Origin of the sequence: Chryseobacterium sp. NFX27 (genome assembly GCF_049887855.1) — a bacterium.
Lineage (GTDB): Bacteria > Bacteroidota > Bacteroidia > Flavobacteriales > Weeksellaceae > Chryseobacterium.
This window is the reverse complement of the sequence record NZ_JAGEKK010000011.1, coordinates 1-57,671: the sequence shown is the minus strand read 5'-3', so window position 1 is coordinate 57,671 and position 57,671 is coordinate 1. Positions and strand designations below refer to the sequence as shown.

Here is a 57,671-nt window from a genome sequence, read left to right as displayed (position 1 = left end):
AAGTAGCAAGCGGTGCGGAAAATAGTAACGTTGTAATTGAAATCGAAGCTGTTTGGTTGGCTGCTAACCTTGCATGGAATAATGAATACGAATTAAAATTAATGGTTTTCAAAACACCTGTAGCATCAGCGACTACAACTCTGTCGGTTCCTCCGATTCCAATGTTTGAATTGATGTTCCGGATTCGTGCGTTTCCTGAAGCTACATCCAGTTTCTCTGTTGGGCTTGTAGTTCCAATGCCTACGTTAGCAGTACTTGTTACAACAAAATCATTAACCTGCTGTGTGGCCGAAGGCGCACCTGACAGTGGATTGTCTTTTGCTGCATCAACATGAAAACTGGCCTGTGGATTGTTTGTGTTTATACCTACTTGCGCGTAGATAATGCTTGACGTTAAAAAAACGCCAAGAATCGAAATAATTCTTTTTCTCATCAGTTAAATTTTTTTCTCTTGTATGTTAAAGTTATCTAACATTTCATTTCGGAATCAAATTTTATACCGTTATAGAAAGAATGATTAATATTATGATAAATTTTGGCTTTTTTTAAAACTAAATTTTGTGAAATATATAAAATGTTTTGTATAAATTAAATAATACACAATTTAATACCACTTAATCTATAGCATGAAAAAAGCGATATCCCCGGTTTATATATAGAACAGCCTGAGCGCGGTTAACGTCAGGCTGTTTTTTAAATTAATGAGATTTTATATTTTCTGAACCGTTACGTTAGTTACATTCCCACTTCCGGTAGCTCCTGTTTCTGTTGCTAAAATAGTACAGTTTTGATTAGTTGCGGCGGTGAAACGAATTTGATATCCGGCTGTTGGAATTACCACAAGGGTAGTGTAATTCATCAGCTCACCAATTGTGGCGGAAGTAACAGCTGCATTGTAATGGCTGCCCCTTGCTATATAATTGGCATCGGGAACGGGGCGAATACCTAAAACCAGCTGTGTACCAGCTGTAGCTATACTGGCAAAACTGGCCTGTAAGGTGACAAGATAATTTCCCGGCTGATTAAAAGTTAAAACTCCTGTAGTGTTATTGTAGGCATAATACGGAGACGTTGCAAGAGGTGTGGCAAATAAAAGAGTGGTTATATTACCACTGACATGGCTTTGGTCACTAGCCAAACGTGCATGGAATAAGGAATAATCATTAAAGTTAATGGTTTTTAATACCCCGGTTCCATCAGCTACTACCACTCTGTCGGTTCCGCCGACGCCTATATTGGTATTAATATCACGGATGCGGACATTACCAGAGGCCACGTCCAGCTTTTGACTAGGGGTAATGGTTCCTATCCCTACATTAGCGGCAGAAGTGACAGAAAAGTCATTAACTTGCTGAGTTGCGGTAGGAGCCCCCGTTACCGCGTTATCCTTGGCACCGTCTATGTGCAGAATTGTTTGTGGGTTGCTGGTATTTATCCCTACCTGGGAGTAGATAAGGCAAGTTGTTATTAAAACACCGAAAGCAGAGAATACTTTTTTTTCATTTGTTTATAATTTAAGTTAAAGTTATATAATGTTTTGTTATAATGATCAATTTTATTCCATTATAGAAATAATAATTGATATTATATTAATTATTTATATTTTTATAATGGAATATCATGAAAATGTGTAAAAAATATCTCTTTTATTTGATTTAAATTTATGCAGTCAATCTTGAATTATAAAGACATATTAATTGTTCATCAAGTCAACGAAAAATAAAATTTTGAAAAACGAAATGATTCTGGATTATAGATTTAATCAATTATTTTTACAGTCATAATAATAACTGCTAAAACAATACAAAATAAAGCGATTAAAAATAGATAATCCGCAATGGTCTCATATTTATTTTCCCGCTTTTCGCTTTTGGTACGGATCGCCATAAACGAAAAAAAGCAGCTGCATGAAAATAACAGGCATGCAATACCCGCAAACTCATCCAGATGTGTATTCCCACTGATTTTAGTGATTTTTAGGGAAGTGATGATAATCAGGGAAAAACCTAAAAGATTGCTGGATGCATTCAGGATGTGGGTTGATTTTTTTTCCATCATTTACAATTTTTTACAATATAAAACACAATTCTTTTATTATCAAATTTTTAAAAAAGATTATTGAAAATTAAAATTAATTTAAAAATTGTATATTAGCGCCATACTTGAAGAATAAAAACTTTTATATCTAGCTATGCAGACAACCTATATTGAAACACAGCAAATTTCTTTCCAGGACTTTAAAAACCAGATACTTGAAGATTACAGGTTAGGAAAGATATCGCGTGAGATGTCTTATCTTGGAAGAAGAGAAGTGCTTACAGGAAAAGCTAAATTCGGAATTTTTGGGGATGGTAAGGAACTTCCTCAGCTGGCCATGGCGAAAGTTTTCAGAAATGGTGACTTCCGTTCAGGATATTACAGGGATCAGACTTTTGCATTAGCAGTAGATGCTTTAACGGTTGAAAGCTTTTTCGCACAGCTGTATGCAGATACAAGCGTTGAAAGAGAGCCGGCATCAGCTGGAAGACAGATGAACGGGCACTTTGCCACAAGAAGCTTAAACAAAGACGGAAGCTGGAAAGACCTTACGGCACAGAAAAATATCTCTTCGGATATTTCCCCTACAGCAGGACAGATGCCCAGATTATTAGGACTGGCTCAGGCTTCCAAAGTGTATAAAAGTGTACAATTTGACGGTTCTGAAAAGTTCTCAAAGGGAGGAAATGAAGTGGCTTTCGGAACAATCGGGGATGCCTCTACAGCAGAAGGGCATTTCTGGGAAACCCTGAATGCAGCCTGTGCACTTCAGGTTCCAATGATTGTTTCTATATGGGATGACGGATATGGGATTTCAGTTCCTACCAGAAACCAGAGAGCAAAAGCGGACATTGCTGAAATGTTAAGCGGTTTCCAGAGAAAAGAAGGCGAAAATCAGGGCTGCGAAATTATTCAGGTAAAAGCATGGGATTATCCTTCATTACTGGATGCTTATGCCAGAGCTGAACATTTTGCCAGAACAGAAAGTATTCCGGTTGTGGTACATGTTATTGAAGTGACCCAACCTCAGGGACATTCCACTTCAGGATCTCATGAAAGATATAAAAATGAAGAACGTCTTTCCTGGGAGGCAGATTTTGATGGAATGGTGAAATTTAAAGAATGGATCCTGAATTATTCAATCGAAATCGAAGGAAAAGAAGAAATTATTGCTTCAGCAGAAGAGTTGGATGCAATAGATGAAGAAGCTAAAAAAATAGTAAAAGCAGGCCAGAAAAATGCCTGGGATAATTACCAGAAAACCATTACGGATTTGGTTCAGTCTGTTCTTCCGTTGGTTGAAAACCTTAAAGGTCAGAATGCTGAAATCGAAGGATATATTGCACAGTTCAATAAATTGGTTTCAAAAGCTAAAAAAGATGTTTTCCACCTTACAAGAAAGGCTTTACTGGCAACAAGAGGAACAAATTCTGCAGAAAGAACCCAATTGATGCAGAAGTACAATGAGGTTTTTGAAATAGAAAAAGATAACTATTCTTCTCACTTATATTCACAGTCTCAGTGGAAAGCTGAAAATGTAATGGAGGTGAAGCCTATTTTCTCGGAAAATTCTGAAGAAGTGGACGGAAGAGTAGTGATAAGAAATAATTTTGATAAGATTTTCGAAAAGTATCCTGAAACTTTAGTATTTGGTGAAGATGCCGGAAATATCGGTGATGTGAACCAAGGACTAGAAGGAATGCAGGAAAAATACGGCGAAGTACGGGTAGCAGATACCGGAATCCGTGAAGCGACCATTCTTGGCCAGGGTATCGGTATGGCAATGAGAGGGTTAAGACCTATTGCTGAGATCCAGTACCTGGATTATATCCTTTACTGTTTACAGGGAATGAGTGATGATCTGGCGACTGTTCAATACAGAACGAAAGGCGGTCAGAAAGCTCCAGTAATCATCAGAACAAGAGGTCACAGACTGGAAGGCGTCTGGCATTCAGGTTCTCCAATGGCGGGAATTCTGAACCTTTCTAAAGGAATTTTGGTACTGGTACCTAGAAACTTAACGAAAGCGGCAGGATTCTATAATACTATGCTTCAAAGTGATGATCCCGCGGTTATCGTTGAATGTCTGAACGGATACAGATTAAAAGAAAAACAGCCTGATAACTTAGGTGAATTCACTGTTCCTGTAGGAAAAATTGAGGTAACCAAAGAAGGAAAAGATGTTACTCTGGTAACTTACGGTTCCACCTGGAGAATTGTAATGGATGCCGCAGAACAATTGGAAAAACTGGGAATCTCTGCAGAAGTGATTGATGTTCAGTCGTTAATTCCTTTCGATTTAACGAATGAAATTGCTGAAAGCGTGAAGAGAACCAACAGATTGGTCGTAATCGATGAAGATGTGGAAGGCGGAACTTCAGCGTTTATTCTTCAGCAGATCCTTGAGAAGCAGAAAGCATTCAGATACCTGGATTCAGATCCGTTGACAATTGCTGCCAACGATCACAGACCTGCGTATGCAAGTGACGGAGATTATTTCAGCAAGCCATCTTCAGATGATATGGTAGAAAGAATCTACGCGATGTTTAATGAAACAAACCCTCAGAAATATCCTGCGATATTTTAATTGGGATTTTTAGATAAAATTAGCCGCTTTCAGAACTTCTGGAAGCGGTTTTTTGTTAAGAAATATGTTTCAAAAAATATAAATATGTACATTTGTGACTGAGTGTGATTTATATAATATGAAGATTACCAAACTAGTCATTCTGTTCAATTATCAAAAAATAGTATTAGGAGCCGTTGTATCATTTCTTCTTTTTCTATTATCATTTTGGTTCAATTCCGGCCTGCTTATTTTATTGTTAAGAATTTTAAGCGTTCTGATTGTTTTGAATATATTCGCTTCACTTATGGCTTCTTTTATTCTTTATGATAAGTCGGATTTATATGAGTTAAAAAGCTTAAAAGGAATTGTTGACTTTGGAAAAGTAGAAAATGCAATTCTAATTCATGCTAGTTTTGACCCTTTATCAAAAAGATTGGAAAAGAAATATCCAAACTTAAATTTAACAGTTTGTGATATTTACGGAAATAGGCACGAACACGAAAAAGGAATTAAAACCTCAAAAAAAATATTTCCAGCCAATCCTAAAGAAATAAAGATAATTCCCAATAAGTTACCCTTTGAAAACAACTCTCAAGACCTAATTCTTGCTATAACAGCATTGCATGAAATTTTAGATCATGAACAGAGAGTTTTATTCTTTAAAGAAGCAAAAAGGGTTTTGAAAAATAATGGAGTAATAATTGTTTCAGAGCAATTTAGAGATGTAACCAATTTTCTTTTCTTTAATATTGGAGCCTTTCATTTTTTAAGTCAGAAACAATGGAAGAAAGCTATTTCCAGCGCAGATTTACGAATAATTTCTAATCAAAAAATTACCCCTTTTGCAAATATGTTGATACTGAAATAAAGAATACCTAGACTTTGGCTTCCATTCTGTTTTCCTTATCCAATAAACTACAGTTCTTTTCAGAATTAAAATCTTCAGTAGTAAATTTCGCCTCCCATTCTTCCAGCAAATACAAAATCGGCAGCAAGGCCAGTCCCTTTTCTGTCAAAGAATATTCAACCCTCGGAGGCAGCTCTTTAAACTCTTCTCTGATAATTAATCCGTCATTTTGCATTTCTTTTAACTGATCGGTCAGTACTTTTCTGGAGATCACATTAATTCTTACGGCAAGTTCTCCGAAACGTAGCTTACGGTCTTTAATCACCAATACAATGATGGGTTTCCACTTGCTTCCCAGCGCAGACATTGCTTTGCCCAGAGGACAGCTGTATTTCATCAGTTCACTCTTTACCATGCGTTACTTTTATGTTACTAATGTAAGTTACTGCGAAGTTACCACTATTTTTTTGATAAAAGATACAAAAACGAACTATTATTAGTTACTTTGTGTAACAATTATAAAATACCAATTTAAAAATGAGTATAGAATCATTATTTAAACCGTTTGTTTACAAAAATCTGGAACTTAAAAACAGAATCGTAATGGCTCCTATGACCAGAGCACAGTCTGATAATGGAGTTCCTACCCAAAATATAGCAGAGTACTATTCAAGAAGGGCAGCTTCAGAAGTGGGATTGATTCTTTCTGAAGGAACCGTGATCAACAGGCCGTCTTCAAAAAACATGCAGAATATTCCTGATTTTTATGGAAATGAAGCATTGGCAGGCTGGAAAAACGTGATCAGTGCCGTTCATCAGAATGGTGGTAAAATGGGTCCGCAGATCTGGCATGTAGGAGACACAAGGATGTCCGAAGATTATCCGTTGGCTCCGATGGAGAAAGCTTCTACCATGACTTTAGAAGATATTCAGGATACCATTGCACAGTTTGCTGCTTCTGCAAAATCTGCAAAAGATTTAGGCTTTGATGTTGTTGAGGTTCATGGGGCACATGGTTACCTTATCGATCAGTTCTTTTGGGAAGTAACCAATACAAGAACCGATGAATACGGAGGAAAAACAATCAAAGAAAGAAACCGTTTTGCTGTAGATGTTATTAAAGCCATCAGAGCTGCAGTAGGAGAGGATTTCACTATTATTCTCCGTCTTTCACAATGGAAGCAGCAGGATTACAGCAGCAGACTGACTGCTAATCCAACAGAAATGGAAGAATGGTTATTGCCTTTAAAAGAAGCCGGAGTAGATATTTTCCATTGTTCACAGCGTCGTTTCTGGGAACCGGAATTCGAAGGTTCAGATTTAAATTTTGCCGGTTGGGCAAAGAAAATTACAGGGCAGCCGACGATCACCGTAGGTTCTGTAGGACTGAAAGGAGATTTTATGAGTGCTTTCGCAGGACAGGGAACTGAAAAAACCGACCTTAGCGAACTGATCAAAAGACTGGACAATGAAGAATTTGATCTTGTTGCAGTAGGACGGGCACTTTTACAGGATCCTCAATGGGTTCAGAAAATAAAAACCGGAAATACAGAAGAGCTTCTTGACTTTTCCGCAGAAAGCATGGCGAAACTGTATTAAGGCAGGGGGGGGCAATGGTGAATTTGCTTCGCTGTCAGTTTTTATTTTTGTTGAAATTAAGTGAATTGTTACTTCTATTCACTTGCGAAGCAAAATTGACCATTCACAATTGACCGTTTACAAATTATATTTTTTCTTTATTTTATATTATAAATTTTCACCTATTTATTTAAAAGAAACCCGCTTTCAGAATTTCTGAAAGCGGGTTTTGATTGTTCCTAATCCGGACATTCCATAGTGTCTGAAATACATTTCCAGCGGGATGGAAAACCGTTTGTTGGCGGAATATAGCAGGCTGTTGTTCCTGACGGGCAGTCAGGTGCATTTCCACCATTGATTTTCCTTAAGTCAGATTTTGCTAATTTTTTTAAATTTTTCATATGGTAATAATTTGTTGGATAATAAAAGTATACTATTTTCACTAAATGGCGAAGTATAATGGAAATAAAATATCAAGACAATAAAAAATAACCGCGCTCCAAAATATTGGAACGCGGTTTTAACAGATTTAAATATCTAAAATTACCGTAGTGAACACGGTAACAGTGATTGTTTATTATAAACCGATATTTTTTGTAGGCTTCAGCTGTTTAAGGATGCTTTTTGGAACAGCATTCTTATGAACCAATATAGCCGTCGATTTGTATTCTACATACGGTCTTGTTACATACAGATAACCCTCAAAATCATTGGTTACACCCCAGGAATTTTTAACCATATAATATTCCTTACCGGTCTGGTCTTTTGCCAATCCTACGATATGCATACCGTGGTCATCCGTTGTAGAAAGGTTGTTCAGGCCTTTCTGACGCATATCTTCCGTAATGGTTTTATCTTTTTTAGGTTCAGTGAACAGAGTCTGCTTGTTGTCTGCAGTAATCTGGTTCAGATCCATATCCGGAACATAAGCCACTCCATTTTTGTAAGAGAAATAAGGCTCGGAAACATCCGTTGCCCATCCCACAGAATATCCTTTGTTCACCGCGTTGTCGATAATAGCGGTAAGATCTTTCATGGGAACATTCCAGTCAGAATCATGGCTCCAGTTATCAGGAATAGGAACTACAAATTTCTGGTAATACGGATAATCTTTGTAAGAAGAGATTTCGATATAATCTTCAGGATTGATTCCTACAACTTCTTTAGCGAATGTCTTGGGAGTGTAATTTTTTTCTTCATACGTAAAGTTAGCCGGAACTTTTCCAAGATATTCATCCAGAATGGCATCTACGGAATCCATCCAGTTATCAGTAAGCTGTGCTTTTGATCCTGCCTGAACAAGGCTGTCTAAAACAGGTTTTAATTTCCCCTGCATTTCCTTAAAGTTATTAAGGGTCTGTCCGGATTTTAGTCCCGTATAAACATCCTGAGGTACAGCACCGTATTTTTTGTACATGTTGACTACATCGTGCAGTTCGCCGCCGTCTCCCCAGCTGATCGCTCCGTTGTTCAGTACATATAATTTAGCTTTATCGTGGTAAGAATTTCTTGCCGTGAAAATTTCAGCAAGATCTACAGGTTTTTTACCCATTCTCTGCATTTCGGATTCAAGGAAAGAATTCCCCGAATAGCTCCAGCATGTCCCGGATGAACCCTGGTTTTTTACTGAAGTAGCTCCCACGTCTTTTAACGCGGTGAACTGAAAATTAGCATTTTGAGATTGATTGTTTTTTAATTTGTTGATCAAGTCATCTTGGGCAAACATCATACTTCCTGCAGACAAAACAAAAAGTAATGAGGCAATTTTGGTATTTTTCATTACTATAAAAAGATTATTTATATGAATAGTCGTTCATATTAGAGATATGTTACAAAGGGAAAAGTTAAATTTGGAAGTGAAAAAAGTCGAATAAAACTGGAAAAATCTCAAAGGAAATAAACTTTATTTATTACCGGTTTATTAAGTATTTTGCTTTTTATCAAAAAAAGATTTAAATGTTTCCAACCCATCCAAGAGATTATGCATCTATTACAGTATAAAGCCTGACTATGGAAAAAGAATTACTAATAGAATGCCAGCGTAACAGCCGTAGTGCTCAGCGGAAGGTCTACGAGAAAATGGCGGGCCGGCTGTACTCAGTCTGCAGACGCTATCTGAAAAATGACGAAGATATTGAAGAAGTATTGGCCGATACTTTTTACAAAATATTCACCAAGATCACCCAGCTTCAGAATCTGGACACTTTTGAAGGATGGGCTAAAAAAATTGCAGTCAATGAATGTCTGCAGAAACTGAGAGCTGCCAAAGCACAGTTCGTCTCCATGGATGACGGTTTTGCAGAAACATCCGGAACCTTATCAGAAAGTATTTCATTTGAAAAAGATATTCTGAGCCTGCTGAACTTTCTTCCCGAAGGCTGCAGAGCAATTTTCAATCTGTTTGCCATTGAAGGATATCCGCATAAAGAAATTGCATCCATGCTTTCGATAAGCGAAGGGACTTCTAAATCCCAGCTCAATTTCGCAAGAAAAAAACTACAGGAACTTTTAGTCAATCAGAACATTTAAACTTTAGAAAAATGGAAAATAATCACGACATAGATAAAAGATTCAATGATGCTTCTAGGCTTTCAGAAGAACCGGCTGTTTTTCAGGGTTTTGATAAAGTGTGGGCGAAGGTTGAAGAAAAATTAGATCAAAAAGAAGAGAAAAAGAGAATATTGCCGGTTTGGCTTCCTTATGGAGCAGCAGCCAGCCTGATTCTTGGTTTGGGAGCATTTTATTTTATGACTAAAAACGGAACTGTTGAAAATTCAGCCCCTTTAATTGTAGAAAACAGTACTGAAATACATCCTGAAAAAAAGGCCATTTATACAGTAGACAGCACAGTTAAATCGAATATTGAAAAGGAAATTGAAATTTCAAAATCATTACAGAATCCCCTTTCTTTAGCAAAAAATGAAGCTATTAAAGAGCCGGACAACAAGAGTAAAGCTTTAGCCGTTAATAAGAATGACGAGAGGTATGCTTCAGAGAAAAATGCTTACTCAACAGATGAATATAACATCAAAAAGAAGGGAGCTGGTGATGTTCCTGCTGCAAGAGGCGGGAAATGGAAAGATACTTTACAGACGCAGAATATTGAAGAAGTTCTTTTAGCAGGGTTTAAGCCTAAAAAAGCACAGAATTATACCTCCAGCGCCGTTAGCAGCGTGCAGTCTAATTATATTGCTTCAACTACTGTTCCTCAGGCACTTCAGGGAAAAGTAGCGGGTGTTCAGGTTCAGGCTTATGGAACTAGGCGGAGAAAAAATGATAAAATTGCAGATAAAATCAATACAATTAATAATGGCTATTCAGATAATAATCAAATAATGATAAGAGGTGCTGCAAGTCTGAAAAGTACAAACGAACCTTTATTTGTAGTGAATGGTGAAATAGTACAGCGTGATTATTTCAATGCATTAAATCCTAAAAAGATTGAAAGTGTGGAAGTTGTAAAAGGAGCTGGTGCATCAGCATTATTTGGAAGCAGGGGAGCGAACGGAGTTATTGTAGTAAAAACTAAAAGACTTTCCAGGAAAGAGAAAAGAAGGATAGAGGAAATACAGAAAACAATCAGCCAGTACAAACAGAATGTTGTTTCCGATAATGAAGGTTATGATGCATTTGAAGAAAATCCTTTTGAATTGACCAAAAGCCAGCCTTTATCAACATTTTCTATTGACGTAGATAATGCTGCCTATTCCAATATCAGAAGAATGATCAATAATGGACAAACCGTAGATAAAAACGCGGTAAGAATTGAAGAAATGATTAATTATTTTAAATACAGCTATCCTCAGCCGAAAAATAACGATCCGTTTTCTATTAATACCGAATACAGCAGTGCACCCTGGAATCCCGCCCATAAGCTTTTAAAAATAGGTCTCCAGGGAAAAAATATTGCGATGGATAAAGTGCCGGCATCTAACCTTGTATTGCTGATTGATGTTTCAGGATCTATGAATGAACCGAATAAACTTCCCCTTTTGAAGTCTTCTTTCAAAGTGCTATTGGAACAGCTCAGACCTGAAGATAAGGTGGGAATTGTAGTCTATGCGGGAAGTGCGGGCATGGTTCTGCCTCCAACTTCTGCCAAAGAGAAAGAAAAAATAATTCTTGCACTGGATAATCTTCAGGCAGGAGGAAGTACGGCAGGCGGAGCAGGAATTGAGCTGGCCTATAAGCTGGCACAGGAAAATTTTATTAAAAATGGCAACAACCGGGTAATTATAGCTACAGATGGAGATTTTAATGTAGGTGCTTCTTCCACTTCAGACATCAAAACCTTGATTGAAGAGAAAAGAAAATCCGGAGTTTTTCTGACGTGTCTGGGCTTTGGAATGGGTAACTATAAAGATAATACGCTTGAAACACTCGCCGATAAAGGAAACGGGAATTATGCCTACATTGACAATCTTCAGGAAGCTAATAAATTCCTGGGAAAAGAATTTGCAGGAAATATCTACGCGATTGCTAAAGATGTTAAGATCCAGATTGAATTTAACCCTAAATATGTGAGCTCTTACCGCCTCATTGGCTATGAAAACAGAAAACTGAGAAATGAAGATTTTACCAATGATAAGATCGATGCCGGAGAACTGGGAAGCGGACATACGGTAACAGCTTTATATGAAGTGATTCCTGCCGGCATACAGTCTGAATTTCTGCCTGAAGAGAATACACTGAAATACAACAAAACTTCTCCTTCTGAAAATCTTAGCGATGAGTTGGCAACTATTAAATTCCGTTGCAAGAAACCAGACGGGGATACCAGCACAGAAATAGTGCAGCCTGTGAAGAATACTGATCATTCAATACTATCTGCAAGCCCTGATTTTAAATTTGCATCATCGGTTGCATGGTTTGGGTTGGTCCTGAGAGATTCAAAATTAATAAGCAAAAAAGATCTTAACAGTATTGAAACACTTGCAAGAGAAGGTAAAAACAAAGATGAAGAAGGATACAGATCCGAATTTATAAGACTTATTGAGAGTTATAAAGTAATGACAAAATAGTTTTTAAAGATTATGTTGAATACTTTTTGTGGTTATGATAATTTGATTTTAACAAAATTTTAAAGGTATTTAACAGAAATTAAATATATTTTGATAATTTCACAGCTACTAAAAAAATATGATGAAAAAAATTAGTGCTGCAATAGTAATTCTGGTATTAGGAAGCTGTACCACAAATAAAGTATCTACAGCTGAAAATAATTCTAAGCCTTTAAGCATAAGGAAAGATAAAGATCAGGACGGTGTTCCCAATAAATTAGACCAATGTCCTGAAATTGCAGGTCCTGTGGAAAATAATGGCTGCCCGTGGCCCGAAACAGATGGTGACGGAGTCTTAGATAAAGAGGATGCCTGTCCTACCATTGCAGGGCCAGCGGAAAACAATGGCTGTCCCTGGCCGGATACTGATGGTGATGGTATATTGGATAAAGATGATGCCTGCCCCACGGTTCCGGGAATGCCTGAATATAATGGTTGTCCTAAGGCTAAGAGACAAACTGCTGTGGAAGTTTCATCGGAAAGTATTATCATGGAAAGCTCGTACCGAAGGAAATCTTTTGATACGAATGAGAAAGCTTATAATAAAATAAGTTCTGCTGGTAAAAAAGACACGAAAAAGCAAATAGATTATGATGAAGAGTATGCGTCCTTAGTTGAAAACCCTTTTGAATTGACAGGAAGTCAGCCGGTATCCACTTTTTCTATTGATGTTGATAATGCATCATATTCTAATATCAGAAGAATGATTAACAGTGGAGATAATGTAGATAAAAATGCAGTAAGGGTTGAAGAAATGATGAATTATTTCAGATATGATTATCCTCAACCTGAAAGTAAAAGGCCATTTTCGATCAATACAGAATACAGCGATTCACCTTGGAATCCTGATCATAAATTGTTAAAGATAGGTCTTCAGGGAAAAAATATCCCGATGGATAATCTTCCTAATTCCAATCTGGTATTTCTTATTGATGTTTCCGGTTCTATGGATGAAGCCAATAAATTACCATTATTGAAATCTTCTTTAAAAATACTTCTGAATCAATTGAGACCTCAGGATAAAGTGGGAATTGTAGTATATGCTGGAAGTGCAGGAATGGTTTTAGCTCCTACTTCGGCTAAGGAAAAGGATAAAATAGCAGCAGCTTTGGATAATCTTAGTGCCGGAGGAAGCACCGCTGGTGGAGCAGGAATAGAACTTGCTTATCAATTGGCCCAGGAGAATTTTATAAAAGGTGGGAATAACAGAGTTATTTTAGCTACAGATGGTGATTTTAATGTTGGAGTATCTTCTTCCACAGGTCTTGAAACTTTAATTGAAGAAAAAAGAAAGTCAGGGGTCTTTCTTACCTGTTTGGGTTACGGAATGGGAAATTATAAGGATAATAGACTGGAAACTCTTGCGGATAAAGGAAACGGTAATTATGCTTATATTGATAACATGCAGGAAGCTAATAAATTTCTGGGACGGGAATTTGCTGGAAGTATGTACACGATTGCGAAAGATGTTAAAATCCAGATTGAGTTTAATCCTGAATACGTAAAATCTTATAGACTAATTGGCTATGAAAACAGAAAACTGAGAAATGAAGATTTTAAGAACGATAAGATTGATGCCGGGGAATTGGGAAGCGGACATACGGTAACTGCTTTATATGAGATAATTCCTAAAAATGTTACATCAGTATTTGTTCCTAAAGCAAGCAAATTAAAATATACGAAAACCTCAAATTCTCAAAACTTCGGAGATGAATTGGCAACAGTTAAGTTCCGCTATAAAAAGCCGGATGAAGATAAAAGTGTTGAGATCATTCAGGTTGTAAAAAATTCTGGTGAACCTATCACATCTGCAAGCCCTGATTTTAAATTTGCATCATCTGTTGCATGGTTTGGATTAGTGCTGAGAGATTCAAAATTAATAAGCAAAAAAGATCTTAATGCTATTGAAACACTTGCAAGAGAAGGTAAAAACAAAGATGAAGAAGGGTACAGGTCTGAATTTATAAGACTGGTAGAAACCTATAAATCTATCAAAAAATAGCTTTAAAACAGACATTGCTTTAAAATGTCTGTTTTATTTTAAATTTAATTTTCAATAATTATTGAAAATTCAAAAAATATAATTACATTTGTTATAGAAATTGAAAATGGAGAAACAAATGAAACTTTCAGAAGCAAAAGAAAAGTACATTCAGACTTGGGGCACCTTTGCGACAAACTGGGGAATCAACCGTACAATGGCACAGGTTCACGCACTGCTTCTGGCTACTGGAAAACCACTTTCTACCGATGAGGTGATGGAGCAGCTGGAGATTTCAAGAGGGAATGCCAATATGAATCTCCGGGCTTTGATAGACTGGGGAATTGTAAGAAAGGAATTTATAAAAGGGGACCGTAAAGAATATTTCGTAGCAGAAAAAGACATTTGGTACCTGTTCAAACAGATTACAAAAGAAAGAAGAAAAAGGGAAATAGAGCCTGTAATATCCTTCCTTGAAGAGCTGAAAAATATAGAAGACAACGATTCCCAGGAAGCAAAAGAATTTATAAAGCTGATGGATGATTTCAGTTCTGTAACCGGAAAGATCAACAATATTATGGATCTGGCGATAAAAAGTGATGATCACTGGCTGGTAGGAAAAATTACCAACCTGTTAAAATAGAAGAGGATATTATCCTTTTTTATTTGAATTTAATTTTCAAAAATTACTGAAAATATAATATTTATAAAATGTTTAATATAATCTCATATATCATTTTTCTTGCGGTGAGTTTTTACATTACCATAGATGTGGGAAGGAGATGTTTTCAGGCAGGAAAGGCTTATCTGGAATATCTTATTCATGATAGCGAGATGTGCCTTACGATCAACAGGATACTTCTTGGATGCTATTACCTCCTGAATCTCGGATATATTGCTGTCAATCTTGCATTTTGGGACCGGGTCGGTTCTATTGAAGAAGTCATAGCAGTTACTGCCGTCCGTATCGGATATATTGCTCTGATTCTTTGTATCCTTCATTATATGAACATTTTTACACTTTACTTTTTAAGAAACAAACTAACCTAAAATAATACAGCTATGACCACAACAGTTTTAAACGAGACGTACAATTTTTCTGCGTACATGATCTATCTGCCAATTGTGATTACTCTTACCGTACTGGTATCACAGTTTCTGTTTAAAAACTCAAAAACATTCATGATCGATATTTTTCACCAGAAGGAAGACATCGCGATGGCAACAAATTCACTCTTTAAAATAGGATTTTATCTCCTGAACATCGGATTTGCCTTGTGCATCATTGAGTTTTTTCAGATTGAATCTGTAGAAAGACTGGTTGTTGCTTTAAGTAAAAAAATCGGAGGCTTTTCTATCTATCTCGGACTGATGATGCTTCTTAATCTCCTTCTGTTTCTGAAAGGACGTAAACATGCTATTAATAAAGAAAAACTCATCGAAAATGAAAACACTCATCTTTAAAATCTGGATGTATATCACCTTCAGATCCTCCCATAAAAGAACACGCGGAGATTTTCTAACCTTTTAAAATAAATGATCATGAAAACATTTGTATAGTTCATTAGCTTTTTAAAGAATATAGCGGGACAGTGAACATAAAACTGAAATATGTATCCCGAAATATGAGTCTGGAAACTTTTAAAAACAAAATAATGGCTACAATTTATTTAGAAACCCTCATCAAAGCAGATATTCATACAGTTTTTGATTTGGCGAGAGATATTGACCTTCATCAAAAGTCAACACGAAGAACCAATGAAAAAGCAATAGCAGGAAGGATCTCAGGACTCATTGAAGAAGGGGAAACCGTTACCTGGAAAGCAAAACATTTAGGAGTTAATCGAACTTTGACCACAAAAATCATAAGCATGGAAAAACCATCTCAGTTTCCCGATATCATGCTTAAAGGAGCATTCAAAACCATGAAACATCAGCACATATTTAAGAAAAGAAAGGACAACATATTAATGATCGATATCTTTGAATTTGAATCTCCACTTGGATTGGTCGGAAGATTTTTTAATCACATTTTCCTTAAAGATTACATGAAAAACTTCTTATGGGAACGGAATGAATTAATTAAGAAAACTGCAGAAACAGTTAATTAAACTAAATAACCACATCCCAAACCAAACCCAAAATCAACAAAAAATGAACTTTCTAAAAGCAGAATGGCGAAAGCTGGCCATCATCAATTACGAAATAGATCCTGTAATTTTGAAGAAATACCTTCCTGAAGGTACGGAACTCGACTTCTATCAGGGAAAATGTTATGTAAGCTTGGTTGGATTTATGTTTTTAAATACCAGATTACTGGGTCTCTCAATTCCTTTTTACCGGAATTTCGAAGAAGTAAACCTGAGATTTTACGTTAAAAAGAAGGAGAAAAATGCTTGGAAAAGAGGGGTGGTTTTTGTCAAAGAGATTGTTCCCAAATACGCGTTAAGCTTTGTAGCCAATACATTTTATCAGGAGAATTATAAAACAATGCCGATGAAGAATGACATTCAGGTGAATGATGACGAAATGACGGTTGAATACTCCTGGAAAGACAAAAGCTGGCATTCTCTCCGGATCACGGCCGACAGTAAGCCAATGCTGATGGAAGATGATTCAGAATTTGGATTTATTACAGAACATTATTTCGGCTTTACCCAAAGAAAAAATAAAACCTCAGAATATGAAGTCTGCCACCCAAAATGGAATCATTATCAGATTAAAGACTATAAGCTGGAAATAGAGTTCGGTACCCTGTATGGAAAAGAGTTTGAGTTCCTGAACCAGCAGGTGCCTGTTTCGGTAATGCTTGCAGAAGGCTCTGAAATTGAAGTGCATACAAAGAAATATAGTAGGTGACTTTTGGACAATGGTGCAAAGTTTAAAGATTGTTTTTTCCGGTTGCCGCAGAGTCTCACTAGAAAATGATAAAAATTATGGTATGATATATGTAATATTTACTTAAACCTAATGAATTTAATTGATAACTAATCATTTAAAATCATTCTAAAAAGTAAATGTCATGAGAAAATTTTTTATATCAACAGTATTATTACTAGGCTTGTCAATGACTGTTAATGCCCAGAAACGACCTCCGGCTCCTCCGCATCCGTCCAAAAGTGAGCTAATCAGCAGTAAATCGCGTGAGCTGGACAAAAAATACAATACAGAAAAGAAACTGATTATGAATCATCCGCTTTCGACAAAAAAGATGAAAAGAGATCAGATGAAAGCTTTAAATGAAAGATACCGGACCGAGAAAAGATTACTTAGAAAAATGTAATATTACCGTTTTACTGGGATCAACCTGAAATATTAAAAAGCCGCTTCACAAACTGTGAAACGGCTTTTTTATTTTATCATTATTCCCGGTCTTTTCCGAGTTTACCTTAATTTATCTTAGTATAATTTTCTGGCCAGCAGTAAGTTAAGAAGGAAAGTTCCGGTCCAGTTACTGTTGTTTGATCCGTTACTTCCTATAAAGTCAATACGGGAAACAGAAACGGTAAGCCTCGTTTTTCCGCTGACATTTGCAAGACTTACAAAAGATGTTGTAAAAATATCCGGAAAGCTGGAATTGTTTCCTGCCGTTAAGATAGGATACATATTGGTCACATTGAAAGGCGTCCCCTGGTATTCATATACAATCATCATTCTGCTTGCATTAGAATAAGTGGATGTATGGGCATAAGTGGTAGACGTTTTACTGATAACCCACCATGCATCTGCGCCTGTTCCTGTATCATAGGATGTTGTTGTATGGTTGGACCAGTCTGCTACAGTACCCGTTCCGTTGCCATGAGGAGGAATAGAAAGCTGTACCCCGTAAATTTCTACATTGCTCGGTTTAGGAAGAACAGTAAAGGACAAATCCCAGGTTCCTCCGGTGGTATTGCTGTTGTTCACAACTTCAGCATAAGCGCCTGTAGGAATCACAAAAGAAGCAACCGGAGTATTGTCGATTCTCAGAGTATTACCGCTGGATGCCTGAAGTGTAATGCCGGATGCAGAGATATTCTTTATTTTATAAATTCTTCCCGTATAACTTGTTGCACCGGTTCCGATGACCGGAAGTGTAAAAGTAGCATTGGCTGCTCCGTTATACGTCAGGTAGTGATCCGTAGCTGTAATAGTATAGGTGGTTGTGGTAATCTGCTTATAGTCGGCTCCCAGAGATCCTGCAACAGCTAAAGTACTGTTAGGCGTGGAGGTCTTAATACCAACCTGTGCGTTAAAGGCCAAACTCCATAAAAGAAAGAACGAAATAATATTCTTTGTTTTCATTATATGTTTATTTTCATGCAAAAGTATAAAAAATATTATAAATTATTAATTTACAGATGATTGTTTTCAATTTTTATACTTAAATTACTTGGTGAAGGTTTAAATTGTACCATCTGAACTTTAAATAATATTAATGATTTACTTAAAAACGGGATTCAGAAATATCAAATTGAACGGTAACCGGTAAAATGAAGTTAGCTTTCAGTGAAATATGAAATGACAGAACATATAACATCCAATATTTTTCCTTAAATTCGCATAAAAATTTTTAAAATAATGAACTACGATATCATTGTCATCGGAAGCGGTCCTGGCGGTTATGTTACAGCGATCAGAGCAGCACAATTGGGTTTCAAAACTGCAATTATCGAGAAAGAAAACTTAGGAGGTATCTGCCTGAACTGGGGATGTATTCCTACGAAAGCTTTACTGAAGTCTGCTCAGGTTTTTCATTATATCAACCATGCTGAAGACTATGGTCTGAATAAAGTGGAAGCCAGCTTTGAATTTCCAAACGTGATCCAGAGAAGCCGTGGCGTAGCCAGCAAAATGAGCAAAGGAATTGAATTCCTTATGAAGAAGAACAAGATCGACGTGATTCTTGGTACAGCTAAAGTTCAGAAAGGTAAAAAAGTTTCTGTTACAGATAAAGACGGTAAAGTGACTGAATATGCAGCAGAGAACATCATTATCGCAACAGGAGCACGTTCAAGAGAACTTCCGAACCTTCCTCAGGATGGTAAAAAAGTAATCGGATACAGACAGGCATTATCTCTTCCTGAGCAGCCAAAATCTATGATCGTTGTAGGTTCTGGGGCTATAGGGGTTGAATTTGCCGATTTCTATAATACAATGGGTACTAAAGTAACGGTTGTAGAATTTATGCCAAATATCGTTCCTGTAGAAGATGAGGAAATTTCCAAGCACTTGGAAAAATCTCTTAAAAAGACAGGAATCGAGATCATGACCAATGCCTCAGTTGAAAGCGTTGACACAAGCGGAGAAGGCGTTAAAGCGACGGTAAAAACAGCTAACGGAAACATTACCCTTGAAGCCGATATCTTACTTTCTGCTGTAGGTATTGCTGCCAATATCGAAAACATCGGATTGGAAGAAGTAGGAATCCAGACTGATAAAGGAAGAGTTTTAGTAAACGAATGGTACGAAACTTCCGTTCCCGGTTACTATGCAATTGGTGATATCATCCCTACACAGGCATTGGCACACGTTGCTTCTGCTGAAGGAATCACTTGTGTCGAGAAAATCAAAGGAATGCATGTTGAAAAAATCGACTATGGCAATATTCCGGGATGTACCTACTGTCACCCTGAAGTAGCATCCGTAGGTCTTACAGAAAAACAGGCTAAAGAAAAAGGATACGAGATCAAAGTAGGTAAATTCCCTCTTTCTGCAAGTGGTAAAGCAACTGCCAACGGAAATACAGATGGCTTTATCAAAGTTATTTTTGATGCCAAATACGGTGAATGGTTAGGATGCCACATGATTGGAGAAGGAGTTACAGATATGGTGGCAGAAGCAGTAGTTGCCAGAAAACTGGAAACAACAGGGCATGAGATCATTAAATCTATCCACCCGCACCCAACGGTTTCTGAAGCAATTATGGAAGCAGCAGCAGCAGCTTACGGTGAAGTAATCCACATCTAAAAGCAATTTAACTGATAACTCTATTCAAAGATGTTTAAAAAACTTGCCGCAGAAGCATTAGGCCTTGGCGATATCGGAAAGATCATTCCTTCTCAGGACTATGACAAAGTAGACTCTGATGACTATATTTTGTCCGAAGATAATGAGAAAATTTTCTTCCTGATCAAATCCAAAAGAGACGAATACTGCTTTACCAACAGAGCATTAATCCATATTGACGGGGCGAGTGCTCTGGACAAAAAAAGGATTTTAAGAAGATATGAATATTACCAGTTTCCTTTTTCAAATATTGCACTGCAGACTGCAGGGACAATAGATCTTGACGTGGAAATTTCATTTCATATCGGAAATGTTCCCCTGATGATCAGTGTGAGTAAAGGCCAGATCGATCAGTTAAAAGACCTTTACAAAGCTCTTTTGGCGATCCAGCAGGAAGTGCACCACAACCAGTCACTTTTAGGGTTTTCTGTAGACAGTCTTCAGAAAGCGATTACCACAGTGGCTGCAGGAAAGCAGGAGAATGTATCGAAAAGCCAGGAACTGCAGAACGTCAATGAATATGTTTTCAACTGGTCAAAAAGCAGTTTTGAAAAATACAACCAGAAAGACTTTTCAGCGATTTTTGAAAAGTATATTAATAACTAAAATATTAATAACTATATTTAAAGCTCAGATTTGTTCTGGGCTTTTTTTATGATAGCTGCAATTATGAAAAAGATAAACTTATTACTCCTTTTCCTTTGTTTTAATTTTTTATTTTCTCAGAAAGAAACATATTTTCCTGCAAAGTATGTCCTGAAAAACTCTAAAGATACCGTAAAAACAAAAATTCTGAATATTGGTTTGTATGATAATGATGAGTTTTCTCCTGCAACCTATATCCGGCAGATCACAGTTTTGGATCCTTCAGGTAAAAAGCTGAAGGTGAATGAAAATGATATTAAATACCTGGAAATAAAGGATTTTAAGAATGTTAAAAGAAAATTCGTACATTCAAAATCCGTTCTTTCTAAAGATTCCGGGCTGCTTCAGGTGATGTACAGCGGTAATAAGACGCAATGGTACAGAAAGAGCTTTTATAACGGCCCTATTTACACTTACGAAACAAAGAATACGGATTATCTGATCATGCGGAATAATAAAAATATTAATGAAATATATTTTAGAGCACCGGGGGCGAGGGCACAACTGAAAGAAATATTCGGGGCGTACCCTGATCTTGTCCTACTAATAGATGCGATGGTTGAGGATAAAGATTTAATAAAGATCCTTGAACGATACGATAAAAAATGATAATAGAAACTTCTGAAAATAAATGAAACCATAGACAATGTCTGTGGTTTTTTGTAAATTCAGGCAAAAATTTAGCATGAAAAACAGATATATTATTCTTTCTTTTCTGTTCGCCGGGCTCCTGTCTGCGCAGACGAAAAATGACTTTGTAAGCCCTAATGAGAATCTTATTGCCGAAAATATCCTGCCTGTTCCCAAAACCCTGAATCAGGCTCTTAAAAAATATTCCGAAAGCAGAAATGCAAGTATTGCAGACATCCATCCCAATGGAAAAGAGATCATTGCTGTAACCCGTTTTGCATCTACCAACCAGCTTCATAAGATTTCTGTCCCGATGGGAGCGAGAAAACAGATTACTTTCTTTGATGAGCCTGTCGGTACAGCATCTTACGAGCCTGTAAAAGGAGATTATCTGATCTACACGAAAGATACAGGGGGAAATGAATTCGGACAGCTTTTCAGGCTGGATCTGAAAACCCTGGAATCCAAGCTTCTTACAGACGGCGGAAGATCGCAGAATGGCGGAGTAACCTGGAAAAAAGACGGCTCAGGATTTTATTTTTCATCTACCAAAAGAAACGGCGGCGACAGGGATATTTATTATATGAACCCGTTAAAACCGGAAGATACACAGCTGGTGCTGGAAGTAAAAGGCGGAGGCTGGGGAATCTCTGATCTTTCAGAAGACGGCAAAAAGCTGCTGATCGCAGAATATGTTTCTGCTAATGATTCTTACCTGTATATGTATGATCTGCAAACCAAAAAACTGGAACCCATTACGGACAGAAAGGAAAAAGGAGTGGTGCAGAGCGGGGCTTCTTTCAGTAAAAATCCTGAAGAAATCTTCTATGTCACAGACAGGGATAATGAATTCAGCAGACTGGCCGTTTTAAATTTGAAAACAAAGAAAACCGAATATCTGACCTCTTCCATTCCATGGAACATAGAAAATTATGATCTGTCTGAAGATCACGCTAAACTTGCCTTTGTAACCAACGAAAGCGGAGTCAATAAGCTGTATATCCTTGATACGACAACCAAAAAATATGCACCTGTAAATCAGATTCCGGCCGGTTTGATTGGCGGCGTGAAGTTTTCCAACGATGGAAGATCCCTTTATTTTTCGAGATCTGCGGCCAATTCCGGATCGGATGTTTATAAAATGGATTTGGCCACCCAAAACATAGAAAGATGGACAGAAAGTGAGCAGGGCGAAATGCAGCCGGCCGATATGTCTGTTCACAAGCTCATCGAATGGAAGAGCTTTGACCAAATGAAGATATCAGGATTCTATTATCCTGCAGCTTCTAAATTTACCGGAAAAAGACCGGTGATTATTAATATTCATGGCGGTCCGGAAGGGCAGTCTATGGCTTCCTCTATAGGATCTTCCAACTATTTTACGAATGAAATGGGAGTTGCCATGATTTATCCTAATGTAAGAGGTTCATCCGGATTTGGGAAAACATTTATTGCTGCTGATAACTGGGATTTAAGAATGAATTCTGTCAAAGATATCGGAGCCCTTCTGGATTGGATCGCAAAACAGCCTGAACTGGATAAAGACAGGATTATGATCATGGGAGGAAGTTACGGCGGATTTATGACCTTAGCTACAGCTTATGAGTATGCAGATAAGATCAGATGTTCCGTGGATATTGTGGGCATTTCAGACTTTAATACTTTCCTTAAAAACACGGAAGAATACAGAAGAGATCTGAGAAGGGTAGAGTATGGCGACGAAAGAATTCCCAAAATGGCTGAATTCTTCATGAAAATTGCACCTCTGAATAATATTGACAAGATCAAAAAGCCAATGTTTATCATTCAGGGTACCAATGATCCCAGAGTTCCTGTCACTGAAGCTGTTCAGATGAGAGATAAGCTGAAAGCCCAGGGGAAAACAGTATGGTATCTGGAAGCTAAGAATGAAGGCCACGGATTCAGAAAGAAAGAAAATGTAGATTTTCAGCGTCTTGCGGTGATCCGTTTTATGCAGGAATATCTGCTTAAATAAGATCCATATTCTGGATGTATCAAAATAAAACCACAAAAGCCGGAAAATTTATATGCTTAAAGTATTTGAAAATTCTGTGACTTTTGTGGTTTAAAATATTCTATAATGACCATAGGAGTGTTGTACAGGGGAAGAGAATGCATTTTATTTCATTTCTTCATTCAGTGTATAGCTGTCTTCTAAAAAATGATATTTGACAATTTTTCCGTTAATAACTTTAAAAATAACAACAAATTCGGTACTGAATACTTTGTCATATTTCAGTATCTTGGATGTTAAATGTCCAGCTACGGCTGCGTTTTCTCCATCTACAGAAATAAAATCAATAACAAAGCTTTCTGATTTTATGTGATCATATAATTCATGAAAAAATTGCTCTATTTCCTGTTTAGTCTCTCTTTTTCCTGTCCATGGAAATTTTTCCTTGTTACCAGGTAAATCCCAATCTACAACATCAGCAAAAAGATCCACGATATTTCCTTCTTTTCTTCCGAACTGTAAATCATAGAATTCTTCAACCACATCTTTGGTTTGAGACACTGAATGCTCTTTAACGTATTGGGATTCATTCCTGAAAATAATAAGTCTTTCAGTATCCTCCGATGCAAAATCCGGATCTACATAAATATGTACTCTTTTGATCAGTTCATCATCAAATTCAAAGACATTACAAAATTTGCCAAAAGAGGTAGTATAGTCCGGCCACTCTTTACCAGACCTTGTCATTCCTTTTTCATTACCTTCCACCACTATGATAGAGTCTGAAAAAATATATCTGAAATTGTGCATATCATGAGTGAGCTTCTCCAAATGCTTTCCTATGACCCTTCCAAAATTTTTAATTCCTTGTTTTCCTTTTTCAAACCCGAATTTTGGATAATACATTTCTACATCTTCAGTATAAAGATCAAAGTATTCATCATCAAATAATCCTGAATCTATCTTTTTGAAATAGGTTTCAATTTTGTTTTTTCTGATCTCATTTAAAGTCATTGTTCCCATTTTATTTTGCGTGTTAATATTTTATTTTAAACCAATCGTTCCAGTATTTGAAAAAAAAATTATTTCCTGATTTGCTCCATTAAAAAATCAACCATTTCCGTTACTTCTTTTTTATTTTGCGTTAAGATATAATGGCTCCAAAAACTACTGAAAGAAGAAAGGATATAGTGGGCAATAACAGACGAAGAACTTTCACTTTTGATATCTCCTTCCGAACGAGCCTGTGATATGGATCGTTCTAAAATAGCCTGCAGCACAGCAGCATTCTTTAAAATGAACTGCTTAACCTCGGGATCTGAAGGAGCCACCTCAAAAATAGTTTTTACAATAAGACAGGCCTTATTATCTGCCAGCGTCTGATTTACAACATCTCGGATGATATATTCTAGAGATTCAATTCCCTTATCTTTTGCCAGTGAGGCTTTTACATATTGATTTTCTTTGAAGGTTGCATAATTTGAAAGGCATTTTAAAAATAAATCATGCTTATTGCCGTAGGTATCATAAATACTGCTCCTGTTCAGCTTCATAACAGCAACAATATCATGCATAGATGTGGTATGGTATCCTTTTTCCCAGAAAAGGTTACGTACTACTTCCAATTTGTCTGTATAGTCAAATTCTTTATTTCTTGGCATAAGACAAAGATACAATTTAAACTGATCGTTCCAAATTAAATTTGTTTACTTTCAAAAAAAGACGATCTGGAATAGTTTGCTATGTATTATATTAAAGTAAGGTTTTAATATAATATTAATAAAATTAACTACAATTTCTCGTCCTCTTTTCTTAATTTTATACTATGAATTTTGAGAGAACAGGGTTGGTTTTGTCAGGAGGCGGTACCAAAGGCATCGCCCATGCAGGAGTTTTAAAATTCTTGAATGAAAAAAACATAGACATTGACGTGCTGTCATGCTGCAGCGCAGGGTCTATTGTAGGATGTTTGTATGCCGTAGGAAAAACGCCGGATGAAATCCTGGAATTTTTCAATTCGGTTTATTTCTTCAACTGGAAACATTTCACTTTCAACCAGCCGGGATTGGTGTCTTCCGTGATTTTCAGAAATTATCTTAAGCCTATTTTTCATGATATGAAGTTGGGAGATCTGAAAAAGGAAGTGAAAATTGTAGCTACAGAGCTGGTTTCGGGAACCCAGAAAATCTTTGACAAAAATTTCGAAGTGGTAGATGCCATTATTGCATCATGCTCTATTCCCGGAGTTACAACACCGTATATCATTGGTGAGGAAATGTACTGCGATGGCGGAGTGCTGAACAATTTTCCTGCAGATATCATCAGGGAAGAATGTGATAAACTCATCGGTGTTTTCGTGTCACCGCCGCATGATATTGATATTAAAGATCTGAAATCCATCAAAGCCATCGTTTCCCGTTCCTACGACCTTCTTTCCTATAGAGTCGAAAAAGGAAAATTCGAGTACTGTGACTGGTTTATTTCTTCCCAAAAACTTTCCTCCTACGGAGCTTTTGAACGCAAAAAAGACCGTTTGGAAGAAATTTTTAATATAGGATATAAAGCTGCTGAGGAAAGCTATGAAGCAAGCAGTTTCCATACACAGCTGAGACAGTTTGGTTCGTAATAAGCCTGTCTGTACAATAAATTGAAATTATATAAAAATCCCACAGATTACACCATTCCAAGTTTTAATGTCTGGAAATGACGTAATCTGCAGGTTAGTAATGTTTTTACTTTGTAGATTGATTAAGTAATACTATTGCTTCACCACAAATCCGTCCTGACGTACAATTTCCTGAACATTCTCATCATTCACAGTCAGTGTGTAAGGTGCTTTGGAAGCTGAATCGGTAAGATAGTTTCTCCATACCTGATAAGTATGCCCCTTATTGGAAAAATTAAAATAATAATTTCCTCCGGAACCGTCAGGAATCAGTTCACCGTCGCTGATGATCATATTGGGCTTTGAAGTGAGCCTGGCATTGGCAGACCACGACTGGTAAAGATATTTTCCGTTTGGCTGTTTATCGATCCTGATTTTAAATTTTTTCGTTTTGATGATCACTGTTTTCGGAACTTGCTGGGAAGGAAGTATCTCGCTGGAAACAGAAATACAATGGGATGCTGCCGGAGTCTCAATTGCATATGCTAAGGAAAACTGAGTTATACAAAAGGCTCCTAATAAGATTCTTTTAATCATTGTACTATAGGTTATTGGTTAGATTAATAGACCCATCAAATATGAAGCCATTGGGTGTTTACCGTAAGATCGTTTCTGTGATCCATGTATTCAGCTCCATTGTGTTTTTAAGCGTTGTCAGAAACCATATATTGGTCTTGTGTCTTTCAGAATATTGAGGCGAATAGACATTTAAACCCTTTTTGAAACTAAAGAAGCTCAGGTGAATGTTTTCCCTTAAAAAGCCGAGCCGCCTGTCCAGCCACTTTCTATCATCTGTAGAACCGGATTCGTAATGCCTGATCAAAACTTCAATAATAGAGGTGTCAATTCTTTCCGATTGTTTCAGCATTTTATCCAGAGCATTGGTCAGTAGTTCATCATTGATAAAATTAATGTTGGGCAGATTTTCTTCATTGTTCTGAAAAAGATGTTCAAACTCAATATCCTGAAGGAGATCGTGTGCTCCATGCATGATCTCTGATGCAGAACTGTAACCGTTATTATCCTTTACAATAAAAACTGCGGGGATATCCATTTTCAGACGGGTATACGCTTCAATTTTATGGTGTCCGTCCAAAACAAAGGCACAGCTCATCATGGGATCCAGATGGTGAAGACTGTAAAATACAATGGGTTTGGGGCAGCCTCCTTTTCTGATAAGATCCATATAATATTCTATTCTTTTGGGATCGATGCTTTTACTTTCCAGCGTATACAGATAATTAAAATCCTGGAAAGGGTAGAACCAGCCGGAAAACCTCTTCCGGTCAGGAACATTTTTATCAGCAGGTAAAGGGCTTGTCATGTAAAAGTTGGAATTGCCGAACGGAATTGTACCCAGATTAACCTGGTAACTGCCATTTTCAAAAAGGTTAAGGAAATCCTCAATCCCAGCCATGATTTCGGCTTCTGTTCCATCCGTAAGAGAACGGTTAAGGCTGTCAGCCAATGTTATTTTCTCTTCATCAGAGAGTTCCGATACCGCATAATATTCACCCACACTTCCTCTGGAATCCGGCCAGTTAACGGCCACAGGACGCCTGATGATTAAGCAGCTGGCAAAACCATCGTACAGAACTTTGATAATGTTCTGTCCGTGAGTGATGAGAATTTCCATGAGTAATTAAGAAACAGCTGTATAGCTTGCAAAAGCTTCTTCCAGACTGTTGAATCTGCCTTTAAATTCATCGATAGGACAATCCTGAAGAATGTTTCCCTTATGAATCAGAATGACACGTGAGCACAGCGCTTCCACTTCCTGCATAATATGAGTAGACAGAAGTACTGTTTTCTGCTGCCCGATTTCTTTCACTACATTTCTTATCTCGATGATCTGGTTAGGATCCAGGCCGTTGGTCGGTTCATCCAGGATCAACAGGTCCGGCTGATGAATGATGGCCTGCGCAAGACCAACCCTCTGCTTGTACCCTTTAGACAGCTGGCCGATCTTTTTTGACTTTTCCGGAGTGATGCCTACCAGTTCGATCACCTCATCAACTCTGGCTGAAGAAATTTTATGAATATTAGCGACAAACTGAAGGTATTCTCTGACATACATTTCCAGATATAACGGATTGTTTTCGGGAAGAAAACCTATTTTTTTCTTACTTTCGATCTCGTTTTCGGAAATATTCATTCCGTTAAAGATAATTTCGCCCTGATCAATTTTCAATGCTCCGACAATAGATTTCATCAGGGTGGATTTTCCGGCTCCGTTAGGACCCAAAAGGCCGATGATCTCATTTTTATCAATAGAAATATTGATGTTGTCTAGTGCAGTCTGTTCCCCAAATTTCTTGGTTAAATTGATTATCTGAAGCGGCATAATAAATAATGTCTTTATACAAAAGTAAAAATAAAAAACTCATCCGGATGAATGAGTTCGGTAATATTGAAAAATAAAATGATTATTTCCTTGATTTCTTGTTTTTGCTGCCGCTGTTTGATGCTGGTGCAGCAGTGGATGCCTGATTTGAGGAAGACTTTGTACCATTGATCTGATGCATGGTAGCAGGCTTCTCATACATAGCGGATTTTCCGTTCGTTCTCCCAAATACTTTATCTACCTGCTTTTTTGTTAAAAACTGTGATTTTCCAACATACTTACGGTTTTTATTGATGTATTGGATAAACTGTACGGTAGGCTGGCCATAATTTTTTTCGTAATGAAGTTCAATAATATCATTAGGAAGTTCCAGGATAATGTTTTCGTCCGGGGAAGATATGAAACCATCCATGAGCAGTTTATACAGACCGGATACATCGCTGTTCAGGTTCTGGAAGGAAAAAGATCTTATAGTATTCAGATTACTTGTATTAAGATCCTGGTAGTTGATGGTAAATTTATCCTCTTTTTTATATAAACCTACGGAATTATCTTTGCCAATTTCCACCAAGCTTTCATTTTTCAGCACTTTAATCTGTGAGAAAACTGAAATACCGAACATGCATGTAATGAGTAGAATTATTTTTCTCATGTGGAAGGGATTTTAATGTTTTATAAATTTGTGTCTTAAAATTACTAATAAAATGTTTCTAAACAATTTTTATTATTTCAAGCAAAAGTAAGATTTTTTTTTAATATCCGGGATGGAAGATCTGTTGATATTATGCATACCATTGCATGTGAGAAGGTTTGCAAATCATTTGTTGGGGAACGTTTATAATTTATTTGCATTTAGTGTCCATAGCTGACCACTCTTGAAATTTTCCATCCGTCGGGAGTCTTTTTCCACACGTGAACAAACTTAAATGTACCACAGTTAATCAGGGAGCCGTTTTCAAGGCGGCAGAATTGATGAATTCCGGTTTGTACAGCTCCATAATCCTTAATAGGATATACTTCCACAGACTCCGGAACCAAAACTCTCCGGGTATAGGAGTAATTTTTAGCTACTCTGCTGAAATTGTCAACAGTTTCCTGATAGTCTGCCAGGCCGCCAACGTCATGAAAGAACTCAAGGTCTTCAGTGAAGAAAGTCTTCAGTTTATCAATATTGCCGGAATTGGCAGCAGCAAAAAGAATACTGTCTTTTTTTATAATGGTATCATAGAGCTCTTTTGAAACGGGAATGTAAGCTTTCGATTGGGAAAAAGCAGCTGTAACCATCGAACAGCACAATACAATTGAAAATAATTTTTTTTTCATATTTAAGGTCAATCTGTTAAACAATTTTCAAAGAAGCCTGGTATATTTGTTCTTAAGTTTACTCAAAGATAATCAATCGGCCTCAAAGGTTATTAAAGGGAAGGTTTTATTTTCAAAGACCACATATTTAGAAACTTAAATATGGGTCTGCAGAAGTACTAAAGGCTGCATTATTACAACGAAGTATTAATTTGTACCTTTACTTTCTCAGTAATTAGAATTTTAATATGCGTATTTTACATCAGGATCAGAACTTTATGATCCGTGAATTTTTACCGGAGGAACGAAACCTGTTTTGTGATCTTTTTGGAGATGAAGACGTTACAGAATACCTTCCATACCGTTCTCCTGAGCAGTATACGGAAATGTTTGAAATAGCTTTGGAAGATTATCTTAAAGGTCCGTTCGGCCGTTTTGGAATATTCAATTCTGAAAATAATGATTTTGTCGGCATGTGTCTTGCCAGAAATTTTGCAGATGTCCCCGGTCAGATTGAAATAGGATATACTTTGAGTAAAAAATACTGGGGGAAAGGTATAGCCACGGAAGTGAGCCGTGCTCTCGTAAAATATTGCTTTTTAAAGACTGAGGCAAATGAGGTTGTAGCCGTAACCGACCTGAATAATACAGGCTCACAGAAAGTATTGGAGAAGGCCGGTTTTAACCGGATTGATAATCTGAAAAGAACAGACGGTGAATTAGCTTATTATATCGTTAAACGCAGTGAGATCCACGGTTAGTTTAAAAGATAAAATCCCGTGAAAATCACAGGATTTTAAAGATATTCTCTGCTTCCAATGACATGAACCCAGAGATGCTATGGAGCGATTGACAATTTATTTTTAGTAATTGATACACTTGTTGTAAGAGAAATCCGGATAATCAATATACCCTTTGTTTCCGCCATGATAAAACGTTTCCTCATCCCAATCTGCCAATGGAAGGTCACTTTTTATACGTTCCACAAGGTCAGGATTAGAAATATAAAGCTTGCCGAAAGCAACCAGATCAACAAGACCGGTTTGCAGAATCTCTTCGGCTGTTTTTACTGTAAACCCACCTGCGATCACGATGAGATTTTTAAAGCGTTGTCTGGCATTCTGTAGAAAGCTTACCCGAATTGAAGGTTTGCCATCATTTATTGCATTAGAAAAGTGAATGTACAGAATATCCAGTTTCTGCAGCTCATCAAGGATATATTCATGGGTTGCCAGTTCCTCAGGATAAGTTTTCAGATCATAAATTTCGCGGAAAGGAGAAAGTCTTATACCTACTTTATTCTTACCAACTGCTGCAATAGCTTCCTTCATAACTTCAAAGAGAAACCTCGTTCTGTTTTCAATACTTCCGCCGTATTCATCCGTTCGGGTATTGCTTAGAGGATTGATGAACTGATCGATCAGAAAGCCGTGGGCCGCATGGATTTCAACCCCGTCGAATCCAGCTTCCATTGCGTTGATGGCTGCCCCTTTAAAAGCTTGTACCCAAACCGGAATCTCATCCGTGTTGATAGCAACAGGTATCGTCATGCTTTGATAGCTGTTATCAGGAATACGGATCGTTTCATTCACGGAGATGGCAGATGGAGCTACCAATGGCTCATTATTTTGAATGGCAGGATGTCCTACACGGCCTGACTGTACCAGTTGTGCAAATATTTTTCCGTCTTTTGCATGTACTCCCTCCACTACTTTTTTCCAGGCATCTTTTTGTTCTTTATTATATATTCCCGGAGTATTCATATAGGCTCCACCATTTGAAGAAACGGCAATATTATCTGATATTAATAATCCTGCACCGGCTCTTTGCTGATAATAGGTGATCATGGATGGTGACGGTATGCCTTTAACAGCTCTTCTACGGTTCATAGGAGCCATGACAACTCTGCTGGAAAGAAAAATATTCCCATTGGTGAATGGCGTGGCTAACTTTTTCTGTGACATATTCTTTTTTTGACAAAATTAGCATGAGCCAAAAGACGAGAACAGGAATATCAAGCGGTTTTTTTTGTACATTTCGGGTAATGAAAGCTAAACATTTACATAAACCTTTAGACCTGTTTGTATCAGATATGGAGCACTGGAATGAACGGCCGCTGATCTATCAGTTCTTCGAAATTGTACAGATCATAGAAGGTGAAGGCACCAGAATTGTCAATGAAAACAAGTTTTCATACAGTAAAGGGAGTATTTTTTTATTCACCCCATTAGATTGCAGAGGTTTTGAAAGTAAGACCACTACACGCTATTGCTCCATCCGGTTTTCCGAAGTTTTTCTTGAACAGTACAAAACCAAAAACGAAAAAGAAAAAGTCATAAAATGGTTAAAACAATTGGAAGCTATTTTTACGCAGCACAACCGTTTTGAAGAGGTTTTAATTAAAGAGCAGAGAGATTGTGATATGATTACTTCATTAATTCAAAACATGATCATAGAATACAATAACAAGCCTTCCTATTTTGATGAAAACTTACAGCATTTGGTAATTCTTGTTTTAAATATCATTTCCCGTAACGTGAATCCTCAGCAGACCGTATCAGATTCAACCATGGATGAACCATTGATCAATAAAATACTGGTTTACCTGCATCAGCATATACACTGTCCTAAAAATTTAAGAATAAAGCATCTTGCAGAACAGTTTAATCTCTCTGCCAATTATATCGGTGAATATTTTAAAAATCTTACCGGAGATAGTTTACACTGTTATCTCACCCAGTATAAAATGAATATTGTAGAACAGCGGTTGATCTACAGTGAATATTCCATCGGGCAAATTGCAGATGACTTGGGATTCTCCGATGAGAGCCATTTAAGCAGACAGTTTAAGAAGCATAAAGGCATGACAGCTGCTGCTTTCCGGAAGCAGTTTAAAAATTAAATAAAAAATCCATTGCGGACGAATACCGGAATTTATGTAAACGATACTCAGAAGTATATTATAAAGCGATCTGCTAATTTTTAAGTTATAACTTAGCCAGATTAATCTTGATATTAACCGTATTGAGTTCTAAACTAAGATGGACAGAAACAACGCTATAAAATTGTTTGTTCAATATCCGTTATTTTCAACAAATAATAGAATTTTTATGGAAAACAGTCAATTTAAATCACAGGAAGCACATCAGAAATTTCTTAAATTTTATGATGAAGCTATGAAAGAACTGCCCGTACCGCAGGGTACATTTGATATAAATACTGCTTATGGAAATGTAAGAGTGTATCGGTTTGGAAATCGGGGAGGGATTCCTATTCTGCTTTTCCCCGGAAGGGCAGCTTCAACTCCGATGTGGGAACCTAATCTTACAGGTCTGCTTAAGACTCATGATGTTTATGCTATGGACCTTCTGGGAGAACCTGGCTTAAGTATTCAAACACATCCCATTAAAGATAATAAACAACAGGCAAGTTGGGTAGAAGAGGTAATAATGAAATTGAAGCTAACGAAAGTACACCTGCTGGGTGTTTCTTTCGGAGGATGGTCGGTAGTGAATTATGCTGTCAATTACCCCAAATGCATTGCATCAATCATTTTGTTGGACCCAGCTTTGGTTTTTGCTCCGTTTTCTTTAAAAATTATTCTTTTTTCATTGATCACCACTCTTCCCTTTATCCCTGAAAAATGGCGTGAAAAGTCAATGAGCTGGATTTCCGGAGGAGCAGAAATTGACTCACAAAATTCTACTTCCATCCTTATTTCGATTGGATTAAAAGAATTTACCATCAAAACACCACCACCTAAACAGTTTACCGCTGAAGAATTAAATTCTATTCATGTTCCAATACTGGTCATTTTTGCGGGGAAGAGCATCGTTCATAATTCTTCTAAGGCCTTAGCCTTCGCAAAAAGTCTTTCAAATCATGTTGAGGCTGAGGTCTGGCCAGCGGCATCACATGCAATAAACGGAGAGTTCCCGGATCAAATAAATGAAAGGATGAGTCAATTCCTTTCAGGTCTGGGTATGTAAGAAATAGCAGGGTGAATATGCTTAATTGTATCACTTTAAAAGGAATTAATTTCACAACTTATAGATAAGATGTGAAAAATATATAATTGGATTAATTTTATAAAAATTTCTTTTCCGTATCACAAAATTTCTTTTTCGTATCATCCGGTGGTAAGCATAATATTACTTTTGAAAGAATAGAATTTACCATTATTGTTATGAAAAAATACCTGTTCTTCTTAATATCTTTTCTGATTCCGGGCTTATCATTGGCACAACAATACCGTCCACTCACCCTTCAGGAAGCTGAAAAAAGATTGCTGCCTCAGTTTAGAGCCATGATTAATGCTCCGGTTCAGGATATTACCCTGGAAGATGTAAAAAAAGACCGCAAAACCCAGTCAGAAATGCCATGGCCGGAACTGAAAAATAAAGACAGCCTTGAAATAATCAACACTAAAATCCCGGGACTGAATGCAAAAGATCCTGAAATTCCGGTCACGGTTTATAAACCCAAAAATGCGGAAAATCTTCCTCTCTTTCTTTGGTTCCACGGTGGAGGTTTTGTGTATGGAACTCCTAAATGGGATCATCAGAGGTGTGCAGATTATGCTCTGAAAGGAAAAGCTGTGGTTGTTAATATAGATTACCGTTTCGCTCCGGAAAATCCTTTTCCTGCAGCTCTGCACGATGCCTATGCTTCCCTGTTATGGGCCAGTAAAAATGCAAAAAATATCGGTGGGAATCCAGAACTGATCGCAGTAGGGGGCTCCAGTGCAGGAGCCGGGATATCCGGAAGTCTGGCACAATACGCAAGAGATCAGAAAGGTCCGGAAATCCGATTACAGGTTCTGGAAATTCCTCCTGGTGATTTCGGGATGGATTATCCGTCTGTTGTTGAATTTAAAAGAATTCCCGGTCTCAAAAGTGACGATTTTCCGGTTTTAAAAGATTTCTATATAGGAAAAAACGGTAATTCAAAAGAAAAATATGTGCTGCCCGGGAACATGAAAGAGGTTTCCAGTCTTCCTCCCGCTGTAATTTTTGTTGCCGGAACAGATCCTTTACGGGACAGTGGAATTGCTTACGCAAATCGCCTGATAAAAGCAGGTATTTTCACAGAATTACATGTTTTTGCAGGCTATGCCCACGGAATGGCGCTTCCTGGAAGCATGGAAATCACACTGAGAATGATGAAACAGTTTCTTAAATAATCAGGATAGAAATAGATAGAATATTTTTACACTGAACAGTCGGAGAAAAGTACAATATTCCAAAGATTTAAATACAGAAAAAATATTTTCCTTAATATTGATGTAATAACGTAGGATAACAGAAATAAAAGGGGCCTTTTCTTCAGGAAGCCGTCTGACTGTGAATCCCATCTTCTAAAATTAAAATAATGCAGTACTCAAAAAAAACACCTTTAATCCTCGTTTTATTTTCTTCAATTGTATTCTCTCAGGCCTATAAAACTTCTTCAACAGCTTTACCGGGAAAAGAATTTCCGAAAATAGATGCAGCGAAAAAAGCAGAATTTCGTGTTTATTTCCCGGATGCAAAATCTGTAATTTTAGATGGAGGCGACGGAATGAAAAGTGTAAAATCCTCCGCTTCCAAAGAAAAAGATGGCTTTTGGAACATTTCCACAACACCAATGGAAATAGGTTTTCATTACTACTGGTTCAATGTGGATGGGCAGCGTACGAACGATCCCGATACACAGCTGTATTTCGGGTACGGCCAGCCGACCAGCGGAATTGAAGTTTCTTCCGGAGAAGACTTTTTTTTAGAAAAAAATGTAAAACACGGAACAATTGTTAATGACAGTTTACAATCAGAAATAATACAGACCCAGCGGAACTTTAAAGTATATCTTCCACCCGGTTACGGATCTGAAAAATTGCCTGTTTTATATCTGTACCACGGCACAGGAGAGGATATTACAGGTTGGGAGAAACAAGGGTATATCCTTAATATTCTGGATAATCTTTTCGCAGAGAAAAAAGCCCGGAAAATGATAGTGGTGATGGACTATGGAGTAGCACTGAACCCCGAACAGGAAAAAATGCCGGACAACTATCCCCGAACGGTGCTTTCTTCCAAAAATCTTGATAAAATCGTTACCCGGGAGCTGATTCCTTATATTGAGAAAAAGTATAAAACTTCAGGTAAAAAAGCCATCGCAGGACTTTCCCGCGGCAGTTATCAGGCTATGCTTATCGGGGCTTCTCATCCCGAAACATTTTCCGCAATCGGAGCATTCAGTCCTGTGATTTATGAAGGAACTGAGGCAGAACCTTTTAAAGAACTTCCCATCGGAAACTTACTGAAATCCAAGAAAAAGCCGTACTTCTTCATCGGAATCGGGGAAAAAGAAGATGCAATGTTTTTTAAATTTAATCAAATATTAACGGATTTTTTAAATAAGAACAATTATCCTTATTTCCAATACAAATCTCCTGAAACCCGCCATGAATGGCTTACCTGGAGAAGATCTCTCTACCAGTTTGCCCAGCAGATTTTCAAATAAAAAACATGATATTTGTCATGTTTTGAAATTTTATTAACTTACACCAATAAATTACCGTTGTATGGAATTACTCCTTCCTTATCTGGAACCGGATGGATTTAAGCAAGGTCTGATGAAGGATTACAGATTTTGTGATAAAGATTTCCTGAACTCTACTGTTCTGGAGATGCCGGAGGATTTAGGAAGCGGGAAGCTGATTCTTTTCAACAAAAGGAATTTTCATTTTTTCCGCGGAACCTGGAATTTTCACGAAGAAACTATTTTCCATTCCCCACATAAAGTAGGCGACAACGGAATGATGGATTTCCGGATCAACAAAGAAGGAAAGATCAGCAGTAATTTTATCAATAATGAAAAAGAATTTGAGCATAATACGACAGATATTGACGGGGTAAGAATTTTTGTTCCGAAAAGTATCTTTCCAAAAGATAACGGACTGCTGAAAGAGAAGCTGGAAAATGCACAGCGCAATTATATGAGTCAGGATAAGCTTAAAACTATTTTTGATACTCCATATGATGATGCCTCCTGCAGTATCATTCTCGAAAGCAGAATTCTCGAATTTTTAAGCTACTGGATTCATTACCTGCTTTCTGATGAAAAAACCTTTGAGCACAAGAAGGCATTTGAAGACAAAATAAAACTGGCTAAAGATTTTGTGGATACCAACACATTCCAGAGCCTGGCGATCAGGGAAATCAGCCGTTATTGCGGACTCAACAGCAGCGACCTCAAAAAAGGATTCAAGGACTATACCCAATTGCCTATCCATCAGTACATCATTAAAGCCAGGATGGAAACAGCCCGGTCCATGCTTCTGGAAACCGAAAAATCAGTGGGAGAGATCAGCGATTTCATCGGCTATAATAACCGGGGACATTTTTCCCAGCTTTATCTCCGCTATTTCGGAAAACTTCCTTCCGAAGAACGTCTGTAAAACTTAAACGATTTTATATAGAATGTCGTAAATGTCTGCTATATCTGACATTTATGTGAGGTTGTATTCTTATACACTTTGAAAAAATTTCTTTTTCGTATCACGGAATTTCCTTTTCGTGTCAGCAGCTGTTCAGCATATCATTAATTTGGAGTTAAGATTAGTTCATATGGAATTTCCTTTAGCCAAGGCATTTTTCATATCAACATTAACTAAATATGAACAAAACTATGCTGAACTTATCAATTTTAGTGGAAGAAAGTGCAAGAAGAGATCCTGAAAAACCAGCTTTAAGTCTTGGAGACACTACGGTCAACTACAGAATTTTCCATGAAAAAGTCTGCCAGGCGGCCAATGCATTGACAAAAAAAGGAATAGGTTACGGAGACAAGGTTGCTTTGCTCTGTCCTAATATTCTTCAATTCCCTGTTATTTTTTTTGCCATATTAAAGACCGGAGCAGCAGTTGTTCCGCTTAGTATTTTTCTTAAACCTGAGGAGATCGCTTACCAGCTTTCCGATTCGGACAGTACCATGTTCCTGTGTTTTGCGGGAACTGAGGAAATGCCTGTTGGAAAGTTCGGGAAAGAAGGCTTTGATAAAAGTGCATCATGCAAAGATTTTATCAGTATAGGAGCTATAGCAGAAGATATTCAGGATTTTGACGATTTCATTAAAAACGAAGAAACAGATTTTGAATCTTACATCACCTCATCAGAGGATACAGCCGTCATTATTTATACTTCAGGAACTACAGGGAAGCCAAAAGGAGCAGAGCTTTCACATATTAATCTTTTCACCAATGCAGAAGCCAGTACCACCATTATTGCATCTGCAGAATTTGAAGCCCAGCTTGTTGTTTTACCACTGTTTCACATTTTTGGATTAACAGTAATGATGCTTGCGGGAATCCGGAGATCACTCCATCTGATTTTGCTTCCAAAATTTGATGCAAAAACGGTTTACCGTCTCATTACCCAATTTAATATCAAAATTTTTGCAGGTGTTCCCTCGATGTATTGGGCGCTTTTGAATGAAGAAGATACTGAAGAAAACAGAAGTATCATTAAACAGCTAAGGATCTGCGTTTCCGGTGGGGCTTCCCTTCCTGTAAAGATCATTGATGAATTTGAAAACCGTTTTGGCGTTCCGATTATTGAAGGATATGGAATGTCCGAAGGTTCTCCCGTGGTGACATTCAACCAGCTGGCAATAGGACGTAAACCTGGCTCTATAGGAACTCCGATCTGGGGAGTTGAGGTAAAAATTGTAGATGATCAGTGCAATGAACTCCCGGCTGGTGAAAAAGGAGAGCTCATCTATCGCGGTCCCAATGTAATGAAAGCCTATTACAAAAAGCCTGAAGAAACTGAAGAAGTTCTGAAAAACGGATGGATGTTTTCCGGAGATATTGCTGTAAAAGATAAAGACGGATTCTTCTTTATCGTCGACCGTAAAAAAGAAATGATCATCCGGGGCGGAATGAATGTTTATCCGCGTGAAGTAGAAGAGGTGATGATGAGAAATCCTGATATTTCCATGGTGGCCATTATCGGAATTGATGATGAAAAACTGGGGGAAGAAATTAAAGCATTTGTGGTGAAAAAAAAAGACAGCAACGCTTCAGAAGAAGATATCAGGCTGTGGACAAAAGAAAGAATTGCCAAATATAAATATCCGAGAATCATAGAGTTTATAGACGAAATGCCCTTAAACGCTACAGGAAAAATACTTAAAAAGAATTTAAAAAAACAACTGAAATGAATTATTTTAAAATCGCAGCCCTGTCCATTACATTACTGGCGGTAAGCTGCTCCACACAAAAAGCGGAAAACGCCAAAACAGCTTATGTAAGCCAGAAAGAAGAAAAGCTTACCGATATACAATACGGTTCACACGAAAGAAACGTAATGGATATCTATCTCCCGGCAAACAGAAGCCCGAAAACTGCCTTTCTTGTTAACATACACGGAGGAGCCTGGACGCAGGGTGACAGAACATATGATGGTAAAATTTCCGAGTATCTTCTTTCACAGGGAATTGCTGTGGCCAATCTCAACTACCGTTATGCCAACCTTACAGATACCCATCTTCCTGAGCTTTTAGAGGATATTGATCACGTTGTAAAATATCTTTCTTCCCATTCCAATGAGTGGAATACCAGAAAAAACGGGTTTTCAATTTCAGGAGGAAGCTCCGGGGCCCATGTTTCACTGATGTATGGCTACACAAAAAATCCTCAGATCAAAACCATTATAGAGATGTGCGGTCCTGTGGATTTTACAGATGTTCAGACCTTGAAGCACGTGAAAGCAGCTAACCTTTTGGAGGTTCTGGATAAAATGTCAGGAAATAAAACAGTCTGGAATCCCGGTGATGCTATCCCGGAAGCGTATGCTAAAACCAGTCCTGTAAAATTTGTGAATCAGATTCCCACAATGATTATTCATGGTGATAAGGATGAAGTAGTTCCTATCCAGCAGGCTTATATCCTGGAAAAAGCTCTGAAAGCAAAAGGCGTTCAGTACAAATTGGTAGTAGTTCCCGGAGCAGGACATCTCATTACAAAATTACCGGCAGATGAGCAGATGTTATTCAGCAATGTGGCGGAATGGCTTAAAAAGTATGGCACAAATTAATGATAAAAATATGAAGACTACATTTTTAAATACAAAAATCACGGTAGCCATACTTTTCCTGGCAGCCTCTTCCAGTGTAACGGCTCAGAAAAAAGAAGCTGACACTGTGAAAACAAAAGATATTGATGAGGTGATCATGACCGGGGTATTTGATAAAAGGACAAGAATGAATGCGCCCGTTGCGATCTCTGTTCTGAAAAGCGATGTCATTGAAAAGCAGGTTCCCAACAGTGCTGCCGACCTGCTCAAAAATGTTCCCGGAGTCTATGTGAATTCATCTCTGGGAGAGATCAGGAATAATGTAAGCTCAAGAGGGATCAGTGCCGGTTCTTCAGACGGTACTTTTGCTTATGAATACATATCTATGCAGGAAGACGGTTTGCCGGTAACGAACACCACTTATTATAATTACGGTCCCGACTTTTTTCTGAGAGCCGATGCCACTATTTCTCAGATTGATGCGGTGAGAGGAGGCCCTGCTTCTATTACGGCTGCCAATGCACCGGGCGGAATTTTTAATTATATTTCTAAAACAGGCGGCAATACATTCGGTGGTGAGATCCGGGCTAAATATGGTGTTCAGGGAGCAGATAATTCCGGATACCACAGAATTGATGCCAACTTTGGCGGGCCTTTGGGAGACAACTGGTTTTTTAATATCGGAGGATTTTACCGTTACGATTTGGGAGCCAGATATGCCGGATACCCGTTTAATAATGGCGGGCAGGTAAAAGCAAACATTGTAAAAAAATACAGTAAAGGAAGTCTGAAAGTATTTCTAAAATATCTTGATGACAAAAATGGTTATGCCCAATTGGTTCCTACAAGAAATTATACAGACCCTGAGCCCGCAGAAGGATTCAGCAGCAGTTCGTCCTTACTGATCCCAAAATTACAGTACAATTCTCCGGATTTTATTCATGGAGGAAATATAGATTATAACTCAGGCCGTCTGGTCAGCAATAAATACCGTTCCGTAGGACTGAACTGGGACCATAACCTTGGGAATGGTTGGAAGCTTTTCCTGGCAAGCAAGTATTCTGATAATGATGTGGTACAGAACAGCGTAGGGAATTCTTTTCTCACATCGCTGGATGATATGACGTCTTATTTTTTGGTCGGCGGACTGGGAGTGGGAACCTATTCCTTTAAAGATGCGCTTACGGGCCAGGAGCTTGCCAGTGTGAATGCTGCCCTGGGAGCAGGAGGATTGCCTGTTTACCAGATCACCAAGAATCAGTTGCCGGGCCAGTCTATTCAGAATAATTCATTTTTAATGTCAGCCCTTAATTTTTATGAAAATAAAGTGAAGGAATCTATGAACCAGCTGACCATTAATAAAAAATGGAACAATATGAATTTCTCATTTGGTGGTTATTACGGCTATTCCGATGTCTGGAGGTTTTCCGGAATTAATGGGATAGGACTTACCACCTTAGAGAACCGTCCCAGAATGATGACCTTAAGCTTAACAGGGGTTACCACTTTAGATTTTACAAAACCGGGGGTGTATCAGCTGACCAATAATGACGGTTTTGCGCAGGCAGCCGGAAGCACAGGAGATTTACTCGAATTCAAAGCTAAACAGCAGCAGGGAGCCGTTTTTTTCGGGCATACCTGGGATATAACGGATCACCTGACACTGGATTGGGGGATACGGTATGAAAAAGTGTGGATCAAAGGAGATAATACCAGAACTTATCTGTTCTCCGATAAAAACGGAGGTACAGATAACAGCATCTATACCCTTTACAATAACAATGCTTTGACAAAACTTACAAATGTTGTTTATAGCAGACAGCTGGAAAACTTTTCCTATTCAGCTGCAGTGAACTATAAATTCAATAACAACCTTGCCGTCTACGCCAGATATTCCAAAGGCAGCAAATCTCCGGATCTCGATATGTTCTTTGCAGCCAACAGACCGGAAACAATAGGTTTACTCGATCCGCAATCCAGAAAAACGCAGCAGATGGAAATGGGATTTAAGGCTAAAACAACGTATTTTGATGCTTTTGTAACCCCCTTCTACAGCTTACTGAGCAATGTTCCCTACAGCTTTCTGGCAGACGACGGGAAGGGCGGGTTCTATACAACTCCTTCCTTGTATAATAAAAATGAAACCTATGGAATTGAACTGGAAACCAATATAAGACCAACCGATAATTTCAGCGTCAGGGCTGTGCTTACACTGCAGGACCCGAAAGTGAAGGAAGGCTATTTATGGAACCTGGGAAGCGCTCCCGGCCCTTCGGATGATACCGTATTTTCCTATTCAGGAACTACCATTGCCTATACACCGAAAATTATGGCCAATATCACTCCCAATCTGAAAGTGGGTAAAGCATTCGGATTTGTAACCTGGAATTATATGGGGGAAAGGGAAGGCAGTAATACCAACGTTTACAAATTGCCTGCATTTTCACAGTTTGACCTCGGGCTAGGATACAATCTAAATGAAAATCTAAGCATGCTCATTAATGTGAACAATGTATTTAATAAATACGGAGTGATGAGCTACCAGAGGCCGGGAACGCTTCAGCAGCAGCTTGCCGGCTTCGAAAACTTTACCCAGGCCGAATATGCCTCTGCAGTGGCTGATAATACGCCTTATTTTACCATTGCCATTCCGCCCACTTCCGGATATTTTACGGTAACTTATAAATTTTAATACCATGAAAAAGTTCTTACCTATATTTTTTGCAGTTTTACTCTTCATTATCCTGATATTACTGCTTATTCCCATGATTTCAGTGTATCTGAAAGCACCTATGCTTCTGAGCGGTTACAGCAGTTCGTTTGCCATGCAGTTCAATTCACAGTTTGTTGTTTTAGGATTGGTTTTAGTATTCATCTGTTTTCTTTTCTACCGGTATGGAAAATACTGGAGGAAATTACTGATAGCCAATTTGGTCCTCTCCATTCTGTTTTTTATTGCCCAGATTTACTTCACTGCCGTCATGTTTTCTACGGCAAAGAAATACAATACCCAGGCTTCTTTTTCTCAGGGACTAAAAAGTTCTGGAGAGCCGGTAAAACCTACAGAGACCTATTCTTATCTTACGATTTACAATGAACAGCAGCATATAGATGTTTACCGTCCGGAAAGAAAATCTTCAGTGCCTGCAATCCCCGTTATTCTTGTTCATGGAGGCGCTTTTATCGAGGGGAACAGAACCCAGGTAGGGTATGCTGCCAACTGGTTTAAGGATCATGGGTACACCGTTTTTTCCATCGATTATCCTTTAGGAAAAGAAGACCGGCACAACTGGGAGTCTGCGGTAAATTCAGTGGTGACTTCAATGGGGTTTGTTGTGAAAAACGCAGAAAAATTCAATGTTGACCCGAACAAAATAGTTTTGGTAGGCGGCTCCGCAGGGGCAGCATTAGTGATGCAGGCCGATTTAGGATTAAGGAAAGGTTTTGCCAAATCTTATAATTCCTCACAGCCTCCGCTTCCGGCTGGAGTTATTGCTATTTATCCGCCTGTCAGCCTATCAGAGCTTTGGCAGAAAATAGATGAAAAAAAGAATATTGACCTCAAATATGCAGCCAGAAAATATCTCGGAGGTTCACCCACCGAGTTCCCACAGCGCTATGCACAGCTGAACTTAATAGACCAGCTTTCCGAAGGAATCTCCCCGACATTCATTATTGCCGGCGAAATAGATCATGTTGTAAACGTAGAAGCTACACGAAAATTTGTAAAAAAGACAGAAGAAATGAAGCTTCCCGTTTCCTATGTCGAAATTCCTTACGGGGAACATGTTTTTGATGCCAATTCCAACTCCATTGCCGGACAGATTGAATGGAATAAAATAGGAGAGTTTTTAAAAAATAATCATCTGGAAAACTGATAGAGCAGAAAGGTACTTTTGTCTGATTAATAAACTGTGATGAATGGTTTTTTTAGCCGAATAATGGACGTGGAAACATTTAATTTTATCCTTATTCATGTTGATTAAAAAAAATACACTTTGTGATCTAGCTCATAAACTGCAAAAAAATAAGTGAATAAATTTGAATAAGTAATCAAGAATAAATAAAGTAACTTCTTATGTGGAAACCGGTATCTCAGTTGGTGCAATAACGGTTCCGGTACTGGAAACAGAAGAAATGAAAAATAATTCTATAGCTTTTTAAACACTTTTTTTAGACCCCATATATTCTGGCCTTCCTACTCAGGAAGGCTTTCTTTATACCCAATGAATATGTGTTTTTTTTAAGATTGATTATTAATATTGCTGTGTTTTGGTTTTTATTTAAATAATGTAGTTGTTAAAATATGTTATTTTATTTAATAATATTTAAAATTCGTGATTATGTTGAGGAATATTTATTTTTATGACGTAAATCATAAAAATACATCATATAGGGTTGTAATTTTGAAATACATACAGCACAAAATTTAATATTATGAAATCTATTACATCACATCAGCATAACGCAGATATTTTTGCCGTCACACGGAAAAAAATATCTCATATTCAGTCCCAGCCGGGTAATGTCCCTATGGAATCCGGGAGACATAAAGTTTTACCGGGGAGCCGGATCCCGCGGAACCAATCTATGCCATTGCGGCCGATACTTCATCACCAGGTACCGTATCTTTGAAATAGCCGGTTAATTTATTGACGGCTATAACAGCTTTTCCTGACTGAAGAGTTAATTGGATACTGACACAGCAGTACATTCAAGTATTGCTGATACTGATTTTCAACCTTAATAAATTTTGCTAAGATGATCGTTAAAATTTATTAACAGTAAAAAAAAAAGTATGATTATTGACGAAGAAATTTTAAGCTCGGCAGGTGCCGGGTTAAAACAATACCACCCCGAAGAAACTATTTTTCATGAAGGGAGCATGCCTCTTTACTATTATCAGATCGTAGACGGAGAGGTGAAAGCGAACAATTACAACACAGACGGAAAAGAATTTATTCAGAATATATTCTTTGAGGGCCAGAGTTTCGGCGAATCTTTACTGTTTGGTGACAGGAGATATCCTATGAATGCCGTTGCTGTTTCCCAGTGTACTATTCTAAGGCTGCACAAAGATGATTTTTTAGGACTGCTTGAAAAAGATCCTCAGCTTTATTTTGATTTTTGTAAAGGCCTTTCTGATTCTTTATATTATAAATACATCATGCTTCAGAAAAACTCTTTGGAAAGTCCGGAGGAAAGACTGAAAGGTATTATGGATTATTTCAAGAGCTTTCAGAAAAAACAATGTCTTTTCTCCTTTCAGATACCTTTAACCCGTCAGCAGCTGGCATCTCTTACCGGAATCCGTGTAGAAACGGCGATAAAAACCATCAAGCGGATGGAAAAGGACAATATTCTGAAGATCATCAACAGAAAAATTTTATATTAAATTATTCAATATGATGCGAGTCATAAACAAGAGAATTATTCTGTTGTAAATTTGAAATATCAAACTGATTAAAAATCGGATTCTTCCTTAATGGAAGTTACATATAAGCTGTTCAGCTTAATAAAATTATCATCAATACACCAAAACCATTGCTTTTCTGATACTAGTTAAGAACTGCAATACATCACTTATATATTAATTATTTAAAACATTCAGTTATGAACACTAGAAATTCAAACAATCGTAGTTCAAGAAGTAATTCTTCAAACAGTGAAAGATCTACTTTAGAGGAAGTTTATCAGTTAGGTTATGACCACGGTTATAACGATGCATCCGAAGATGAAGATTATGATGATGATTTCTCTGATTATGAGGATTATTATGATGATTATGAAAACAGCTATGACGATGAGGATTATGATGATGACGACTACGAGGATGATGAAGATTATGACGATGAAGAATATGATGATGACGAAGACGAAGATGATAACAGAGGGCGTGGAAGCTCAGGAGGACGAGGAGGTTCCAGAGGTGGTAATCAGCAGAGAGACAGCCAGGGAAGATTTACTTCCGGCGGTAGAGGAGGCTCTAGATCCGGTTCTGGTTCAAGATCCGGCTCATCAGGAAGAGGAAGATCTTCTTCAGGTTCAGGAAACGGAACTTCAAGAAGAGGTTTTGCATCCATGAGTAAGGCTGAGCGTACCAGAATCGCCCGTATGGGAGGAGAAGCTTCCCACGGTGGCGGCAGATCTTCCAATTCCAATTCAGGAAGATCAGGCTCAGGCGGTAGTTCAAGAGGTTCAGGCTCAAGATCAGGAAACGGCGGTGGATCAGGTCGTGGTTCCGGCTCAGGAAATTCAGGAAACGGAACTTCAAGAAGAGGTTTTGCATCCATGAGTAAAGCTGAGCGTACCAGGATTGCCCGTATGGGAGGACAAGCTTCTCATGGTGGCGGAAGATCCTCCGGTTCAGGAAGATCAGGATTTGGAGGCAGACGTAATAATTCATAATTTTTTTAGATTACCTCTTTACAGCTTTATAAAGAGGTAATCTTTTAATTTAATTTCAACACCACATCATATACATATATCATGGCAACAAAAACAACAGAAAATAGCACAGCCACATCTGCAGGCACTGCAAACACATCTGCTGCAGATAAGAAAATGAAAGTAGATAATGCTTCAGTAGACAAAAACGAAATGAAAAATTCTCCGCTGCACAAATTCTTTGTGACTGCTCTTAAAGACATCTATTTTGCAGAAAATGCCATCATCGATGCCCTGGAAAAAATGCAGGAAGCAGCAACAACCGAAGAACTGAAAGAGGCATTTGAAGACCACCAGCTTCAGACCAAAAAGCACGTAAGCCGTTTGGAAAAAGTCTTTAAGCTGATCGATGAGACTCCAGCAAAAAAAGAATGTGAAGCAATAAAAGGAATCATAAAAGAAGGCGAGGAGGTTATAAAATCTACAGAAGAAGGCTCTATGACCAGAGATGCTGCTCTGATTATTGCTGCGCAGAAAGTAGAGCATTACGAGATTGCAACCTACGGCGGCCTGGCTCAGCTTGCCATTACCATGGGTCACGATAAGGCTGCAGACCTGCTCGAAAAAACACTTCAGGAAGAAGAAGATACAGATTACAATCTTACCGAAATTGCTGAAACCTTCATCAACTTTGATGCAGAACAGGAAGATTAAATCAAAATAATACATCATGCCATATGGATTTCAAAATCTATATGGCATTTTAATCCGGAAACTACCAGATATATATTGTCTGAACACACCCTTCACACCCTAAATATTGACATTATGAAAGCAGCAGTTTTTCACTCACCCGGAATCATCACATGCGATACTGTAGATGATCCTGTAATTGAAGACCCCAACGATATTATTCTCAAAGTAACTTCAACGGCGATCTGTGGCAGTGATCTGCATATGTATTCCGGAGGCATTCCTCAGCTCCGGCCCATGGTTATGGGACACGAATTCATGGGAATCGTTGAGGAAACCGGAAAAAATATCAGCCACCTGAAAGTGGGAGACCGTGTCGTTATCCCGTTTCCTGTTGCCTGTGGCGGATGCTATTTCTGCCAGCATGACCTTCCTACGGCATGTGAGCACAGCAATCCGGAGCATTACGGCCCTGAAGGAGGTATTCTTACTGAAAAAGGAGGAGCATTGTTCGGTTATACTGATCTGTATGGCGGCTATAACGGCGGACAGGCTCAGTATGTAAGGGTTCCCTATGCACATTTCGGACCCCGGAAAGTTCCTGAAGGCCTAAGTGATGAGCAGGTTTTATTTCTGACAGACATTTTTCCCACGGGCTATACAGGAGTGATGTGGGGGGCATTAAAAGGCGGGGAAACTGTAGCTATTTTCGGGGCGGGACCAGTAGGTTCCATGTCTGCAAAAAGTGCCATTCTGCATAATGCAGGAAAAGTGATCGTTATTGATACCCTGCAGTACAGGCTTGACCAGATTAAAAAGCTTACAGGTTGTGAAACGGTGTTATGGGAAGATGCTGAAGATGTTATTCAGCAGATAAGAGAGATGACAGACGGCCGGGGTGCCGATTTATGCATAGATGCCGTAGGATTTGAACCTGATAGAGACCTGCTGGACAGAGCAAAAGCCGTTTTGAATTTTGAAAAAGGATCCATAAAAGTCCTCGAAGCCTGTATGAGCAGCGTAAGAAGAGGCGGAACTGTTTCAGTTTTAGGGGTTTACCCGGTAAATTATGACAATTTTAAGCTTGGACAGATTTTCGACAAAGGAATCACTATAAAAGCAGGCCAGTGTAATGTACATCCTATTATTGATACACTTATGGATCATGTACAGAGTGGCCGTGTAAAACTGGATGATATTATTACGCACCGTCTTTCCCTTGAAGATGTTTCTACAGGATACGAAATCTTTGACAAAAAACAGGACGGATGTGTAAAAGTCGTTCTTGACCCCTGGAAACTTTCAGAGTTTTAAATATAAAAAAATTGAAGGCCCATTTACTATGCCGATTTATTCAATGAATAAGCTGTTAATTTAAAATCATCAACTATGGAACGTAAATATCAATATGCTTTAATCACCGGAGCAACAAGTGGGATAGGATATGAGCTCGCCAAACAGTTTGCAAAAAACGGCTATGATCTTGTGATTGTGGCCCGAAATCATGAAGAACTGAAGAACAAAGCTGAAGAGTTCAAAGCTTATGGCGTGAATGTTATTTCCATCTCAAAAAATTTATTCCTGCAGGATGAGGTGTACTCGCTGTATTCGGAACTGCAGCTCAATGGGATCAGTCCTGAAATTCTTGTTAATGATGCCGGACAGGGCGTTTATGGCAAATTTCAGGATACAGATATTCACCGGGAGATCAATATTGTCAATCTGAACATTATCTCGGTTATTCTGTTGACCAAGCTGTTTTTAAAAGACCGTCTGCATAAAGGATCTGGAAAGATCTTAAACCTTGCTTCCATTGCGAGCAAAGCCCCCGGTCCCTGGCATTCCGTTTATCATGGAACAAAAGCCTTCATTTTATCATGGTCTGAGGCGATCCGAGAAGAATTAAAAGACTCGGGAATTACCGTAACGGCCCTTTTGCCGGGCCCTACAGATACAGACTTTTTCAATAAAGCTGATATGAACAGGAGTAAAATCCTGGAGGACAAAGAAAGTCTTGCAAGCCCCGAGGAGGTGGCAATAGACGGCTATAATGCTTTAATGAACGGAGATGATAAAATAATTTCAGGATTCAAAAATAAGCTCACAGTAGCCATGTCCAACCTTGCAGCAGATGATATGGCTGCTTACAGGATGGGAGAAATGCAGAAACCGGTTACTGAAAAATAAAAAACCTTTATTCCAACAATAAATAATAGAACAAACCTAACAAAAAATTATGAAGACAATCATTTTAATGGCATTTTGCCTTGCGAGTTTAGCCGCCTGCCGTTGTGAAGTAGACGATGATGAAGCACAGAAGCAAAACGATCTGAGAATAAAAAGTGACACTTTAAAAGTTAAATAGTGATGAACAGGGATGGAGCCAGAAAAAGCATATGGCAGGAGGAAATTAAAAAGTTTTCTTTAGATCCAGCCTTGGAAAAACACTATGATGTTGCCATCGTTGGAGCCGGTATTACCGGCATTTCTGCCGCAATAAGACTACAGAAAGAAGGTCAGAAGTGTATTGTTCTGGAAGCTGCCAACATTGGTTTTGGAACCACCGGCGGAACCACGGCTCACTTAAATGACTTCTTTGATACCACCTATGCCCAGGCCATTAAGGATTTTGGTTTAAATAACGCAAAACTCCTGAAATATGTGGGCATTGAAGCCAAAAATATCATCAGGAATAACATCAGGGAATTTAACATCGACTGTGATTTTGAAAGCAAGACAGCCTACCTTTTTGCCTTGGATGAAAAGCAGGAAAAACAGTTGGAAGATATTGTAAAAGGAGCATCACAGGTGGGGCACCAGATGACGTTTACCAATGAAATTCCTTTTCCTTTTTCATTCAAAAAAGCGGCTGTTATTCCCAATCAGGCACAGTTGCATCCCATTAAATATATCAGGAGTCTGGCAGAGGCATTTGTCAGCCTTGGCGGGACACTCGTAGAAGACTGTGTTTGTGAAGGGCATGAAGAACAGCAGAATTCAGTAGTTTTGCAGACTTCAAAAGGAAATATAAGTGCAAGCCATGTTATTTATGCCACCCATATTCCACCCGGGGTGAGTGTCCTGCATCTGATGAATGCTCCTTACCGAAGCTATGCCATCGCATTCAGCCTGAAAGGGGAGCATTATCCTAAAGATCTCGGATATGACCTTACAGACCCTTATCATTACTACAGAATTCAGGAAGTAAACGGTGAAAACCTGCTTATTGCCGGTGGTGAAGACCATAAAACAGGGCATACGGAGGATACCGGAGAATGCTTTTCAAAATTAGAAAACTATGTGAGAGAGCATTTTGAGGTAGATACCGCTGTTTACAGCTGGTCCAGCCAATACTATGAGCCCGCTGACGGACTTCCCTATATCGGACTACTGCCGGGATGCAAAAACATCTATACAGCCACGGGATTCCGGGGAAACGGGATGATCTTTGGAACTATTTCCTCACAAATTCTTGGAGACTTAATCTTAACCGGGACCAGTAAGTATAAAGAACTTTTCGATCCGGGAAGAATAAAGCCGGTTGCCGGCTTTGCCAATTTTGTAAAAGAGCAGGCCAGCGTAGTGTTGGATTTTGTAAAAGATAAGCTGTTTATTGAGAAGATAAATTCACTGACCGAACTTACTGAAGGTGAGGCTAAAGTGGTGAGATATGAAGGCGAATCCTATGCCGTATATAAAGACAGCGGAGGGAAAATACATCTTGTTAAAAGCACCTGTCCACACATGAAATGTGAAGTACACTGGAACAGTGCAGAGATAAGCTGGGACTGTCCTTGCCATGGCTCCAGGTTCAATGTCAATGGAAAAATGCTGACTGGTCCTACGGTAAAGGATTTGCATAGAATTGAACTTTAGATAAAAGCTTTTTACTGTAAAAAGACTAACTGTGATCGAATAAAAAGCCACCCTGGAGGTGGCTTCAATATTGGTATGTCTTAAATTAAGGCTGTCCGCTTCCTCCCGCAGCACCATAGATCTGTCCGGTTGCAAAGCTGGCATCATTGGCGGCCAGCTGAACAAATATAGATGCCAGTTCAGCAGGCTGGCCGGGTCTGCCCAACGGAGTATCACCACCGAATTTTTCAATTTTTTCCTGAGTTTGTCCGCCACTGATTTCAAGTGCGGTCCAAACCGGGCCGGGTGCGACACCGTTTACCCGTATCCCTTTCGGTCCCAATTGTTTGGCCAGAGACTTTACATAGCTTGTTGTGGCAGCTTTTGTTTGGGCATAATCATACAGGTCAGCCGAAGGATCATAGGCCTGTACGGAAGATAGTCCTATGATGCATGAACCGGGTTTCAGATGGGGCAAGGCTGCTTTGATGATCCAGAACGGGGCATAAATATTGGTTTTCATGGTTCTTTCAAATTCCTCCGTACTGATGTCGAGGATGGATTCATGGGTTTTCTGATGCCCTGCATTATTAACCAGGATATCCAGTCCGCCCAATTGCTGTACCGCTTGTGCAACCAGCTTATTACAAAACGATTCGTCGCGGAGGTCTCCCGGAATGGCTACTGCTTTTCGTCCTGCTTTTTTAATCAATTCAATAACCTGTACGGCATCCGGCTCCTCTTCAGGAAGGTAATTGATGGCGACATCTGCTCCCTCTCTTGCATAAGCGATAGCTGCGGCGCGTCCGATCCCTGAATCTCCTCCCGTAACCAATGCTTTTCGACCTGTTAATCTTCCTGAGCCCACATAACTTTCCTCCCCGTGATCCGGAACAGGTGTCATTTTACTGGCTAATCCCGGGAAAGGCTGAAACTGTCTTTTGAACGGAGGTTTGGGATATTTTGTCGTAGGATCGGTAAGGTCCGGTCCTGTGGCATTTCTGGAATCTTTTCGTGACTGGGCAAAAGCACTTGGAGCAACGGCAGCCACAGCAATTGTTGTTGCTATTTTTCCTATAGCATTTCTTCGTGTGATTTCTTTTTCCATGTTATTTAAGATTTGGTGTGTGATTTCTGAACTTAAATTTTCATATCCTTATTCTTTCTTTTTATATTCTTCAATCTTTTTAAACTGCTGATAAGACAGTTTCAGGCTGTGTAATTGTTCCGAAACAATTTTTTCACTTTTTTCACACAGATCTCCACTGTCAAGAGCCTTTTGATATGCCTCAATAGCCGCTTTTTCACCAAAGATTACATTTTCTAAGGTAGATTCTTCGAGATTTCCCAGAGTGAATGAATTTTTAACATCTATCCATGTTCTGTGGAGAGCTCCGGCAATAGAAGTAGAATCCTCAGGTTTTCCGTTTTTTTCATTGATCAGGTTGATCAGCTCATTTTTCATGATCTTAGACTGTGAGATCATACGGTCATACTCATCTTTTATTCCAGGATACATTTCCCAGATTTTCCCCTCAACTTTTTCAAATCCTTCTATCCTGTCATTGGTAATATGCAGAAGGTCATTGAGGACAGCTACTGTTTCTTCTGTTTTCATACTCTATTTTTTTTGTGATGGTCTTAATGGTTCAAACTTATTTTTATCAGTCAGGCTTATGCATCGACTTTTAAAAAATCTTTTGCTAAAGCATTCAGTTTTTTGGGATTTTTAAGCGAGAAAAGAACGCCGATTATGCCCAGTCCGACAATTCCTGCTGCCGCTATTTTGAATGTTCTTTCTGAAGGAAGGAGCGATCTTCCGTCAATACCCATATTTCCTGTTGAGGGTTCCAGGACGTTTCCTGACGTATCCTTATCTGTATTTGCTTTTTTCATGACAAGCCTCATAAGCGATGAAGATACATTTCTGATCGTTCCGGGAAAAAAAGTATACAGATTTTTAAATACTACAGAAAACCAGTCGGGATAACTGGAATCAACTGGATTCTTGGCCACCTCAACAATAGTTTTAGCCAGATCCCGGGGATCGAAATACGGCGGCGGCGTACTCAGTTTTATCCCTGAATAATTAGCTGCATGCTCTATTCCTGAAGACTTTTGAAACCCGGGATACAGGGCACAGATATGAATGTCGGGATAGTCGGATACCTCTCCCTGAAGGGTTTCTACCATGCCCCGGATGCCAAATTTTGAAGCGGTGTATGCTGTTCCGTAGGGAGCGGGCATCCATCCGCCGATGGAAATATTGTTAATAAGAACTCCTCTTTTCTGCTTTTTAAAAATCGGCAGTACAGCGTGTGCCGAATGTATATAGCCCAAAAGATTGGTTTTAATCACCTGGTCTACCACCTCAATGGGAGTTTCTTCAAATTTTCCAAATGACAGGACTCCTGCATTATTGATCCAGTAATCAATCCGGTTATTCAGAATAAATGCTTTTTCTGCCAGGTGGTAAACGTCTTCCGGAACTGAGGTGTCGGTAACAAGGGTAAGTACCATGCTGCCGTATTTTCTACAGGCTTCTGCGGTTTCTGTCAGGGCTTTTTCACCCCGCGAAGCAAGAACCAGGTCAGCGCCTTCTCTAGCGAAAGCTTCTGCAGTCGCTTTTCCCACACCACTGGATGCTCCTGTGATCACCACTGTTTTCCCAAAAAATGGGGATTTCTTTTTATCTTTCATACTCTATTTTTTAGGCAGGTATTATTGTTGTTTGCTTGTATTTCTTTTTGGATAAAGAATTAAACGGATGGAGGGGTTATTGGTGATAAACAGCCGGAACCAATCCAGTGCTAACCTGATTTTGCTCCTGAACCCTACCAGCGGAATGATGTGGATAAACAGCCATGTAAGCCAGGCCAGGAAACCTTTGAAAGAAAATTTAGGCAGATCTACCACAGCATTGAATTTTGAAATGATCGCCATACTGCCCTTATCATTATATTTGAAGGGAATAAGTGTTTTTTCTTCTTCGATCCTGATGAAATTTTTAGCCATATTTTTAGCCTGCTGTATGGCCACCTGGGCCAGCTGGGGATGTCCTTTCGGGAATTCTTTATCCGTTAACTGAAGAGCGATATCGCCTGCAGCATAGATATTCTTCATTCCTTCAACCCTGTTGTATTCATCGGTCAGAATTCTTCTTCCTTTTCCTATCTTATCTTCCGGAATTCCGGGAACTTCCCGTCCTATAACTCCTGAGGTCCAGATCAGGGTTTCAGTATCTATCGATGTTCCGTCGGACAGGAGTACCTGATTATTGATATAGTCTTTTACAGAAACATTAAGAAGTATTTTTACACCAAGCTCCTGTAAAGTCTTATAGGAAGTTTCCTGCGCCATTTTACTCATTGGGGAAAGAAGGGTAGGCAGTGCATCAATCAGATACAGATTGGAAAGACTGAGCCTGATCTCGGGATATTCTTTTTCAGCAATATATTTTCCCATTTCTGCGATCATTCCTGCCAGTTCCACACCGGTAGGTCCGCCGCCTGCTATAACCACATTCTGTAACTTTTCTGCTGTTTTCGGGTCTTTATTTCTGGCAGCTTCCTCGAGGTTAAGCAGCATATGGTTTCGCAGGTAAAGTGCCTCCTCAATACTTTTCATGGGAAGTGCACATCGCTGTACATTATCCATCCCGAAAAAATTAGATTCAGTACCCAATGCAATAACCAGATAATCATAGGCCAGATTTCCCGTATCTGTTTCTATGGTATTGTTTTCGGGATTAACTTTAAGGAGGCTTCCCATGTGGAAATTCACATTTTTATATTTTGAAAATAATCTCCGGAAAGGATAGCTGATATTCGATGCCTGAATAAAAGAAGTAGCCACCTGGTAAATAAGAGGAGGAAAGAAATGATAATTGTTCTTATCAACAAGAGTAATAAGAAACCGATCGTCATTTTTTAAGGATTTAATAAGATTAATTCCTGCAAATCCTCCACCAACAATAATGATGTGCTTTTTCATGTTAATTGATATTTGGAATTGTTTTGATTATCCTCCAATAATGGCACCAAAAACAGATCAGTTATATTACGGTTATTTTAACAGGAGACCGGAAATGCATGCTTTAATGCTTTTACAGGCAGTTATTTAAGGAGGCAGATTGATTCCTGCTATTATAAAACCGCGTTGTTTAATGCTTACCATCAGGCATACTAATCTTTCATAAAATTAGTAAACAACCCTTATTTGCATTATTATCTCGATCATAATCCGTTTAATTTTTTTTGTTTAAATTTTTTTTCAACAATAAATGAATATGGCTTGCTTTTTGATATTGGAAAAGCACCAATTCTTACTAAGATGTTCATTACTTAACAATAAAATTTTAAGATATGATAATCAGTGAAGACCTTTTGTTAGCTTATGGAGGTGAATATGAAACTTATTTACCCAATGAAACTATTTTTAGTGAAGGAAGCTTTGCTAAATTTTATTTTCAAATTGTTAATGGTGTTGTAGAGCTCAATAATTACCATGAGGATGGTAAAGAATTCACGCAGAATATTCTTTCTGATGGGCAAAGTATTGGAGAATCATTGCTTTTTAATGATAAGCCTTATCCTATGAGCGCTGTTGCTAAAACACAATGTACCATTCTGAAACTCTCTCAGGTAGATTTCTTCTCGCTTATTCATCAGAATAAGAATGTGATGATGGACATGTTCAGATGCATGGCGGATCGGCTTTATTACAAATATTTAATGCTTTTTAATATCTCATCTACAGATCCACAGTTTAAGATCAAAACGGTTATGGACTATTTAAAGGCAACTCAGTGTAATGACCGTAACCAGACTTTTCAGGTGCCTTATACCAGACAGCAGATTGCCAACCTTACAGGATTACGTGTTGAAACGGTCATAAGAACCGTTAAGAAAATGGAAAGCGAAAATATGGTAAAAATCGAAGGCCGGAAAATACTTTATTAAATTTTCAAACTCAGTCTTTTATTTTTATCGATTTGATTATGAGATAAATATAACAATAACGCCATATGATTTATATGGCGTTATTTTGTGGACTTCACAGTAGGAAACGTAGTGTAAATCGATTTGTTTTGTCTGCTTCAATGCTGCATTATCATGCAGCGTTCCTTTTTTATTGACAGGTATCATTCCCACAAATTAGCTGAAAGCAGGGATTTTCTGCAGTGGTGATTTTACAGATCTTTGTTCAGTCATTTCAGGACAAAAAAAAACACAATGATGAAACTTTTCCTTTGTTGGAAAATATAATATAAAACGGTGACAGAGCTGTTTTTTATAGCTCGTGCATCTATCTTAATCTTTTAAAAACATGAAAAAATTATTGATGTCAGCGGCTTTCGCCCTGATCATAAACATTCACGCAGGGGCACAGCAGAAAATCTATTTTGATGAAAACTGGGAGAAAACCACTCAGGACAAAATGGAATTTTACCGTGAAACCGAGAATAAAGGAAAACTTACTTTAATCAGAGACTTTTATAAAAACGGAACCCTTCAGATGGAAGGTCTTGTTTCGGATGCTACACCGGGCAGCGAAATCTATGAAGGTAAAATTACCTGGTACAATCCTGAAGGTAAAGTCCTGAGCACAGGAACCTATTCTGCAGGTCAGCAAATTGGGCCGGCCAAGACTTTTGATGAGCAGGGAAGGCCTCTGGAAGATCTGATTTATAATGCGGACGGTACGTTTACAGGCAAAATATACAGCTATAAAGACCCTGAGGAAATGTCTTATTATAACATTATTACAACCTATGAAACTCCCGATAGTTTCAAAACAATAGTGTATGATGAAGATATTAAAGGAATCCGTTATGAAGTCATTAGTGACGGTAAAGGGTTGCTTGAAACTAAATTTTATGACGAAAAAGGAAGATATATTGGTTCCAACAGTTCCGCAGATTCCGGAAATAAAGTGACCGTAGAGTATTATCAGAATCCAATGAAGGTCTCTAAAATCGAAAAGCAAACTAAAGACGGAAAGGTAACGGAAAGCACCATCTACTCCCAAAAAGGAGGAATTTTGCAGGAAGAAAAGAAAAATAAAAAAGGAGGCTATCAAAAAACATATGATGAAACGGGTAAGCAGATAGGAAGTCTTACCTACAGCTATGATAAAGAAACTGATTATTACAAACCGCAGGACGGAGAAGAGTATGTGTTTAATTATGATTTTTCCGGATTCACTGCTGTTAATGTTTATAAAAACGGGTTGACGGTCCTGAATACATATTTTGATGAGCATGGGAAATTATCTTCCGAGCAGGTGTTAAAAGATGAGGTAATCCAGGAAATCAGATATTACCACCCGGACGGACAGCTAAAAGGTTCTGTGACGTATAAAGATGATATGCCTTATCATGGTTCGCTGTACGAAGAACTTATGGAACAGCATTATAAAGACGGTGTTTTAATGCAGTCGAAGACTTTCAGGCTGGAGGGAAATTTAAAAACAGAAACAAAAATCAATGCTGATCAGACGGTGTACAATTCTACCGTTTATGATGAAAACGGAGCTGTTGCCTGTACTTACAGCCATCCGGTTGAGCAGGGTGACGGTTTCACAGCACAGATTGTACAGTATGTCAAAGGAAAACCTGCCAATAAAGCAGTGGTAAAAAACGGTGTCTTTGAGACCGGAAAGCTTAAGTACAAATCTGAATCCGGTTTAAAGGAACTGGAGCGCAGCGGAAAATGGATCATCATAAAAATGTATAATACGGAAGGAAAACTGGTCCATGATTCTAAAGTACTCGCAGAAATGCCGGAGCCGGATGCTTACAATCCATTAAATACACAGATTACGGAGGCTGATCTCCAGTATGAATCTTTTGAAACTATGTAAACCTTAAGATCAATAATTCAATTCTGCGCTGTCTTTTATCCCTTCTTTTAGGATATTAAATGGGAAATGAAGAGGCTGTCTCAAAAGTGAGACAGTTCTTTTTTTATGCGCAAAAAAGGAAAGCTCAAAGCTTTCCCAGTTTTTGCAAATTGATTAATTTGCTGTGTGTTAAGTAAATCAAAAATAGTCTTTAAAG

Annotated in this window: 54 protein-coding genes (1 of these 54 running past the window's edge); 35 read left to right on the top strand and 19 right to left on the bottom strand. The window is 38.3% G+C overall.

Features of this window, described 5'->3' with window-relative positions:
* From J4Q03_RS13700 to J4Q03_RS13690, 3 genes are all read right to left on the bottom strand, one after another.
* A protein-coding gene (locus J4Q03_RS13700; RefSeq protein WP_426048699.1) for a hypothetical protein crosses the window boundary here: on the bottom strand, positions 1-433 show its 5' portion. 356 nt of this gene lie to the left of the window's left edge; only the first 433 of its 789 coding nucleotides appear in the window; it begins with the start codon at positions 431-433; its stop codon lies beyond the left edge, outside the window.
* Between the two features lie 276 nt (positions 434-709).
* Positions 710-1,276 (bottom strand): hypothetical protein, encoded by a 567-nt coding sequence (locus J4Q03_RS13695; protein ID WP_426048698.1) that lies wholly within the window; start codon positions 1,274-1,276, stop codon positions 710-712.
* A gap of 482 nt (positions 1,277-1,758) precedes the next feature.
* On the bottom strand, positions 1,759-2,058 hold the full coding sequence (locus tag J4Q03_RS13690) for a hypothetical protein (RefSeq protein ID WP_426048697.1): 300 nt from the start codon (positions 2,056-2,058) through the stop codon (positions 1,759-1,761).
* 133 nt (positions 2,059-2,191) lie between these two features.
* Between J4Q03_RS13690 and J4Q03_RS13685 the strand changes: the two genes are divergently transcribed.
* Positions 2,192-4,624, top strand: coding sequence for an alpha-ketoacid dehydrogenase subunit alpha/beta (locus J4Q03_RS13685; RefSeq protein WP_426048696.1), 2,433 nt, complete (start codon positions 2,192-2,194; stop codon positions 4,622-4,624).
* Positions 4,625-4,742: 118 nt separating this feature from the next.
* Entirely contained in the window at positions 4,743-5,474 is a 732-nt protein-coding gene (locus J4Q03_RS13680) for a class I SAM-dependent methyltransferase (protein WP_426048695.1), read from the top strand.
* 7 nt (positions 5,475-5,481) lie between these two features.
* Here the strand turns inward: J4Q03_RS13680 and J4Q03_RS13675 are convergent, their stop codons facing one another.
* Positions 5,482-5,868 carry a winged helix-turn-helix transcriptional regulator gene (locus J4Q03_RS13675; protein ID WP_426048694.1) on the bottom strand — a complete coding sequence of 129 codons (387 nt, stop codon included), beginning with the start codon at positions 5,866-5,868 and terminating at the stop codon, positions 5,482-5,484.
* 122 nt (positions 5,869-5,990) lie between these two features.
* Between J4Q03_RS13675 and J4Q03_RS13670 the strand changes: the two genes are divergently transcribed.
* Positions 5,991-7,052 carry an NADH:flavin oxidoreductase gene (locus J4Q03_RS13670; RefSeq protein WP_426048693.1) on the top strand — a complete coding sequence of 354 codons (1,062 nt, stop codon included), beginning with the start codon at positions 5,991-5,993 and terminating at the stop codon, positions 7,050-7,052.
* A gap of 218 nt (positions 7,053-7,270) precedes the next feature.
* Here J4Q03_RS13670 and J4Q03_RS13665 read toward each other — a convergent pair whose 3' ends face one another.
* Together J4Q03_RS13665 and J4Q03_RS13660 are read right to left on the bottom strand one after the other, a co-directional pair.
* Positions 7,271-7,432 (bottom strand): bacteriocin-like protein, encoded by a 162-nt coding sequence (locus J4Q03_RS13665; protein ID WP_426048692.1) that lies wholly within the window; start codon positions 7,430-7,432, stop codon positions 7,271-7,273.
* 176 nt (positions 7,433-7,608) lie between these two features.
* Complete coding sequence (locus J4Q03_RS13660; protein ID WP_426048691.1) at positions 7,609-8,811, bottom strand: aminopeptidase C; 1,203 nt, start codon at positions 8,809-8,811, stop codon at positions 7,609-7,611.
* A gap of 230 nt (positions 8,812-9,041) precedes the next feature.
* Here J4Q03_RS13660 and J4Q03_RS13655 point away from each other — a divergent pair, with 230 nt between their 5' ends.
* The 9 genes from J4Q03_RS13655 (at position 9,042) to J4Q03_RS13615 (ending at position 17,355) form a co-directional block, all read left to right on the top strand.
* Positions 9,042-9,560 carry an RNA polymerase sigma factor gene (locus J4Q03_RS13655; RefSeq protein WP_426048690.1) on the top strand — a complete coding sequence of 173 codons (519 nt, stop codon included), beginning with the start codon at positions 9,042-9,044 and terminating at the stop codon, positions 9,558-9,560.
* Between the two features lie 11 nt (positions 9,561-9,571).
* A complete protein-coding gene (locus J4Q03_RS13650) occupies positions 9,572-12,052 on the top strand; it encodes a YfbK domain-containing protein (protein WP_426048689.1) in 2,481 nt (826 codons plus the stop codon).
* A gap of 118 nt (positions 12,053-12,170) precedes the next feature.
* Entirely contained in the window at positions 12,171-14,093 is a 1,923-nt protein-coding gene (locus J4Q03_RS13645; RefSeq protein ID WP_426048688.1) for a vWA domain-containing protein, read from the top strand.
* A gap of 118 nt (positions 14,094-14,211) precedes the next feature.
* Positions 14,212-14,715, top strand: coding sequence for a GbsR/MarR family transcriptional regulator (locus J4Q03_RS13640; protein WP_426048687.1), 504 nt, complete (start codon positions 14,212-14,214; stop codon positions 14,713-14,715).
* Positions 14,716-14,783: 68 nt separating this feature from the next.
* The gene (locus J4Q03_RS13635) at positions 14,784-15,122 is read left to right on the top strand and encodes a hypothetical protein (protein ID WP_426048686.1); all 339 of its coding nucleotides are present in this window, start codon (positions 14,784-14,786) and stop codon (positions 15,120-15,122) included.
* Between the two features lie 12 nt (positions 15,123-15,134).
* Positions 15,135-15,536, top strand: coding sequence for a hypothetical protein (locus tag J4Q03_RS13630; RefSeq protein ID WP_426048685.1), 402 nt, complete (start codon positions 15,135-15,137; stop codon positions 15,534-15,536).
* A 191-nt stretch (positions 15,537-15,727) separates the two neighbouring features.
* Positions 15,728-16,183: an SRPBCC family protein gene (locus J4Q03_RS13625; RefSeq protein WP_426048684.1), complete on the top strand. Its 456-nt coding sequence runs from the start codon at positions 15,728-15,730 to the stop codon at positions 16,181-16,183.
* A 43-nt stretch (positions 16,184-16,226) separates the two neighbouring features.
* Entirely contained in the window at positions 16,227-16,931 is a 705-nt protein-coding gene (locus J4Q03_RS13620) for a YqjF family protein (protein WP_426048683.1), read from the top strand.
* Positions 16,932-17,094: 163 nt separating this feature from the next.
* The gene (locus J4Q03_RS13615; protein WP_426048682.1) at positions 17,095-17,355 is read left to right on the top strand and encodes a hypothetical protein; all 261 of its coding nucleotides are present in this window, start codon (positions 17,095-17,097) and stop codon (positions 17,353-17,355) included.
* 116 nt (positions 17,356-17,471) lie between these two features.
* Here J4Q03_RS13615 and J4Q03_RS13610 read toward each other — a convergent pair whose 3' ends face one another.
* Positions 17,472-18,356: a hypothetical protein gene (locus J4Q03_RS13610; RefSeq protein ID WP_426048681.1), complete on the bottom strand. Its 885-nt coding sequence runs from the start codon at positions 18,354-18,356 to the stop codon at positions 17,472-17,474.
* Between the two features lie 276 nt (positions 18,357-18,632).
* On the opposite strand from J4Q03_RS13610, the gene lpdA reads away from it, so the two are divergent.
* From lpdA to J4Q03_RS13590, 4 genes are all read left to right on the top strand, one after another.
* Positions 18,633-20,021, top strand: a complete 1,389-nt coding sequence (lpdA, locus tag J4Q03_RS13605; RefSeq protein ID WP_426048680.1) for a dihydrolipoyl dehydrogenase — start codon at positions 18,633-18,635, stop codon at positions 20,019-20,021.
* Positions 20,022-20,051: 30 nt separating this feature from the next.
* Positions 20,052-20,666, top strand: a complete 615-nt coding sequence (locus J4Q03_RS13600) for a PH domain-containing protein (protein ID WP_426048679.1) — start codon at positions 20,052-20,054, stop codon at positions 20,664-20,666.
* A 63-nt stretch (positions 20,667-20,729) separates the two neighbouring features.
* A complete protein-coding gene (locus tag J4Q03_RS13595) occupies positions 20,730-21,314 on the top strand; it encodes a hypothetical protein (protein WP_426048678.1) in 585 nt (194 codons plus the stop codon).
* Positions 21,315-21,390: 76 nt separating this feature from the next.
* Positions 21,391-23,331, top strand: a complete 1,941-nt coding sequence (locus J4Q03_RS13590; protein WP_426048677.1) for a prolyl oligopeptidase family serine peptidase — start codon at positions 21,391-21,393, stop codon at positions 23,329-23,331.
* Positions 23,332-23,475: 144 nt separating this feature from the next.
* On the opposite strand, the gene J4Q03_RS13585 is transcribed toward J4Q03_RS13590, so the two are convergent.
* Both J4Q03_RS13585 and J4Q03_RS13580 read right to left on the bottom strand, forming a co-directional pair.
* A complete protein-coding gene (locus J4Q03_RS13585; RefSeq protein WP_426048676.1) occupies positions 23,476-24,333 on the bottom strand; it encodes a nuclear transport factor 2 family protein in 858 nt (285 codons plus the stop codon).
* Positions 24,334-24,392: 59 nt separating this feature from the next.
* Complete coding sequence (locus tag J4Q03_RS13580) at positions 24,393-24,971, bottom strand: TetR/AcrR family transcriptional regulator (RefSeq protein ID WP_426048675.1); 579 nt, start codon at positions 24,969-24,971, stop codon at positions 24,393-24,395.
* A gap of 164 nt (positions 24,972-25,135) precedes the next feature.
* On the opposite strand from J4Q03_RS13580, the gene J4Q03_RS13575 reads away from it, so the two are divergent.
* Positions 25,136-25,936: a patatin-like phospholipase family protein gene (locus tag J4Q03_RS13575; RefSeq protein WP_426048674.1), complete on the top strand. Its 801-nt coding sequence runs from the start codon at positions 25,136-25,138 to the stop codon at positions 25,934-25,936.
* Between the two features lie 132 nt (positions 25,937-26,068).
* Here the strand turns inward: J4Q03_RS13575 and J4Q03_RS13570 are convergent, their stop codons facing one another.
* The 5 genes from J4Q03_RS13570 to J4Q03_RS13550 form a co-directional block, all read right to left on the bottom strand.
* Entirely contained in the window at positions 26,069-26,512 is a 444-nt protein-coding gene (locus J4Q03_RS13570) for a hypothetical protein (protein WP_426048673.1), read from the bottom strand.
* Positions 26,513-26,570: 58 nt separating this feature from the next.
* Positions 26,571-27,611, bottom strand: a complete 1,041-nt coding sequence (locus J4Q03_RS13565; RefSeq protein ID WP_426048672.1) for a hypothetical protein — start codon at positions 27,609-27,611, stop codon at positions 26,571-26,573.
* Positions 27,612-27,617: 6 nt separating this feature from the next.
* A complete protein-coding gene (locus J4Q03_RS13560) occupies positions 27,618-28,319 on the bottom strand; it encodes an ABC transporter ATP-binding protein (RefSeq protein ID WP_426048671.1) in 702 nt (233 codons plus the stop codon).
* 82 nt (positions 28,320-28,401) lie between these two features.
* Positions 28,402-28,971, bottom strand: coding sequence for a hypothetical protein (locus J4Q03_RS13555; protein ID WP_426048670.1), 570 nt, complete (start codon positions 28,969-28,971; stop codon positions 28,402-28,404).
* A gap of 200 nt (positions 28,972-29,171) precedes the next feature.
* Positions 29,172-29,642, bottom strand: a complete 471-nt coding sequence (locus tag J4Q03_RS13550; protein ID WP_426048669.1) for a nuclear transport factor 2 family protein — start codon at positions 29,640-29,642, stop codon at positions 29,172-29,174.
* A gap of 227 nt (positions 29,643-29,869) precedes the next feature.
* Between J4Q03_RS13550 and J4Q03_RS13545 the strand changes: the two genes are divergently transcribed.
* A complete protein-coding gene (locus tag J4Q03_RS13545; protein ID WP_426048668.1) occupies positions 29,870-30,382 on the top strand; it encodes a GNAT family N-acetyltransferase in 513 nt (170 codons plus the stop codon).
* Between the two features lie 102 nt (positions 30,383-30,484).
* Here the strand turns inward: J4Q03_RS13545 and J4Q03_RS13540 are convergent, their stop codons facing one another.
* On the bottom strand, positions 30,485-31,585 hold the full coding sequence (locus J4Q03_RS13540; protein ID WP_426048667.1) for an alkene reductase: 1,101 nt from the start codon (positions 31,583-31,585) through the stop codon (positions 30,485-30,487).
* An 80-nt stretch (positions 31,586-31,665) separates the two neighbouring features.
* On the opposite strand from J4Q03_RS13540, the gene J4Q03_RS13535 reads away from it, so the two are divergent.
* From J4Q03_RS13535 to J4Q03_RS13465, 15 genes are all read left to right on the top strand, one after another.
* Positions 31,666-32,523, top strand: a complete 858-nt coding sequence (locus J4Q03_RS13535) for an AraC family transcriptional regulator (protein ID WP_426048666.1) — start codon at positions 31,666-31,668, stop codon at positions 32,521-32,523.
* Positions 32,524-32,731: 208 nt separating this feature from the next.
* Positions 32,732-33,610 carry an alpha/beta fold hydrolase gene (locus tag J4Q03_RS13530; protein ID WP_426048665.1) on the top strand — a complete coding sequence of 293 codons (879 nt, stop codon included), beginning with the start codon at positions 32,732-32,734 and terminating at the stop codon, positions 33,608-33,610.
* A 197-nt stretch (positions 33,611-33,807) separates the two neighbouring features.
* The gene (locus J4Q03_RS13525) at positions 33,808-34,803 is read left to right on the top strand and encodes an alpha/beta hydrolase (protein WP_426048664.1); all 996 of its coding nucleotides are present in this window, start codon (positions 33,808-33,810) and stop codon (positions 34,801-34,803) included.
* Positions 34,804-34,991: 188 nt separating this feature from the next.
* Complete coding sequence (locus tag J4Q03_RS13520; protein WP_426048663.1) at positions 34,992-36,122, top strand: alpha/beta hydrolase-fold protein; 1,131 nt, start codon at positions 34,992-34,994, stop codon at positions 36,120-36,122.
* Positions 36,123-36,183: 61 nt separating this feature from the next.
* The gene (locus tag J4Q03_RS13515; RefSeq protein WP_426048662.1) at positions 36,184-37,059 is read left to right on the top strand and encodes a helix-turn-helix transcriptional regulator; all 876 of its coding nucleotides are present in this window, start codon (positions 36,184-36,186) and stop codon (positions 37,057-37,059) included.
* A 230-nt stretch (positions 37,060-37,289) separates the two neighbouring features.
* Positions 37,290-38,822, top strand: coding sequence for a long-chain-fatty-acid--CoA ligase (locus J4Q03_RS13510; protein ID WP_426048661.1), 1,533 nt, complete (start codon positions 37,290-37,292; stop codon positions 38,820-38,822).
* Positions 38,819-39,697, top strand: coding sequence for a prolyl oligopeptidase family serine peptidase (locus J4Q03_RS13505; RefSeq protein ID WP_426048660.1), 879 nt, complete (start codon positions 38,819-38,821; stop codon positions 39,695-39,697). The genes J4Q03_RS13510 and J4Q03_RS13505 overlap by 4 nt, the downstream gene beginning before the upstream one ends.
* Before the next feature lie 10 nt (positions 39,698-39,707).
* Positions 39,708-42,368 carry a TonB-dependent receptor domain-containing protein gene (locus tag J4Q03_RS13500; protein ID WP_426048659.1) on the top strand — a complete coding sequence of 887 codons (2,661 nt, stop codon included), beginning with the start codon at positions 39,708-39,710 and terminating at the stop codon, positions 42,366-42,368.
* Between the two features lie 4 nt (positions 42,369-42,372).
* A complete protein-coding gene (locus tag J4Q03_RS13495; RefSeq protein ID WP_426048658.1) occupies positions 42,373-43,554 on the top strand; it encodes an alpha/beta hydrolase in 1,182 nt (393 codons plus the stop codon).
* A gap of 920 nt (positions 43,555-44,474) precedes the next feature.
* Positions 44,475-45,071: a Crp/Fnr family transcriptional regulator gene (locus tag J4Q03_RS13490; RefSeq protein WP_426048657.1), complete on the top strand. Its 597-nt coding sequence runs from the start codon at positions 44,475-44,477 to the stop codon at positions 45,069-45,071.
* Between the two features lie 218 nt (positions 45,072-45,289).
* The gene (locus J4Q03_RS13485; RefSeq protein ID WP_426048656.1) at positions 45,290-46,084 is read left to right on the top strand and encodes a KGG domain-containing protein; all 795 of its coding nucleotides are present in this window, start codon (positions 45,290-45,292) and stop codon (positions 46,082-46,084) included.
* A gap of 81 nt (positions 46,085-46,165) precedes the next feature.
* A complete protein-coding gene (locus J4Q03_RS13480; RefSeq protein ID WP_426048655.1) occupies positions 46,166-46,777 on the top strand; it encodes a ferritin-like domain-containing protein in 612 nt (203 codons plus the stop codon).
* Positions 46,778-46,891: 114 nt separating this feature from the next.
* Complete coding sequence (locus J4Q03_RS13475) at positions 46,892-48,070, top strand: zinc-dependent alcohol dehydrogenase (protein WP_426048654.1); 1,179 nt, start codon at positions 46,892-46,894, stop codon at positions 48,068-48,070.
* Positions 48,071-48,145: 75 nt separating this feature from the next.
* The gene (locus tag J4Q03_RS13470) at positions 48,146-48,943 is read left to right on the top strand and encodes an SDR family NAD(P)-dependent oxidoreductase (RefSeq protein ID WP_426048653.1); all 798 of its coding nucleotides are present in this window, start codon (positions 48,146-48,148) and stop codon (positions 48,941-48,943) included.
* A 180-nt stretch (positions 48,944-49,123) separates the two neighbouring features.
* Positions 49,124-50,632 (top strand): FAD-dependent oxidoreductase, encoded by a 1,509-nt coding sequence (locus tag J4Q03_RS13465; RefSeq protein WP_426048652.1) that lies wholly within the window; start codon positions 49,124-49,126, stop codon positions 50,630-50,632.
* Between the two features lie 85 nt (positions 50,633-50,717).
* On the opposite strand, the gene J4Q03_RS13460 is transcribed toward J4Q03_RS13465, so the two are convergent.
* From J4Q03_RS13460 to J4Q03_RS13445, 4 genes are read right to left on the bottom strand one after another with little or no spacing between them, the layout of a single operon-like run.
* On the bottom strand, positions 50,718-51,719 hold the full coding sequence (locus J4Q03_RS13460; RefSeq protein WP_426048651.1) for an SDR family oxidoreductase: 1,002 nt from the start codon (positions 51,717-51,719) through the stop codon (positions 50,718-50,720).
* A 48-nt stretch (positions 51,720-51,767) separates the two neighbouring features.
* The gene (locus J4Q03_RS13455) at positions 51,768-52,229 is read right to left on the bottom strand and encodes a PA2169 family four-helix-bundle protein (protein ID WP_426048650.1); all 462 of its coding nucleotides are present in this window, start codon (positions 52,227-52,229) and stop codon (positions 51,768-51,770) included.
* Between the two features lie 56 nt (positions 52,230-52,285).
* Positions 52,286-53,311 (bottom strand): SDR family oxidoreductase, encoded by a 1,026-nt coding sequence (locus tag J4Q03_RS13450; RefSeq protein WP_426048649.1) that lies wholly within the window; start codon positions 53,309-53,311, stop codon positions 52,286-52,288.
* Between the two features lie 21 nt (positions 53,312-53,332).
* A complete protein-coding gene (locus tag J4Q03_RS13445; RefSeq protein WP_426048648.1) occupies positions 53,333-54,604 on the bottom strand; it encodes an NAD(P)/FAD-dependent oxidoreductase in 1,272 nt (423 codons plus the stop codon).
* A gap of 371 nt (positions 54,605-54,975) precedes the next feature.
* Here J4Q03_RS13445 and J4Q03_RS13440 point away from each other — a divergent pair, with 371 nt between their 5' ends.
* Positions 54,976-55,572, top strand: coding sequence for a Crp/Fnr family transcriptional regulator (locus J4Q03_RS13440; protein ID WP_426048647.1), 597 nt, complete (start codon positions 54,976-54,978; stop codon positions 55,570-55,572).
* A gap of 367 nt (positions 55,573-55,939) precedes the next feature.
* A complete protein-coding gene (locus tag J4Q03_RS13435) occupies positions 55,940-57,475 on the top strand; it encodes a membrane-binding protein (RefSeq protein WP_426048646.1) in 1,536 nt (511 codons plus the stop codon).
* Positions 57,476-57,671: the final 196 nt, after the last annotated feature.

What these genes read in the sequence shown, in the direction of transcription:
- J4Q03_RS13645 (WP_426048688.1), top strand. Translation starts at nt 12,171, where the DNA reads ATGATGAAAAAAATTAGTGCTGCAATAGTAATTCTGGTATTAGGAAGC.
- J4Q03_RS13650 (WP_426048689.1), top strand. Translation starts at nt 9,572, where the DNA reads ATGGAAAATAATCACGACATAGATAAAAGATTCAATGATGCTTCTAGG.
- J4Q03_RS13660 (WP_426048691.1), bottom strand. Translation starts at nt 8,811, where the DNA reads ATGAAAAATACCAAAATTGCCTCATTACTTTTTGTTTTGTCTGCAGGA.
- J4Q03_RS13615 (WP_426048682.1), top strand. Translation starts at nt 17,095, where the DNA reads ATGAGAAAATTTTTTATATCAACAGTATTATTACTAGGCTTGTCAATG.
- lpdA (WP_426048680.1), top strand. Translation starts at nt 18,633, where the DNA reads ATGAACTACGATATCATTGTCATCGGAAGCGGTCCTGGCGGTTATGTT.
- J4Q03_RS13545 (WP_426048668.1), top strand. Translation starts at nt 29,870, where the DNA reads ATGCGTATTTTACATCAGGATCAGAACTTTATGATCCGTGAATTTTTA.
- J4Q03_RS13445 (WP_426048648.1), bottom strand. Translation starts at nt 54,604, where the DNA reads ATGAAAAAGCACATCATTATTGTTGGTGGAGGATTTGCAGGAATTAAT.
- J4Q03_RS13610 (WP_426048681.1), bottom strand. Translation starts at nt 18,356, where the DNA reads ATGAAAACAAAGAATATTATTTCGTTCTTTCTTTTATGGAGTTTGGCC.
- J4Q03_RS13680 (WP_426048695.1), top strand. Translation starts at nt 4,743, where the DNA reads ATGAAGATTACCAAACTAGTCATTCTGTTCAATTATCAAAAAATAGTA.
- J4Q03_RS13460 (WP_426048651.1), bottom strand. Translation starts at nt 51,719, where the DNA reads ATGGAAAAAGAAATCACACGAAGAAATGCTATAGGAAAAATAGCAACA.
- J4Q03_RS13595 (WP_426048678.1), top strand. Translation starts at nt 20,730, where the DNA reads ATGAAAAAGATAAACTTATTACTCCTTTTCCTTTGTTTTAATTTTTTA.
- J4Q03_RS13625 (WP_426048684.1), top strand. Translation starts at nt 15,728, where the DNA reads ATGGCTACAATTTATTTAGAAACCCTCATCAAAGCAGATATTCATACA.
- J4Q03_RS13520 (WP_426048663.1), top strand. Translation starts at nt 34,992, where the DNA reads ATGCAGTACTCAAAAAAAACACCTTTAATCCTCGTTTTATTTTCTTCA.
- J4Q03_RS13480 (WP_426048655.1), top strand. Translation starts at nt 46,166, where the DNA reads ATGGCAACAAAAACAACAGAAAATAGCACAGCCACATCTGCAGGCACT.
- J4Q03_RS13550 (WP_426048669.1), bottom strand. Translation starts at nt 29,642, where the DNA reads ATGAAAAAAAAATTATTTTCAATTGTATTGTGCTGTTCGATGGTTACA.
- J4Q03_RS13530 (WP_426048665.1), top strand. Translation starts at nt 32,732, where the DNA reads ATGGAAAACAGTCAATTTAAATCACAGGAAGCACATCAGAAATTTCTT.
- J4Q03_RS13475 (WP_426048654.1), top strand. Translation starts at nt 46,892, where the DNA reads ATGAAAGCAGCAGTTTTTCACTCACCCGGAATCATCACATGCGATACT.
- J4Q03_RS13515 (WP_426048662.1), top strand. Translation starts at nt 36,184, where the DNA reads ATGGAATTACTCCTTCCTTATCTGGAACCGGATGGATTTAAGCAAGGT.
- J4Q03_RS13565 (WP_426048672.1), bottom strand. Translation starts at nt 27,611, where the DNA reads ATGGAAATTCTCATCACTCACGGACAGAACATTATCAAAGTTCTGTAC.
- J4Q03_RS13485 (WP_426048656.1), top strand. Translation starts at nt 45,290, where the DNA reads ATGAACACTAGAAATTCAAACAATCGTAGTTCAAGAAGTAATTCTTCA.
- J4Q03_RS13640 (WP_426048687.1), top strand. Translation starts at nt 14,212, where the DNA reads ATGAAACTTTCAGAAGCAAAAGAAAAGTACATTCAGACTTGGGGCACC.
- J4Q03_RS13540 (WP_426048667.1), bottom strand. Translation starts at nt 31,585, where the DNA reads ATGTCACAGAAAAAGTTAGCCACGCCATTCACCAATGGGAATATTTTT.
- J4Q03_RS13665 (WP_426048692.1), bottom strand. Translation starts at nt 7,432, where the DNA reads ATGAAAAATTTAAAAAAATTAGCAAAATCTGACTTAAGGAAAATCAAT.
- J4Q03_RS13560 (WP_426048671.1), bottom strand. Translation starts at nt 28,319, where the DNA reads ATGCCGCTTCAGATAATCAATTTAACCAAGAAATTTGGGGAACAGACT.
- J4Q03_RS13600 (WP_426048679.1), top strand. Translation starts at nt 20,052, where the DNA reads ATGTTTAAAAAACTTGCCGCAGAAGCATTAGGCCTTGGCGATATCGGA.
- J4Q03_RS13465 (WP_426048652.1), top strand. Translation starts at nt 49,124, where the DNA reads ATGAACAGGGATGGAGCCAGAAAAAGCATATGGCAGGAGGAAATTAAA.
- J4Q03_RS13455 (WP_426048650.1), bottom strand. Translation starts at nt 52,229, where the DNA reads ATGAAAACAGAAGAAACAGTAGCTGTCCTCAATGACCTTCTGCATATT.
- J4Q03_RS13440 (WP_426048647.1), top strand. Translation starts at nt 54,976, where the DNA reads ATGATAATCAGTGAAGACCTTTTGTTAGCTTATGGAGGTGAATATGAA.
- J4Q03_RS13670 (WP_426048693.1), top strand. Translation starts at nt 5,991, where the DNA reads ATGAGTATAGAATCATTATTTAAACCGTTTGTTTACAAAAATCTGGAA.
- J4Q03_RS13570 (WP_426048673.1), bottom strand. Translation starts at nt 26,512, where the DNA reads ATGATTAAAAGAATCTTATTAGGAGCCTTTTGTATAACTCAGTTTTCC.
- J4Q03_RS13685 (WP_426048696.1), top strand. Translation starts at nt 2,192, where the DNA reads ATGCAGACAACCTATATTGAAACACAGCAAATTTCTTTCCAGGACTTT.
- J4Q03_RS13630 (WP_426048685.1), top strand. Translation starts at nt 15,135, where the DNA reads ATGACCACAACAGTTTTAAACGAGACGTACAATTTTTCTGCGTACATG.
- J4Q03_RS13510 (WP_426048661.1), top strand. Translation starts at nt 37,290, where the DNA reads ATGCTGAACTTATCAATTTTAGTGGAAGAAAGTGCAAGAAGAGATCCT.
- J4Q03_RS13580 (WP_426048675.1), bottom strand. Translation starts at nt 24,971, where the DNA reads ATGCCAAGAAATAAAGAATTTGACTATACAGACAAATTGGAAGTAGTA.
- J4Q03_RS13435 (WP_426048646.1), top strand. Translation starts at nt 55,940, where the DNA reads ATGAAAAAATTATTGATGTCAGCGGCTTTCGCCCTGATCATAAACATT.
- J4Q03_RS13490 (WP_426048657.1), top strand. Translation starts at nt 44,475, where the DNA reads ATGATTATTGACGAAGAAATTTTAAGCTCGGCAGGTGCCGGGTTAAAA.
- J4Q03_RS13450 (WP_426048649.1), bottom strand. Translation starts at nt 53,311, where the DNA reads ATGAAAGATAAAAAGAAATCCCCATTTTTTGGGAAAACAGTGGTGATC.
- J4Q03_RS13535 (WP_426048666.1), top strand. Translation starts at nt 31,666, where the DNA reads ATGAAAGCTAAACATTTACATAAACCTTTAGACCTGTTTGTATCAGAT.
- J4Q03_RS13655 (WP_426048690.1), top strand. Translation starts at nt 9,042, where the DNA reads ATGGAAAAAGAATTACTAATAGAATGCCAGCGTAACAGCCGTAGTGCT.
- J4Q03_RS13500 (WP_426048659.1), top strand. Translation starts at nt 39,708, where the DNA reads ATGAAGACTACATTTTTAAATACAAAAATCACGGTAGCCATACTTTTC.
- J4Q03_RS13495 (WP_426048658.1), top strand. Translation starts at nt 42,373, where the DNA reads ATGAAAAAGTTCTTACCTATATTTTTTGCAGTTTTACTCTTCATTATC.
- J4Q03_RS13525 (WP_426048664.1), top strand. Translation starts at nt 33,808, where the DNA reads ATGAAAAAATACCTGTTCTTCTTAATATCTTTTCTGATTCCGGGCTTA.
- J4Q03_RS13690 (WP_426048697.1), bottom strand. Translation starts at nt 2,058, where the DNA reads ATGATGGAAAAAAAATCAACCCACATCCTGAATGCATCCAGCAATCTT.
- J4Q03_RS13505 (WP_426048660.1), top strand. Translation starts at nt 38,819, where the DNA reads ATGAATTATTTTAAAATCGCAGCCCTGTCCATTACATTACTGGCGGTA.
- J4Q03_RS13555 (WP_426048670.1), bottom strand. Translation starts at nt 28,971, where the DNA reads ATGAGAAAAATAATTCTACTCATTACATGCATGTTCGGTATTTCAGTT.
- J4Q03_RS13635 (WP_426048686.1), top strand. Translation starts at nt 14,784, where the DNA reads ATGTTTAATATAATCTCATATATCATTTTTCTTGCGGTGAGTTTTTAC.
- J4Q03_RS13585 (WP_426048676.1), bottom strand. Translation starts at nt 24,333, where the DNA reads ATGGGAACAATGACTTTAAATGAGATCAGAAAAAACAAAATTGAAACC.
- J4Q03_RS13620 (WP_426048683.1), top strand. Translation starts at nt 16,227, where the DNA reads ATGAACTTTCTAAAAGCAGAATGGCGAAAGCTGGCCATCATCAATTAC.
- J4Q03_RS13575 (WP_426048674.1), top strand. Translation starts at nt 25,136, where the DNA reads ATGAATTTTGAGAGAACAGGGTTGGTTTTGTCAGGAGGCGGTACCAAA.
- J4Q03_RS13590 (WP_426048677.1), top strand. Translation starts at nt 21,391, where the DNA reads ATGAAAAACAGATATATTATTCTTTCTTTTCTGTTCGCCGGGCTCCTG.
- J4Q03_RS13470 (WP_426048653.1), top strand. Translation starts at nt 48,146, where the DNA reads ATGGAACGTAAATATCAATATGCTTTAATCACCGGAGCAACAAGTGGG.
- J4Q03_RS13675 (WP_426048694.1), bottom strand. Translation starts at nt 5,868, where the DNA reads ATGGTAAAGAGTGAACTGATGAAATACAGCTGTCCTCTGGGCAAAGCA.